This is a genomic window from Streptomyces sp. NPDC048504, assembly GCF_043200035.1.
Taxonomy (GTDB): Bacteria; Actinomycetota; Actinomycetes; order Streptomycetales; family Streptomycetaceae; genus Streptomyces.
On the sequence record NZ_JBICXA010000013.1, the window covers coordinates 171,677 to 228,266 of the forward strand.

Genomic DNA, 56,590 nt, shown 5'->3' on the forward strand with positions numbered 1-56,590 from the left:
GATCTTCGTCGGCCGGCTGCTCGCCTCTCACTACGTGCTCGGTGCCGCCGTCTACACGGCGGGCATGGCGCTGGCGATCTGGATCCGCCGCTACGGCCCCACCGCCACGAAGGCCGGCACCCTGCTGGCGCTTCCGCTCGTGGCCCTCCTCGTCATACCCGGCCCCGCGCTGCCGGCCAAAGCGCAGAGCGGGCTGGTCACTTGGGGCTGGGCGGCGCTGGTCGGGGCGCTGGCGTGTGCCGGGGTCTGGCTGGTGCAGGGGCTGGGGGACCGGTTCGGGCCACGGCACTGGCGCGCGGAAACCGCCCCCGATCAACCCCCGCGCCGCTCCCGCCTCCACCCCCGCCCCAGCACCCGCATGGCTCTCCAGATGGCGGCCGGAATCGCCGCCGCGTTCATCCTGGGGCAGCTGTTCTTCGACGACCACTGGCCGTGGGTCGTCCTCACCGCATACGTCGCCGCGAGCGGCAACCGCGGCCGAACGGACGTACTGCGCAAGGGACTTGAACGCCTCGCCGGAGCCACGGTCGGCACGCTGCTGGCCGCGGGTGTCGCGCTGGTCGGCGTCACCGGCCACACGGCTGTGGCGCTGATGTTCGCCGTCCTCGCGGTGGCGTTGTGGCTGCGCCCCCTCAACTACGCCTACTGGGCCGCCGGAATGACCTGCGCGCTCTCCCTCCTCCTCGGCTACTTCGGCCAGGACGCCCTGAGCCTGCTGCCCACCCGGCTCGAAGGGATCGCGGTCGGGGCGGTGTTGTCGGTGGCGTCGGCGTGGTGGCTGCTGCCGGTGCCGCGCGCCCGCCGCCGTCAGCCGGTCCTCGGCACGACGAGTCCCGTCTCGTAGGCCATCACCACGGCCTGCGTACGATCCCGCAGCCCGAGCTTCGACAGGATCCGGCTGACGTGTGTCTTCACGGTCTCCTCGCCCACGTGCAGCCGTTCGGCGAGTTCGGGGTTGGACAGTCCCTCCGCGAGCAGCCGCAGGACGTCGGTCTCGCGCGGGGTGAGGACGTCCAACTTGCCCTGTGCGGGCGCCTTCGGGCGCATCCGCGCGAACTCGGCGATCAGCCGCCGCGTGATCCCGGGCGCGAGCAGCGCCTCACCGGCGGCCACGACCCGTACCGCCTCGAAGAGCCGTTCCGCGGTCACGTCCTTGAGCAGGAACCCGCTGGCACCGGCGGCGAGCGCGTCGTAGACATGCTCGTCGAGGTCGAAGGTGGTCAGCACCAACACCCTTGGTGTCGCGGGGCCGTTCTGGAGTCGCGCGGTGGCCTCGATGCCGTCCATGACCGGCATGCGTACGTCCATCAGCACGACGTCGGGCGACTCCTCGCGGCAGACGCGTACCGCCTCGGCGCCGTCGCGGGCCGTGCCGACAACGGTGAAGTCGGCCTGGGTGGCGAGGATTCCGGCGTATCCGAACCGGACGATCTCGTGGTCGTCGGCGACGACGATCCGGATGCTCACGGCAGCGCCGCCTCCGCCGCCGACTTGACGGGAAGTCGCGCCTCGACCAGGAAACCGCCGCCCGGAGCGGGACCGGTGCGCAGGGTGCCGCCGACCGTCGCGGCCCGTTCGCGCATGCCGAGCAGGCCGTGGCCGGAGACGACGGCGGTGGGCCCCGGGCCGTTGTCGCGCACGCGCAGCGCCAAGTCCTCGTCCCCGTAACGGAGTTCTACGTCCACCGCCGCGCCCGGCGCGTGCCGGCGGGCGTTGGTGAGGGCCTCCTGGACGATCCGGTACGCGGTGACCTCGATGCCGGGGTCCAGCGAGGTGATGGGACCGCTGACGATGAGGCGGGTGCGGGACCCGGCCGCGTCGCGTGACTCGTCGACCAGGTCCATGAGTTGGCCGAGGCCGGGCTGGGGGCGGCGTTGGACTCCTGTGTCGGCGTCCTCCCGCAGCACGCCCAACAGCCGCCGCATCTCGGTCAGTGCCGTGCGCGCGGTGTCGCCGATGGCGAGGAGGCGGGTGGCGCCCTCGGCCGGCAGCCCGGGGGTGGTGAGCCGGGCGGTCTCCGCCTGGACGGCGATCATCGAAATGTGATGCGCGACGACGTCGTGCAACTCCCTTGCGATACGCGCCCGTTCACCCCGGGCGGCATGTTCGAGGAGGGTGTCCGCGAAGGCCTGTTCGGTCGCGCTGTGGGCCTGTGCCGTGCTGCGTACGTGGTGGGCGATGCCGGTGGCCGCGGCGGCGGAGGCGAGGGTCGCGACGAGGACGGCGACGATCCGGGTCAGTTCCTCGGGGCTGCCGAGGGCGATCGCGACGTAGGGGAGGACGAGCAGTCCGCCGAGACGGGTGGCTCCGGCGCGGCCCAGCACGTACACGCACACCAGTTGGGCCACGACCCCGCCGACGGTGAGCCCTCCGAAGGGCACGAGGGAGAGCACACAGGCGGCACTGAGCGCGAGGGCGGCGCAGGTCCGGGCGAGCCGTCCCGTGCCGAGGACGAAGGCGAGGGGGAGCGTGGAGGCGAGGGCGAGCAGCAGCAGGGCGGCGAAGCCACCGGCCAAGCCGGTGCTGCGGACGAGGACTTCGGCGACGGCGAGGACGGCCAGGACGACGCTCGTGACCAGGGCGCGGGTACCGGCCTCGGCGGTCCGCCATCGGGACCTCACCGCCCGTACGCCCTCACTGTTGTCACCCACTCCGTCATTGTGCCGACCCCCCTCCCCGTCGGCGTCCCCCTCGCGAGGGACCTCTGCCGCGTGACGACGTGGGGTGCTCGCCGCCCCTAGCCTCCCTCAACATGAGTCACGCAACCATCGAAGTCCGGGACCTGCGCAAGCGGTTCGGGCGGACGCTCGCGGTCGACGGGCTGTCGTTCACGGTCGAGCCCGGCACGGTGACCGGGTTCGTCGGCCCCAACGGCGCGGGGAAGTCCACCACCATGCGCACCGTGCTGGGGCTGGACGCCCCCGACGCGGGACAGGCGCTGATCGGCGGCCGCCCCTATCACGCCCTGCGCACCCCGCTGTTGGAGGTCGGCGCCCTGCTGGACGCCGCCGCCCTGCACCCCAGCCGCCGGGGCCGCGACCACCTCCGCTGGCTCGCCCACTCCCACGGTCTCTCCATGCGGCGCGTGGACGAGGTGCTCGAACAGGTCGGGATGGAGGAGGCGTCCCGGCGGAGGGCCGGGGGCTACTCCCTCGGGATGCGTCAACGGCTGGGCATAGCCGTCGCGTTGCTCGGCGATCCCCCGGTCCTTCTCCTCGACGAGCCGGTCAACGGCCTTGATCCCGAAGGGATTCAGTGGATCCGGACCCTGCTGCGGCATCTCGCCGCCGAGGGGCGGGCGATCCTCGTCTCCAGCCATCTGATGAGCGAACTGGAGGACACCGCCGACCACTTGGTCGTGATCGGGCGGGGCCGTCTGATCGCCGACACGGCCGTGGCCGACCTCCTCGCGGCGGCCTCCGGCGACCGGGTGCGGCTGCGCACGAGCAGTCGTACGGAAGCGATGGAACTGCTGGCCCGGGAGGGCGGGACGGTGGCCGTCAACGACCGCGACACCCTCACGGTCACCGGCTTGCCCGCCGAACGGATCGTGGAACTGCTCGCCGAGTCCAAGGTCCCGTTCGCCGAAGTGGGCGCGCACCGGGCGACGTTGGAGGAGGCGTACATGGAACTCACCAGGGACGCGGTCGAGTTCACCTCGGCCGCCACGGACGAGGGCGAGGTGACGTCGCGATGACGACGACACCCCCGAGGACGGTCCCGGTCCCCCCGCTCCCCCCGTACCGCTCGGCGCTGCATCCGGCCCGCGCCGGCTTCGGCCGCCTGCTGCGCGCGGAGTGGACGAAGTTCTGGACGGTGCGGGCCTGGCTGCTGGTGCTGGCGGTGGCGGCCGTGGTCACCGTCGTGGTCTGCCAGTTGGGCGCGAGCGGTTCCAGCGTCGGGGGCGGCCCGACGATCGTCCTCGGCCCGGGCGGCGAGGTCGTCAACGACTCCTTCCGCTTCACCCACCGCGCACTGACCGGCGATGGGACGGTCACGGCTCGGGTCACCGGCCTGAAGGACGCGTCCGGCAAGGGGCTGGGGCCCTGGACGAAGGCCGGGATCATCGTCAAGTCGAGCCTGAAGCAGGGGGCGCCGTACGCGGCCGTGATGGCGACCCCCGGCCACGGAGTCCGCATGCAGTGGAACTTCACCCACGACAAGGCGGGCCCGAGCAGCGACCTGGCGAAGGCCCCGCAGTGGCTCCGCCTGAAAAGGCTGGGTGACAGACTAACCGGCTATGGGTCGGTAGACGGTCAGAAATGGACCCGGCTTGGGGAGGTACGGCTCGACGGGCTGCCCGCGACGGTCCAGGTGGGGCTGTTCTTGGCGGCCCCCGTCCACGAAGTCGTGCACCGTTCCTTCGGCGGCACGAGCGAGGTGGCGGGCAGCGGCCAGGCCACCGGCACCTTCGACCATCTCAGCCTCCAGGGCAGTTCGACCGACAGCGGCTGGTCGGCCACGGACGTAGGCGCTCCTGCCCCCAACGGCCCGATTGGCCAACCTGGTAAGACGGCAGTTTCCCCCGCCGGTACCTACACCCTCACCGGCCAAGGAGACATCGCCCCCGACGAGAACAGCCCCGACATGGTCCAGATGAGCTTCCAGGGAGTCTTCGTCGGCCTCCTGTTCATGGTCGCCCTGGGCACGCTCTTCGTGACGACCGAGTACAAACGAGGCCTGATCCGTACGACGTTCACGGCGACCCCGTCCCGACTGAAGGTGCTGGCGGCGAAGGCGACGGTGATCGCGCTGATCACCTTCACAACAGGCCTGCTGTCCACGGCCATCGGCTTCACCCTCGCCCAGAAGACACTGCGCTCCAACGGCTTCAAGCCCCCCGAGTTCCCCGACCTGTCCCTCCTGGAGAACCCGGCGCTGAGGGCGGTCGTCGGCAGCGCGGTCCTGCTCTCACTGGTGGCGATCCTGGCCCTGTCCCTCGGAGTGGTCCTGCGCAACAGCGCCGGCGCGATCGCCACGGTGGTGGTCCTGGTGATCCTCCCGCAGATCCTGTCCTTCGCCCTCCCGCTTCCCGTCGCGCAGTGGCTGCTGCGGGCAACGCCGGCGGCGGCCTTCGCGATTCAGCAGGGCCTCACGTACTACCCCCAGGTCGAGCACAACTGCCTTCCGGAAAGCGGCTGTTACCCCCTGTCCCCGTTCAACGGCCTGGCAGTCCTCGCGGCCTACGCGGCAGCGGCCCTGCTGCTGGCGGCCTGGACGGTAAGGAGGCGGGACGCGTGAGGTGGCTGGGCTCTCTCCACGCCGAGTGGACCAAACTCCGTACCCTGCCCAGCACTTGGTGGCTCCTGGCGGCAACGGTCGCCCTGACGGCCGCGGTCGGCGCGGCGGCGGCCTCGTCGGTCACCACCCACATCTGCCCGTCACCGGCGGCATGCCACGAGGACATGGCCAAGCTGGCCTTTACCGGAGTCCAGTTGAGCCAGGCGATCTGCCTGGTCCTTGGCGCGCTGTCGATAGGCGCGGAGTACGCCACAGGCACGATCCGCACGACGCTCACGGCGATGCCGGGGCGCTGGCGGGTACTGGCGTCGAAGGCGGCGACACTGTCACTGCTGACGGCGGTGGCGGGAGCACTAGGGGTGCTGTCCGCCCTGGGCCTGGCCCATCTGATCGTCCCGCCCCCGACGGACGGCGCGACGTTCCGAGCGGCAGTGGGCTCGATCCTCATCCTCGTCCTGGTGACGCTCCTGGGCCTGTCCCTGGCGACCCTGCTCCGCGACACGGCGGGCGCGATCACACTGGGCCTGGGCATCCTCTACGTCGTCCCGCTCCTGTCCCACCTGGTCAACTCCCCGACCTGGCAACACCGTCTGCAACGCTGGACCCCCATGCCGGCGGCCCTCTCCATCCAGGCGACAAAGAACCTGGAGAGGCTGGCGATAGCTCCGTGGCCGGGGTTGGGGGTGCTGGCGGCGTACGCGGTGGGGTTGTTGGTGGCCGGGGGAGCGGCGTTCAGGATGAGGGACGCGTGACCTGACCGAGGAACTCGGCCCAAGTGCCGGGCGAGACAGTGAGGATGCCACCGGCGGGGACCTTGGAGTCACGGACGTGAATGGCGGCGGGGTGGGCGGCGACCTCGATGCAGTTGCCGCCTTCATTGCTGCTGTAGCTGGACTTCCGCCAGGCGTAAGCGACTTCGATGCAGTTGCCGCCCTCGCTGCCGCTGTAGCTGGACTTGAACCACGCCAACTGCTGCCGTGCTGCGGTGTTCATGACTCTCCTAGCAGTCTTTCCAGGACGCACGCACTCTCTTCCGGCGAGAGGGCCTGTGACCGCAGCATTCCATACTTCAGTTGGTAGACGCTGACCTCATGGGGATCGTCCACCAGGAAGCTCGCGCGCTGTACCTCCAGGTAGACCGCGTGCTCGTGGGTGGGTGTCTCCAGAATCAGCATGGGCCCCGCGAGACCGGCGTGCGGTACACGGCCCATGGGCATGATCTGGACGCCGACGTGAATGAGGTCGCAGGCCTCGCGCACTTTGCGGATCTGCTCACGCATCACATCCGGTCCGCCGAGAGCCGTGCGCAGGATCGACTCCTCGAAGATGAAGTGGCCGAACGGCGGTTGCTTGCGCTGCCAGATCTTCTGCCGCTCCATCCGCGAGGACACCCATTGCTCCTCCGTCTCATCCTCGAAACGCGGGAAGCGGCTCGCGAAGGACGCACGGCAGTAGTCCTCCGTCTGTAGCAGGCCGGGAATCATCTGCGTCTCGTAGGACAGGATGCTGACGGCAGTCTCCTCGATGTCGGCGAGCCCCTGTGCGAACGCCGGCATTCGCTCCCGCACGGGCAACTTCTCGACCAGCGCGAACAACACCCCACCCGTGCCCAGGAGTTCGTCGAACTGAATGGCCCGGTCGTCCTGCAGCGCAAGCCGTCCCTGCTCGATGGACCTGAGGGTGTCGATGTGGACCTTCGCCACGGCCGCGAACTGCTCCTGCGTCAGCCCCGCTTTCTTCCGGAAGTGGGCGACGAGCCCGCCGACCGCCTGCCAAGTACCGACCTTCTTGGGCCTCTTCGCCGATTGCATGCGTGTCCCTTTCCCCCGCGCACACCCGAAGTCGTCGTAGTGAGGTCGTAGAGAAAACAAATACGACCTCACTCACTGACCCACGATAGTGACTGCCTGTGACAGTGGCCCCATGAACGAACAACTCCAACAAGGCCACACCCGCGAGGCGTTCTACCGACGCGACCGCAGATCAGTCGCGCTGGCCCGTGCGTTCACCCGGAACACCCTCGCGGACTGGGAGATCACCGACCGGACCGACGATGTCCTGCTCTGCGTAAGCGAGTTGACGACCAATGCGATCCTGCACGGCGTACCACCGGGCCGGGGCCTCGCCCTCCGTCTCCGCATCCACCTCGACGGAGTCCTCCGCATCGAGATCCACGACAGCGGCACCGGCGAACTCCGCAAGGTCAGGACCCCGTACCGGGATCTCCACGCGGAGGACGGCCGCGGCCTGATGCTGGTCTCCGTCCTCGCGGACAAGTGGGGGGTGGGGGAACGGGCGCCGGGGAAGGTGGTGTGGTGCGAGTTCGGCTGGTGAAGTCGATGTGGGGCGCCATTTCCGTCAGGCTTCTGTGCCCTTGCGGAGCAGGCCCGCACGCTTTGCTATGGCTGCCGCAGCGGTGAGCGCGGCCCGCGCTTCCAGGTGGCGATTGAACGATTGGTGTATCTCGCCAACCCTGTTCAGCTGAGAGATGAGCTTGGTCAAGTCACCGGATACCTCAAGCAGATCGCATGCAGCACGCGCGGCATGGAGAGCGTCGTCCTGGCGGCCCAGGTGGGTGAGCACGCCACTGAGATTGCTCCAGGCGATAGCTTCCTGATGGTGGTCGTCGAGTGCGGCGAACCAGTCACGGGCGCGGATGTGGGCCTGCGCTGCGTCTTCATAACGACCCATGTCGGCCCACAACCCGCCCAGATTGCCCCATCCCGCTGCTCGACCGTGCCAGTCGCCCAACTCGGCGCAGAGGCCGAGGGCATGGGTGTGGGCCCTGGCGCCCTCCTCGAAGCGTCCGAGCTTCCCGAGAAGGGTGCCGAGCCAGCGGCGAGTGGTGGCTTCTGACACTCGGTCCCCTGTCCTCGTAAAGTACGGCAGACACTGGATCAGGTGGTCGTGTGCTTCGGAGTGACGTCTGACGAGGGTCAGTAGCTGAGCCACATTCAGTCTGCACTGGGCCGCCGACCTGAGTCGACCAAGATCATCGAAAGCGTGTATCGCACGAGTCTGGGCGTCGATTCCCTCTTCGTACCGTCCCAACTGCCAAAGAGTTGTTCCTCGATTGGCGAGAACATTCGCCAGCGCTCCCAGGTCGCCCAGTTCTTCGCCGATTCTCTCCGCGTGGTCGTGGCAGTCGAGTGCCTCGTCGAACCTGCGCAAACCGTCGAGGGCGTGGCTGAGCCAGGCCCAGGCCGCTCCCTCGGTCGAGCGACGCTGACGCCGGTTGGCGGCCGTCAGCACAGCACGGGCCACGGTCTCCAGGTCCTGGTATGCGCGGCGGTGGCGGAGGTGCTTTAAATAGTCGGTGAACGCCTTGGCCAGGACCTCGGCACAAGTGAATTGGTCTTCATCGTCGCTGAACACCCACAGGGTTACGGCGAGCAGAGCCGCGCGTTCGTCGGTACACCATGCCAGGGCCAGTGAGCGATCACCCACGAACACGTCCGGGACATCATCGAGAGGTGATCCCCAGATCAGAGCCAATGCGGACTGCAATGTCTGCCAGTAGTAGACGGTTAGCATCATGCGAGCACGGGTTACCTCCAACTCGAGTGAGGAATCGCTTTCGACGACGCTTCGGGCGTACAGCCGCACCAAGTCGTGCATCTGCCAACGTCCGTGACTGTGGAACGGCCTCGCCGGGACGAGCAGAGAACAGGCGACGAGGTCGTCCAGAGCCGACTCCAGTTCCTGCTGGGGTAGTTCGCAGAGGGCAAGCGCCCCGCCGAGCCCCACCACATCAGTGGGCGCTTGGGCGAACAGCCGGAATACCCGCGCTAGTCGTGGTTCCAGACGCTCGTACATCACGTCGAACATGGGGCGTAGGGACATGTCCTTGCCGTACTGATCCACCCCGCTCGTGCTCAGGGCCCGCAAGCGGTCAACAGCGTCCCGTAGTTCGGCCGTGAGTGTGGCGATCGGTCGCTGCCGACGCCGCCGCAGAAGGGCCGCCCCGATCGAGAGCGCCAAGGGGAGCTGTCCACAGAGTTCGGCCAATTCCCGTACGGCATCCGGCTCGTCGGCGACTCGGTGGTCATCGGGGTCCTGCCGACGCAGCGAGCGGTCGATGAAGTTCTGCGCGGCCTGAGGGCTGAGCGTGGCGACAGTTAGTTGCTGCACTGGGAGGGAATCCTGGACGTCCCGCGACGTGATCAGGACTCGGTGGTCCGTGCCCTCTCCGGGGAGCAGCGGCCAGAACTGCCTCGGGTCGGAGACGTTGTCCAGGACGATCAACGTCCGGGGGCGGTCGGCCAGTTCGGAGCGGTACCGAGCGTACTGAGCCTCGGGTGACTGAGGGAGTTCCGTGTTCCGCAGGCCGAGCATCTCCAGCAACAGGGTGACCGTGCGATCCGCCGACATTGGAGTGTCGTCATACCCGTGCAGGTCGGCGAAGAGCGTGCCACCCGGAAACCAGTCTCGTGCCCGCGCGATGTGCGCGGTGTGCAGGGCGAGAGCGGTCTTGCCCGTCCCTCCCAGCCCGGACAGCGCGCAGGCGTTCGTGACCTCAGCGCCGGGTTCGTCCCGCGGAGCGAGGATGCCGAGGAGTTCCTCGACTTCGGAGTCTCGTCCGGTGAAGAAGGCCGGCGGTGCCTGCAGAGTGGATGGTGGAGGCGCGGTTGTGCCCGGCGGCCCTGCCACCCCAGTTACGGGACCGTGGAAGACGCCGTGGCTGAAGTCGAAATAGTCCCCGTCGCCCACCAGCTTCGTCCATTCCCCGGGCAGCCTTCGACCACATCTTGGTCTATGCGTCCGAGGCGTGGGTGGAAACAGGAAAAGCGGATATGCCGCCATCCAGGCCGTGCCCTGACGCAGCGGTCTTCGTTAAGGGAAGCGTACTTCCGGGAAGTATGCTTCCCTAATTGACCCTTGGAGGCGGCCATGGCTCGCGCACATGCCCACCTGCGTAAACCTTCCGACATGTTCGCCCGAGACTGGGAATGGAGCGAACTTACCGCCTTCGCGGCCGACGAGGGGCCGGAGGCCACCATGGCCGTGGTGTCGGGGCGGCGCCGGCAAGGCAAGTCCTTCCTGCTCGACTCCCTCGCCCGGGCCGCCGGAGGGTTCTACTTCTGTGCGTACGAGGCGACGGAGGCGGAGTCGCTGCGCCGCTTCGGCGAGGAACTCGGCCAGTACACCGGCAGCATCGCCCCCATGCGCTTCGACCGCTGGGAGCAGGCCGTCGACGCACTGCTCGCCCTGGGCAAGGACCGACCGGTCCCCGTGGTCATCGACGAGTTCCCGTACCTGGCCAGGGCCACGCCCTCGCTTCCCTCCATCGTGCAGGTCGCCTACGGGCCTCGCCGCCCCGAACGGCTGGATTCCCGCACCCGCCTCCTCCTCTGCGGCAGCTCCCTGTCCTTCATGGGCAAGCTGCTCAGTGGCACTTCACCCCTGCGAGGCCGCGCCGGTCTCGAACTCGTCGTGCAGCCACTGGACTTCAGGCAGGCGGCGGCGTTCTGGGGCATCGGAGAAGACCCCCGACTCGCGCTGCTCGTGCACAGCGTCGTGGGCGGAACTCCCGCCTACCGAAGGGAGTTCGTACGTGACGACGTCCCGGCCGGCCTGGACGACTTCGACGCCTGGGTGTGCCGTACCGCGCTCTCGCCCCGCTCCCCGCTCTACCGCGAGGCCCGGTACCTCCTGGCCGACGAATCCGACCTCCGGGACCGGGCCCTGTACCACTCCGTACTCGCGGCCCTCGCCTCCGGCAACGCCACGGCTGGCCGGATCGCCAGTTGCTTGGAGCGGCCGACCAGCGACATCACCCATCCGCTCACGGTCCTTCAGGACTGCGGACTTGTCCGAAAGGAGACTGACGCCTTCCGCCGAAACCGGAGTGTCTACCGCGTCGGCGAACCGCTGATCGCCTTCGACCATGCCATCTCCCGGCCCAAACTCCCCTTGCTGGACAGGGGATTGGCGGACCAGGTCTGGGCGAGTTCCCAGCCCAGGTTCCTCTCCGCCGTCGTAGGACCCCACTTCGAGCAGATCTGCCGTGAGTGGGTCGCCCACTTTGCCGCTCCCGAGACCTTCGGCGGCATGCCGATCGACGTCTCGTACGGGACTGTTCCGGACCAGGCGGAGCGGACCGCCCACGAGATCGACGTGGTCGTACGAGGCGCGGTCGGCCAGGACAACGGTGTATTGCTCTCCCTTGGCGAGGCCAAGTGGGATCAGGTCATGGGTATGGGGCACCTTGAACGATTGCGTCATGCTGCCGCGTTGCTTTCCGCTCGCGGAGCCGAGACGGCGACCATCCGTTTCGCCTGCTACAGCGGCGCCGGATTCACAGATGAACTGCGAGCCGCGGGGGACCGGGGAGAGGTTGTACTGGTGGACCTGGAGCGTCTGTACTGGGGTGAGTGAAACTCCGCTCGCCCGGGGCCGATGCCAGGAACCAGGGCAGGCCGACGGACGACCGGGATGTCAGTGGGGCGTCCTAGGGTCAACAGACACAGGCAGGGCGTCTGTTCGTTGCGGAAAGGGACGGCACGTGGGCGACGGCATTCAGTGGCTGGTGGGTGCTACGTCGAGCTCTGGGTGGATGCTGGACGTCCACTTCGCCCGCGGCATCGGCGTCGAGGAACTCGCGCTCCGCCTGGGCGCATCCCTCGGGGCGAGGGCGGAACCGATGACCGACGCCGAGATGGCTGATCTCGACGTCGACGCCTACCCCGATCGCGGGCCGGGCAGCGCCGTGATCCGCGTCGGCGAGGACGCGGGCTGGGCGTTCGCCATCACATACGGCCCCTACCTCGACCGGCTGGGGGAGGTATCACGGGACGGCGTAGAAGCCGTCCATTACCACTACAACTCGGAGCACCCGCCCACCATCGTCCTGTACGCGCGCGACGGCCGCACCCTCTGCGGATTCGGGCTCTGCGAGGAGAACAACCGTTACGGGGACGAACCCGATCTGCTCCTGCCCGACCTCGTGGCCGCCGGGATCCTGCGCCCGGACGGGCAGACCTACCTTGATCCCGGCATCGGCATCGGCATCGACGACTACGCCGACCGCAAACGCCTCGGCCTGGCCGTCTTCGAGGACCGCTTCGGCCTCTCCCTGCCCCGCTCCGTACTCGCCGAAGACCCCCTCCCGGTGTACGCGATCATGGGTTCACCGGCCCCCGACTTCGAAGAGATCTCCGCGTGGGCCGCGGCCAACGGCAAACCCTTGCCCGACCCACACCTGCGCCTGATTCCGGCCGGCCTGCGCAAGGAGTACGAACGGGCCACCGACCCCGAGTGGTCGCAACGACGGGCACACCACCTCACCGCACGCGTCGAGTGGAGCCCCCATGCATGAACTCACCCGCCCCCAAGCCCGCCGCATCGCCGTCCAGGCCCAACTCCTCGACGCTCCCCGCCCCGCGGAACTCCACGCCGTCGTACGCCAGTTGACCCTGCTCCAGATCGATCCGATCGCCGCGATCGCCCCCAACGCCGACCTGGTCGCCTGGAGCCGCCTCGGCTCGTCGTACGCACCGGACGAGCTGGCCACCGCGCTCAAGGAGCGGACCCTCCTCGAACTGCGCGCGATGATCCGCCCGAGCGAGGACCTGGCGCTGTACCGCGCCGACATGGCCGTATGGGAAAGGGAGTCGAAGCACTACCGCGAGTGGGTCGCCGCCAACGACGCGTGCAGGCGGGACATCCTGGAACGGCTCGGCGGTCAAGGGCCGCTCACCTCAAGGGAGTTGCCCGACACGTGCGCGGTGCCGTGGAAGTCGTCGGGGTGGACGCACAACCGCAACGTCAGTCAGCTGCTGGAGCTGATGGTGTTGAGGGGTGAGGTCGCCATCGCGGGGCGGGCGGGGCGGGAGCGACTGTGGGACCTGGCCGCACGCGTCTACCCGGACGAGCCCGCCGTGCCGCTCGACGAAGCGCGCCGCCTGCGGAACGAACGGCGGCTGCGTGCCCTCGGGATCGCCCGGGCCACCGGCACCGCCCTCCCGGTCGAACCCGCAGTCGTCGGCGAGGCTGGTGAACCGGCCGTCGTGGAAGGGGTGAAGGGGGAGTGGCGGGTCGATCCGGCGTACCTGGAGCGGCCGTTCAGCGGGCGGGCCGCACTGCTCTCACCGTTCGACCGGCTGATTCACGACCGGAAGCGCACCGCCGAACTCTTCGGCTACGACTACCAGTTGGAGATGTACAAGCCGGCCGAGAAACGCCGCTGGGGGTACTTCGCACTGCCGATTCTCTACGGTGACCGGCTCGTCGGGAAGCTCGACGCCACCGCCGACCGCAAGGCCGGCGTGCTCCTGGTGAACGCCGTCCATCAGGACGTGGAGTTCACCCGGAGCATCGCCGATGCCGTGGACGCCGAGATCGAGGATCTGGCGGTGTGGCTGGGCCTCAGGCGCTCTTGATCGCCGAGATGTCGAAGTTCAGCTTGATCTTGTCGGAGACGAGGACGCCACCGGTCTCCAACGACGCGTTCCAGGTGAGGCCGAACTCGGAGCGCAGGATCTCGGCCTTGCCCTCGAACCCGACACGCTCGTTGCCGAACGGGTCCTTCGCGGCGCCGTTGAACTCCAGGTCGATGGTGATCGGCTTGGTGTTGCCGAGGATCTCCAGGTCGCCGGTGATGCGGTAGTCGTCGCCGCCGAGGGCCTCGGCCGAGGTGGAGCGGAAGGTCATCGTGGGGAACTCCTCCGTCTTGAAGAAGTCCGCGCTCTTGAGGTGACCGTCGCGGTCCGGGGAGCCGGTGTCGATGCTGTCCATCTTGACGTCGAGGGACGCGGTGGACTTGGCCGGGTCACTGCCGTCCAGGTGCAGCGTGCCGTTGAAGTCGAGGAACTTGCCCTTGACGTTGGTGACCATCGCGTGGCGGGCGGTGAAGCCGAGCGTGGTGTGCGCCGGGTCGATGGTGTACTCGCCGGTCAGCGCGGCCAGGTCGGGGTTGACGGCGGCGGGTGCCGAGGTGGTGTCGGTCTCGTCGCTCTTGCGGCCGAAGATGCCCATGACGTGCTCCTAAAGGGGACGGGAGTGGTGCGGGGATGAATCTGTTGAATGTTCAACGATGCCAACACGAAGGACCGTAGACCTATTCCATTCAATTTTCAACATCATCCGCAGGGTGTTGTACCAACTACTACGAGTACGCTCTCCCGGCGGTCCCGGCAACGCGAGAACCACCCCGGGAATCACTCCGGAGATGGCATCCGCCGCACATGAATGTGAGGTGGCTCTCAGCTGTCGGGTTTGTGTAACCCCTACAACCAGCATGCCCCGTGAGCAGTCGGAACGGCTGCATGCCGGTGAGGTTCTGTTCAGTGGCACCAGGAAAACGGTCCGGAGACTGTGCAGAGTCGACGGCGCCCTTTCCTTGGTCCCCTTCGTAGGGTCGGTACATGACCGTTTTGGATGAGGCGCCGGGTGAGCCGACGGACGCGCGCGGGCGAGTGGCCGAGCTGCACGAGATCCGTGCGCGGGCACTGGCCGGCCCGAGCGAGAAGGCGACCGAGGCGCAGCACGCCAAGGGGAAGCTGACCGGCCGGGAGCGCATCGACCTGCTCCTCGACCCCGGGTCCTTCCGTGAGGTCGAGCAGTTGCGCCGGCATCGCGCGGTCGGCTTCGGCCTGGAGGCGAAGAAGCCGTACACGGACGGTGTCATCACCGGCTGGGGCACGGTCGAGGGCCGCACGGTCTTCGTCTACGCGCACGACTTCCGGATCTTCGGCGGCGCGCTGGGCGAGGCCCACGCCACGAAGATCCACAAGATCATGGACATGGCCATCGCGGCCGGCGCGCCCCTGGTCTCCCTCAACGACGGTGCGGGTGCCCGTATCCAGGAGGGCGTCTCCGCCCTCGCCGGCTACGGCGGCATCTTCCAGCGCAACACCAAGGCCTCCGGGGTCATCCCGCAGATCTCCGTGATGCTGGGCCCGTGCGCCGGCGGCGCGGCCTACAGCCCCGCCCTCACCGACTTCGTCTTCATGGTCCGCGAGACCTCCCAGATGTTCATCACCGGCCCCGACGTCGTCAAGGCGGTCACCGGCGAGGAGATCAGCCAGAACGGCCTCGGCGGCGCCGACGTCCACGCCGAGACCTCCGGCGTCTGTCACTTCGCCTACGACGACGAGGAGACCTGCCTCGCCGAGGTGCGCTACCTCCTGTCGATGCTCCCGCAGAACAACCGCGAGAACCCGCCCCGCGCCGAGTCGAGCGACGAGGCCGAGCGCCGCTCGGAGATCCTGCTGGACCTGGTCCCGGCCGACGGCAACCGGCCGTACGACATGACCAAGGTCATCGAGGAAATCGTCGACGACGGCGACTACCTGGAAGTCCACGAGCGCTGGGCCCGCAACATCATCTGCGCGCTGGCCCGCCTCGACGGCCAGGTCGTCGGCATCGTCGCCAACCAGCCGCAGACCCTCGCGGGCGTCCTGGACATCGAGGCCAGCGAAAAAGCTGCGCGCTTTGTCCAGATGTGTGACGCTTTTAACATTCCGATCGTTACGTTCCTGGACGTTCCGGGATTCCTTCCCGGCGTCGACCAGGAGCACGGCGGAATCATCCGGCACGGAGCGAAGCTGCTCTACGCGTACTGCAACGCCACCGTGCCGAGGATTTCGCTCATCCTGCGCAAGGCGTACGGAGGTGCCTACATCGTCATGGACAGCCAGTCCATCGGCGCCGACCTCACCTACGCCTGGCCCACCAACGAGATCGCCGTGATGGGCGCCGAAGGTGCCGCCAACGTCATCTTCCGCCGTCAGATCGCCGACGCCGAGGACCCCGAGGCGATGCGCACGCGCATGGTCAAGGAGTACAAGTCCGAGCTGATGCACCCGTACTACGCGGCTGAGCGCGGACTCGTCGACGACGTCATCGACCCTGCCGAGACCCGCGAAGTACTCATCAAGTCGCTCGCGATGCTGCACACCAAGCACGCCGACCTGCCCTCGCGCAAGCACGGCAACCCCCCGCAGTAACCCAGCGGACCCTCCGCGCTACCCGTGCGGAAACCTCAGCCACGGAGACTGAACCTATGAGCACCCCTGACATTCGTGTCGAGAAGGGCCACGCCGAGCCCGAGGAAGTCGCCGCCATCACGGCCATCCTCCTGGCCCGCGCGGCGGCCGCGCCTGCGGAAGCCCCGGCTCACCGTCCGCTGCCGAAGGCCGGCTGGCGTCGGCTGGAGCGCGAGGGTGGGTTTCGGGCGCCGCATAGCTGGCACTGAGCCTTTTAGCGCGTTTACGGCGGCCCCACTCTTCTTCGGGAGGGTGGGGCCGTTGGCGTTCGCGGATCAGCGGATTGTGAGGTCCTTGACTGGGAGCTCGAGGGCGGTGATGGGGGCGCCGTCGGGAGACTGGCAGGCGATGAAGAGCAGCGAGTCGAGGGAACCGAGGTCACGATAGGCACGGGGGTCCCCAGGCACGACACAGTCAGACAGCGAGAGCATGTTCAGTTCGGCAGGAAGGGGGGCACGCGCTGTCAGCCACTCTGGCAAGTGCATGCCGCTGAGACGGAGGCCGTGGAGCCGAGGCATGGCGAAGACACGGTTCAGGCCACGTGGCGTGCATGTGTTGGCGGTCGACAGAAGAAGGTGGTTGACACCGGGGAGGTTTGTCAGAACGGTCAGTTCGCTGGTCCCGCTCAGCTCGTAGAGGCTCAACAAGGACGTCAACGGCCCAAGACGCAGACTGTCGAGATCGCCCGTGTCCCAGTAGTCGAGCCCCAGGGAGTAGAGGTTCCCCAAATTCTCCAAGGATGCGAGCCCGTGCAGTTTTCCTCGCCCGAAGACCGAGAGATGCTGCAGCTGTGGGTGAGCCGTCAGCACTGAAAGGTCTCCGGGGCCACAGAGGTTGTAGACCGCCAGATCCTTTAGGGGCGAGAGTTGCTCCACAGCAGCCAGTGCCGGCAGCGGGTAATGGATCGTCAGCACTGTGACGGACTCCAACCGAGTCGCCGCGCGCCACTGCTGTGAGTGCGTGAGACTCACGAGGCGTCCCTCCAGCGGCAGTCCGGCCAGTACCTGCTCGGCGTAAGCGTCCGCCTCGAAGTACGCCCAGGCCGCGATGATTGCGCTCATGACGTGGTCGCGCCGGTCCTCCGCATACCGCACCATCAACGCCAACGCCTCCTCCCCGCCGATCATCGCCAGGGTCCGCACCGTCTGGACTGCGGCCTTCTCCGCCAACTCGCCCAGCGAACGCGGCAGTCGCCGCAGCAAGCTCGTCCCCACAGCCGCCAGAGCTGGCGGGTCCGATTCTCGACGAGCCGGAAGCAGCGCCGCCACCGCCACGTCCAGCCGCCCTGCCAACCCATCCGAAACCGTCGGCAACGTCTCCTGACAAGAAGCCGCGAGCAATCGCAGCCCCCGCGCATACCGGGGCTCCGCCTCAGCCCGGTCGAGAATCCCGTCCAACAACTCCTGCCGCTGACGGGAGTTGGCATGCCCCGCAGCCATGATGATCGTCTCGCGCCACAGGTCCAGGTGGGCCCGCCCGACCAGGTTGCCGATCCGGTCCTCCTCCGTGGCCTCCTCCGCGGCCAGGTACTCCTGGAAGGTCCGGTGGACGAAGTCGAGGCGGCCCTCGACGGGGGAGCGGAGGATGCCCGAGCGGTCCCGCAGCTGCTCCAGGACCCCGTGGCCGTCCTGTACCTCCAGGTGCCGCATCGCCGTTAGCTTGGCGGCGACATGGACAGCAGCCTGGTCCAGGGCGATCTCGCTGCGGTTGTTGTCCGACAGGCGCCACGCCAGATCCCGCAGCACGACCAGCTTGTCGCCGAGGCTGAGCTTGCTGTCCTGCGCGCTCGGTACGTTCCGGTCGGCGTCGCGGTCGTGGACGAGGGTGTGCAGGGCGTTGCGGTACAACTCCATGCGGTCCCGGGGGAGTTGGCTGCCCCGATTCAGGTGCATCGCGCACAGCATCGCGGCCAGCAGCGGGGTGCCCGCCAGGGACTGGAGGTGGGCGCGGTCCTTGAGGCTGTTGAGCAGGGACTGTTCGTAGCGCGGCAACTCGTCGACGCCGCAGGGGAGTTCGTCGCCCAGTTCGCGGACGGCCTCGTGCCACTGCCGTACGAACGCGGCCAGGTCCGGGGGTGTCATCCGGTCCAGGTGGAGCGCGGTGAAGTCCTCCCGGCGCAGCCAGTCCGCTCCGGCGGCGGTCGGGCGCGAGGTCACGACCACGCGTATGCCGCCGTAGGCCCCAAGTAGCTTGCGCAGCCAGTCACGCACCAACCGCCGCTCCGAGCCGAGGAGTTCGTCCACTCCGTCGACCAGCAACAGGACCTTGTTGTCCCGGAGTTGGCGTTCCACCCAGCCCCTGGGCATGATGCCGGTGATGTTCCCGGCGACTCCGTCCAGCAGCTCCTCGGGCTTCTTGGGGAGCGAACGACCGCTGTACTCGCGGAGCTTGACGAAGACGGGTGTGAGGCCGTTCCAGTCGGCGAGTTCGGCGGTGAAGGCGCCCCGGGCCGCCGTGATGGCCAGCCAGCGCAGCAGCGTGGTCTTGCCGGAGCCCGCCTCGCCCCGCAGGAGCACCCTGGACGCCCCGCCGAGCGCCGACTCCACCCGCATCCCGGAACTCTCCGTCCCGGACTCCTCCCAGCCGCTCAGATCCGGCCTGAGCGGCAGCGCGCGGGCCGTGCGGCGGCGGGTGCCGTCGTCCCCGGTGGCGCGCAGGCTGACGTAGGCCACGGACAGCCGTACCTGCGCGGCCGCGCGGTCGGACGTACGGCGGAACAGCTCCACCTCGTCGAGGGTGTTGCTGACCAGCTCCATGTACCACCGGTGGAATTCCTGGTCCTGGTCGGTGCCGTCCGGGGCGAACAGGGAGCGGTCGGGGAGGCGTTCGAGGACGCGGGCGACCCGGTCGCTCAACGAGCTGGTGCGGGCCAGGAGTTCGGCCAGGGTCCGCTCCTCGAAGACCGGGAGGGTTCGCACGATGCTGACGTAGTACTCGCAGCACTCGCTGAAGAGGAGGTCGTAGAGGCGCGTCTCGGGTTCGTTCAGGCCTACCGGTGCGCTCACCGATGCCCTGATGCTGCGGATCAGTTCGGCCGGTTGCGCGTCGGCCGCCAGGACCGCCTCGTCGGACAGGTCGGCGTGCGCGAAGGTGTCGCACACGCCCTTGAGCGCCGCTTCCCGGCCGCTCTCGTCCAGGCCGCGGAACTCCTGGGCCAGGAACGGCTCGATGCGCGCGGCCACCGTGTCGGCCATCTCCTCGAACTGGCGCTGGACGCTGCGCTGTTGGCGCAGGCCCGACACCCGCAGCCGTACGAGATCGTCCATCGGCAGCCGGCGCTCCTGCTCCCGCCGCTTGCCGCCCAACCACGTCTGCGCCGCCGCCTTCACCACGGTCGTCCCCAGACGCAGTGCCGCCGCCTCCGCGCTCATCCCGTCCCCCTTGCCGGATTCAAGAGCGTTCATTGTGGCAGCGGGCTACGACAAAGGGGCCCTCTCCCGAAGGAAAGGGCCCCTCAACACAAGCGAGTTGGTTACCGCAGGCGCGCCATCAGCGCGTGCTCGACCAGCGTGATCAGCGCCGACTTGGCGTCCGCGCGGTGGCGGGCGTCCGTCGTGATGATCGGGGTGTCCGGGCCGATCTGCAGGGCCTCGCGGACCTCGTCCGGGTTGTACGGCTGCTGGCCGTCGAAGCCGTTGAGGGCGATGACGAAGGGGAGACCCGAGTTCTCGAAGTAGTCGACCGCGGGGAAGCAGTCGGCGAGACGACGGGTGTCCACGAGCACGATCGCGCCGATCGCGCCGCGCACCAGGTCGTCCCACATGAACCAGAAGCGGTCCTGGCCCGGCGTACCGAAGAGGTACAGGATCAGGTCCTGGTCCAGGGTGATACGGCCGAAGTCCATCGCGACCGTCGTGGTCGTCTTGTCTCCGGTGTGGGTGAGGTCGTCGATGCCCGCGGACGCGGACGTCATCACAGCCTCGGTACGCAGCGGGTTGATCTCCGAGACGGCCCCGACGAACGTGGTCTTGCCCACGCCGAAGCCACCCGCCACCACGATCTTCGCCGAGGTGGTGGAGCGGGAAGGCCCTCCGCTAGAGCTTGCGAAGTCCACTGAGCACCCTTTCGAGCAGTGTCACATCTGGCTGGCCGCCGGCGTTCTCGTCGCCGCCGGGTTGATGGATGGCGACCAGGCCCGCCTCCGCCAAGTCGGCGACGAGGATCCTGGCCACACCGAGAGGGATCGTCAGGAGGGCCGAGATCTCGGCCACCGACTTGATCTCCCGGCAGAGGTTGCAGATCCGCTGATGCTCGGGCAACTGGCCCTGCATCTGGTGCGGCTGCGCGGTGGTGTGCACCAGCGCCTCGATGGCGAGCTGGTAGCGGGGGCGGGTCCGGCCACCGGTCATGGCGTACGGACGCACCAAGGGGTTGCTCGACGACCCGGCGGGCGCCGCCTCGGGTGAGCGTCGATGCGGCTGCACGGGCTGGATGCGCGGCGCCGCCGGCTGGTCGTACGGCGACGGACCCGGACCCTGCGGGCCCTGGGGGTACTGCGGGCGGCGCGGGGACGGCGAGGAGGGGAAGTTGTACCGGTTCTGGGAACCGTCGCCCTGCCCCTGGCCGGGGCCGTACGACCAGTTGCCCGAAGACGAACCGCCTGGGGGTGTTGCCACTTTCTCCTCCTCCGACTGTGCCGGGCACCCATCAATGTGGAGCCGCGTCCCGAAACCTTATGGCCTCAGGACGCCAAAACGCACCGTCCGTCTGTTAGTTGAGAAGGCTCCCCTGGAGCTCTGCTCGAAGGTCCGGGGTCAGGACCGTACCTGCACGGTCCACCAGAAGGGCCATCTCGTACCCAATGAGGCCGATGTCCGCCTCGGGGTGCGCGAGAACCGCGAGCGAGGAACCATCGGATACGGACATGATGAAGAGGAATCCCCGCTCCATCTCCACAACCGTCTGGTTCACGCTGCCGCCCTCGAAGATGCGCGAGGCACCGGCGGTCAGTGAGGTAAGACCCGACGCTACGGCCGCCAACTGGTCGGCACGGTCACGCGGGAACCCTTCGGACATCGCCAGAAGGAGTCCGTCGGCGGAGACCACCACGGTGTGGGACACCCCCGGGGTGTTGTCCACGAAGTTGGTGATCAACCAGTTCAGGTTCTGCGCCGCCTGGCTCATCGGGCTCACACTAACGCTCCTGGTTGTAGGTGCTGTCAGAGCCGAAGCCCTGACCGTTCGTTTCACTGCCTTCGCTGCGTCCCCGCTGGACCCCGCGGCGCAGGTTGCTCAGCCTGCCCCGGATGTCCTCGGGAGCGCGGGAGACCTGGGGGCCGCCCTGGGGGGTGCTCTCGGCGGTGCCCTCGACCAGGTTGGCCTTGGGTACCCGCCGCGGCAGGCCGGAGGAGGTGACCCCGCCCGCCTTCGGCTTCTTCAGCGCCGACGCCTGCTGCCAGCGCTCGTCGTTCGCCGACCGCCAGTCCACGGCACCGGTGCCACCGTTCGCCGTACCGAAGACGTCGACCTTGCTCTCCGGCGCCGAGGGCGCGGGCTGCGAACCGTTCGAACCGTTCGCGGCCGCAGAACCGCGGCGCGGCAGTCCGGCGTCGGTCAGCGCGTGGACGGCGGAGGGGGCCGGGCCCGGACGCTCGAAGCCTACGTGGTCCCGCTCACTCACGTCAGCGGCCTGCGTGGACTCCGCTTCCGGAGCGTACTGGTCCGGGTACCCGTTGCGGTAACCGTCCTGCTGCGGCCAGTCGTCCTGGTAGGACGGCTCTTCGAAGCCCGCATACGTCTCCGACCCCGTGGGGTGCGGTGACGCGTGCTCCTCCCGCGCCGGCTCGGCGTAACCAGGTTCCGGGTAACCGCCGTTCGGCGGGAAGGAGTCGGCCTGCGGTGCCCCGCCGTTCGGCGGGAAGTACTGCTCGTCGTACGAGGGCTGGCGCGGCTCGTCGTACGACGTCTGCTGCTGCTCCTCGTACGCAGGCTGGCCGGTGAAGCCGGTCGGCTGGTCCTGGTAGCCCTGCTGGCCGTTGCCGTAGGGCTGCTGCGGGGCGTCGAACTCGTTGAACTCCGCGTACTCGCCCGCTTCGAGCTCCTGGCCCGGCTTCTGGGACTCCAGGGCCGCGCGGCGCTCCTCGCGCATCAGCGAGCGGCCCACCGGGTCCAGCTCGCGGATGTCGTCCGGCACCTCGGAGTAGCGGGTGTCGTCGAAGCCCAGCTCGGCGGCCGTGCGCAGCGGGGCGTGGTTGAAGTCCTCGCCCTGGAACTGCTGCTGCGGCTGCTCCGGCATGATCTGCGAGACGGTGAACTCGTCGCGCTGGAGCTGCGATTCGCCACCGCCACCGTGCGTGATCGCGTCCGGCAGCATGACCAGCGAGGTCGTGCCGGCCTGCTCGCCGGAGGGGCGGAGCTGGACGCGGATGCCGTGCCGGTCGGAGAGTCGGCCGACCACGAACAGGCCCATGCGCTGGGAGATCGCGACGTCGACGGTCGGCGGGTTGGCCAGCTTGTGGTTGATGTCCGCGAAGTCCTCGGCGGTGAGGCCGATGCCCTTGTCGTGGATCTCGATCATGACCCGGCCGTCGGGGAGACGGGTGGCCGTCACGCGAACCTTGGTCTGCGGGGAGGAGAACGTCGTCGCGTTCTCCAGCAGCTCGGCGAGCAGGTGCACGAGGTCGGTCACGGCGCGGCCGTGGATCTCGGCCTCCGGGACGCCCGACAGCTCGATGCGCTCGTACTGCTCCACCTCGGAGGAGGCGGCGCGCAGCACGTCGACCAGCGGGACCGGCTGGTCCCAGCGGCGGCCGGGCTCCTCGCCGGCGAGGACCAGGAGGTTCTCGCCGTTGCGGCGCATACGGGTCGCGAGGTGGTCCAGGCGGAAGAGGTTCTCCAGCTGGTCCGGGTCGGCCTCGTTGTTCTCCAGGTCGGTGATGAGGGTCAGCTGGCCCTCGATCAGCGACTGGTTGCGGCGCGACAGGTTGGTGAAGATCGCGTTGATGTTGCCCCGCAGGAGCGCCTGCTCGGCGGCCAGTCGTACGGCCTCGCGGTGGACCTGGTCGAAGGCCCTGGCGACTTCGCCGATCTCGTCGGTCGTGGTGATCGGGATCGGCGAGATCCTGGTGTCCACCCGGCCGGGGTCGGTGCGCGAGAGCTGGTCGACCAGCATCGGCAGGCGCTGCTCGGCGATGCCGAAGGCCGCGTTGCGCAGCTGGCGCATCGCGCGGCTCATCTGCCGGGCGACGGCACCGGCCAGGATGAAGGCGAGGAGCAGGGCGACGACGACGGCGGCACCGGTGATGATGGCGTCGCGCTTGGCGTTGTCGGCGATGTCCGACGCCTCGCTCACCGCGGTGTCGGCCTTGTCCTCCTCGATCTTGCGGTATGCCTCGTACTTGAGGGTCGTGCCCGCCCACCAGTTCTGCGCGGTGATGCCCTTCTCCGCGAGAGCCGCGCGCGCCGAGGCGTCCGTGGTCTGCAACTGGGACATCGCCGTGATCATGTCGATCGGGTTCGCCGGCGGCGGCACATACGTCTCGTTGGCGGCCTTCGCCTGCGCGGCGGCCTGCTTGACCATGGCCGCGCCGTCGGTCTTGACCTTCGCCATGGCCGTGTTCAGCTTCGCGATGTCCGCGTCGGTACCACCGGCCTGGTACTCCTGGATGGCGATGCCCTCCAGGTACGCGTACGAGGTGATGGCGGTGCGCTGGGTGGCCAGGCTGCCCTGGCCGGGGCCCGGCTTCACCAACAGGTGCATGCCGATGGAACGCTCCAGGGAGAGCGCGCCCTTGGCGAGTGCGATGGCGTAGACCGAGCGGCCGTAGCTGGTGATGTTGCCGGTGCCGAGGCCCAGTTCGTTCGAGAACTCCAGGAGCGGGTGCTCCAGGTTGACGTACGCCTCTTCGGTCTGCACGCCCGTGTACTTGGTGGTGTACGCGGCGGCCCGGATGGACGTCAGCTGCGGTTCGACCTTGCGGAAGCGGCTGAGCCGGCGTTCCAGGCCCGACTGGTCCGGCATGTTCTGCGCGGCCTTGTCGAAGGTGTCCGCGGCGTCGTCCGTGGCCTTGCGGGCGGCGACGACCGTCGGGTCCTTCACGCCCTTGCCCAGCAGCAGCGGTGCGGCGGTCGTGTCACGCTCGTTGGTGATCGCGTTGCTGTAGGTCAGGGCCGCCTGCACCAGGCGGGCGGTCTTCTCCGCGTCCTCGGCGTTCTGCCAGGTGTCGATCGAGCTCTTCACCTGGAAGCCGCCCATGACGAGGCCGACCACCACGGGTATGAGCAGAATCGCGTTCAGCCTGGTCGGCACCCGCCAGTTGCGGGGGGAGAAACGGCCGCCGCTCGGAGCGGGTGGCGCCGTGGGCTCCGAGCCTGGCACAGGGGCGGGCGCCGCTCCGCGCGGCGGCGGGGTGAAGTTGCCCCGTGCCGACGGCTCGGGACCGTTCTTGCTTCGCCTCACTCGACCAACAACCTTCCGGCGGTCGGCACCTATCGTCGTGCCGCAGTGTCTCAAGCCCGTCAACGACCTCTGCCTATCAGTACGTCGTTGACTATTGGGCAGTTCAGGCATTCCAGCACGTCAGCATGCGCGATTCCAAACAGTCGGAACCGCGGATTCCGAGTGATGTAAGCCCCAGATAAAACGGTCATAAAGAGCGAGCCCCGCCAAAAGACGGGGCTTTGTTAGCGCAGTGGCACCGGATGACCGCGACGCGTTGCGGTACCACCCGATTCCTCTGCCGAAACGTTATGAACACCGGGGCCGACCGTGTCAAAGGCCACAGCCGGCTCCGGGGCGTCTACGACAACTGCCGTATGGCGCTGCCGACTTGAGAACTGCATGCAGAGGCCCGCCGAGAGCTACCGCAGCCGGGCCATCAGCGCGTGCTCGACCAGCGTGATCAGCGCACTCTTCGCGTCCGAGCGGTGCCGGGCGTCCGTCGTGATGATCGGTGCGTCCGGACCGATCTGCAGAGCCTCGCGCACCTCCTCCGGGTTGTACGGCTGGTGCCCGTCGAAGCCGTTGAGGGCGATGACGAAGGGCAGCCCGCTGTTCTCGAAGTAGTCGACCGCGGGGAAGCAGTCCGCGAGACGACGGGTGTCGACCAGGACGACGGCGCCGATCGCGCCGCGCACCAGGTCGTCCCACATGAACCAGAAGCGGTCCTGGCCCGGCGTACCGAAGAGGTACAGGATCAGGTCCTGGTCCAGGGTGATGCGTCCGAAGTCCATGGCCACCGTGGTGGTGGTCTTGTCCCCGGTGTGGGTGAGGTCGTCGATGCCCGCGGACGCGGACGTCATGACGGCCTCCGTGCGCAGCGGGTTGATCTCCGAGACGGCACCCACGAACGTGGTCTTGCCGACGCCGAAGCCACCCGCCACCACGATCTTCGCGGAGGTGGTCGCCCGCCCTCCGTCAGAGCTTGCGAAGTCCACTGAGCACCCTTTCGAGCAGCGTCACGTCCGGTGCGCCGCCGTTGTTCTCGTCGCCGCCCGGCTGGTGGATGGCCACCAGTCCGGCCTCGGCGAGGTCCGCGACGAGGATCCTGGCCACACCGAGGGGCATGGCGAGGAGTGCCGACACCTCCGCGACCGACTTGACCTCGCGGCACAGGTGGCAGATGCGCTGGTGCTCAGGGAGCAGTCCCATCAGCGCTGCCGGGTCGGCCGTGGTGCTGATCAGCGCCTCGATGGCGAGCTGGTAGCGCGGCCGGGTCCGGCCGCCGGTCATCGCATAAGGACGTACCAGCGGCTGGTCGCCCTCGTCCCCGTACGGCTCGGCGTACGGATCATGAGAGGCGGTGGGCGGGGTCATGAATCCTCCGGGCGGGACAGCAAGTCGGTCGGGCTAGCCGTCTGACAGGGCCGGTGGGGGGATTGTGGCGGCCGGACGGTGATTTGGTGAGACGGGTGGTGCCGGGGCCGGTCAGTGAAGCAGACTGCCCTGGAGTTCGGCGCGCAGGTCCGGTGTGAGGACCGCCCCCGCACGGTCGACGAGCAGTGCCATCTCGTAGCCGACGAGGCCGATGTCGCACTCGGGGTGCGCGAGCACGGCCAGGGACGAGCCGTCCGAGACGGACATGAGGAAGAGGAATCCCCGTTCCATCTCCACGACCGTCTGTGCCACGTCGCCGCCCTCGAAGATCCGGGATGCCCCGGCCGTCAGCGAGGTGAGCCCGGAGGCCACGGCCGCGAGCTGGTCGGCGCGGTCGCGTGGGAACCCTTCCGACATGGCCAGAAGGAGTCCGTCGGCAGACACGACGACGGTGTGGGACACACCCGGGGTGTTGTCCACGAAGTTGGTTATCAACCAGTTGAGGTTCTGTGCCGCCTGGCTCATCTGGCTCAACTAACGCTCCTGCTGGTGAGTGGGGCTGGGGAAGCTGCCGGTCTGGCCGGTACCCGTACCGGCCTGTCGACCCTGTGCGATGCCCCGACGGAGATTGGTCAGCCGGCCGCGTACGTCATCAGGCGCACGGGAGACCTGCGGACCGGTTTGGTGCTGTTGCTGCTGAGCCGTGCCCGGGACGAGGTTCGCCCTGGGCACCCGGCGCGGCAGGCCGGAGGTGGTGACGCCGCCCGCGGCCGGTTGCCGTACACGCTCTGCCTGCCGAACGAGGTCGTCGTTCGGCGAGCTGCGCCACGTACCGCCCGTGGGACGTTGAGGGGGTGTCGCCGGAGCCGACGGTGCCTGCGGCTGCGGGGCGGGGGCGGAGCCGTTGGTCTGGCTCTGCTGCTCCGCCTGCTGGCCGTGGAACCAGTTGGTCTCCAGCGTGTCGTACAGCGGCGTCCTGCCGTCACCGGGACCCGTGGCAGGCGGCAACGCCTCGGGCTCCTGGCGGGTGGGACGCTGCGGGGCGGGCGGCCGCCCGGTGCCGAGGTCGGCGCCGTTGCGGTTCCCGTTGACCTGCGGCCGCTCGAACTGCCCGGTGTTCGCGGGGTTCTGACGGTTCGGCAGATTGTGCTGACCGGTGGAGCCGTTGTCAAAGCCGGGTGTCGCGAACTGACCCGTGGAGCTGGGGTCGTACGCCTGCGGGACGGCGAACTGTCCCGTGTTGGCCGGGTTCGACGGATTGTTGGCCGGGCTGTTCGGTGCGCCGAAGACGTCCGAGCGGACGAACTGGCCGCCGTTCTGCGGGGAGTTGGCGCCGGGGCGGGGGGTGTCGAACTCCGGCCGCGGGAATGAGCCGGTGTCCGCCGGTCCGCCCGTTTCCGGACGCGGGAACTGCCCGCTGCCCTGCGACCCGTTCGTACCGGGACGCGCGAACTGCCCTGTGTCCTGGGGGCCGTTGCCACCCTGCCGGGGGAACTGGCCGGTGTTCTGCGACCCGTTGGCACCGGGACGCGGGAACTGGCCCGTGTTCTGCTGCCCGTTGGGGCGCGGGAACTGGCCGCTGTCCTGGGCGTCGAGGCGGGGTATCGCCGGCATCTCCGTCGTGGCCGCGGGGCCCTGGCGGTCGTCGATGCGCGGCATCCGGGAGGTCTGCTCCGCGTCCCGCTCGTCGTGACCGCGCGGGGCGTCGAGGTTGCCGCGGCCCAGCGGGGGCTGTGCGTTCTCGTCGCTCCAGCTGGGGCGCTGGCCGTTGTTGCCGCCGGGCAGCTCGGCCCGCGCACCACCGCGTGGCGGGAGCTGCGGCTGACGCCCGCGACGCCGGCCACCACCGCGGGGCGGCTCGGGCTCGTCGTTGCTCGTGCGCTGCGGCGGCACCGGGTTGCTCTGGTTGCTCTGCGGCGGGGGTCCGCCGAAGGCGTCCTGGCGACCGTCGCCGAAGCCCTGCGGGGTGCCCGTACCGGCGGCCTGCATGCCCTGCGGGGCGCCGGGAGCCTGACCGAAGAGACCGGCACCGGACCCAGCGGCCGGACGACCCTGCGGCGCCGAGGGACCCTGAGGCCCACGCGCACCGCCCGGACCACCGGGACCGCCGGGTCCACCCGGACGTCCACCGCCCGTACCCGGCAGCGCGGCCCGCGGGCCCTGACCGGCACCGACCTGGCCGCGCGGAGCGGCCCCGGCACCGAGAAGTCCACCATTGCCGGCGGGCGCACCCGCGCCGAGCGCGGAGCCTGCCTGGCCGTTGCCCCGGCGGGCCGCACCGGCGCCGGCCGCGGCGGCAGCCGCCGCGGAGCCGACGGCGGCCTGACCGGGCTTGCCCGGAGCGGGCTTCTTGCCGCCCTGGGCGACGTCGACGGGGAGCATGACCAGCGCGGTCGTGCCACCGGAGTCGGAGGGACGCAGCTGGATGCGGATGCCGTGGCGCTGCGAGAGGCGGCCGACCACGAACAGACCCATGCGGCGGGAGACCGAGACGTCCACGGTGGGCGGCGAGGCGAGCCGCTCGTTGATCGCCGCGAGGTCCTCGGGGGAGAGGCCGATACCGGTGTCGTGGATCTCGATCAGGACGCGGCCGTCGGGCAGCGCGTGACCGGTGACCTTGACCTTGGTCTGCGGCGAGGAGAAGGAGGTCGCGTTCTCCAGCAGCTCGGCGAGGAGGTGCACGAGGTCGTTGACCACACGGCCGGCCACTTCGGTGGTCGGCACGGAGGAGAGCTCGATGCGCTCGTACTGCTCCACCTCGGAGGCGGCGGCGCGGAGCACGTCGACCAGCGGGACCGGGCGGGTCCAGCGGCGGCCCGGCTCTTCACCGGCGAGGACCAGGAGGTTCTCACCGTTACGGCGCATGCGGGTCGCGAGGTGGTCGAGCTTGAAGAGCGAGGACAGCTGGTCCGGGTCGGCCTCGCGGGACTCCAGCTCGGAGATGAGCGAGAGCTGACGCTGGATGAGGCCCTGGGAGCGGCGCGAGAGGTTGGTGAACATCGCGTTGACGTTGCCCCGCAGGAGGGCCTGCTCGGCGGCGAGGCGGACGGCCTCGCGGTGCACGTCGTCGAAGGCCGCGGCCACCTGGCCGATCTCGTCCCGGGAGTGCACACCGACCGACTCCACGGACGTGTCGACGTCCTGCGGGTCGGACTCGGAGAGCTGCTTGACCAGCTCGGGCAGCCGGTCCTGGGCGACCTTGTTGGCGGTCTCCTGCAGGCGGCGCAGCGAGCGGATCATGGACCGGGCGATGACGAAGGCGCCGACGAGGGAGACGCCGAGCACGAGCAGGATCAGCGCACCGGAGATGATCGCCTCGCGCTCGGAGGCGGAGCGCAGCTCGCGGGCCTTCTGCTCCATGTCCTCAAGGAGCGTGTGCTCGATCTTCTTCATCTGCTCGATCTTGGTCGAGCTGTCGTCCACCCAGTCCTTGTAGGACCGCTTGTCCAGCGAGGCCAGGCCGTTGGCGTTGTCGAGGACGCGCTGGGCGTAGGTGTCGGCCGACTCGATGGTCGGGTTGCCGTCCTCGATGGGCGCGATGAGTTCCTCGGCGCCCTGGTTGCCGTAGATGTTGCGGAAGATGCTCAGTTCCGACTTCTCGCTCTCCAGAGCGGAGTCGGCGTAGAGCCGGTCGTTGGCGGAGAGATCGCCCTGCGTCGTGTTGTTGTTCGGCAGGGCCGCCGCGATCACGGCGCGCTGCACGGACGAGAACTCCTTGGCGGCGGAGAAGGCCGCCAGGGCGCGGGTGCGCTGGATCATCTCCGGGTTGCTGGTCGCCTCGGCCATGTCCTGCGAGAGGTCCAGCAGCTGGCTGATCAGCCGGTGGTAGGCGTCGACCGTCTGCGTCGAGTTGCCCTTCGACTGGTACGCCGACTTGCGGATCTTGTCGAGGTTGTCCAGCTCGGTCGCGAGACCGACCAGGCTCTCCCGGACGCCCTGGAGCTGGCCGGTCTTGCTGGCGCTGTCCACCTCTTCCGAGGCGTTGATGAAGTTGTCGCGGGCGCGGTCGGTCTTCTCCTCGTAGCCCTTGACCTCGTAGTCGGTGGCCTTGCCACCGTGCGAGAGGGGACCGGCCGACTGGTCGCGCTCCTCCTGGAGCGCGGTGGCCAGCTCGGTGGCCTGCTTGGTCATGTCCGTCAGCAGCTTCATGTTGTCGAGCTGCTGGATGTCGGTCATGGAGTCGCTGATGCGCAGGGCGCCCAGCGAGGTGGCCGCGACCACCGGGAGCGCGAGCAGCGAGACCAGGCGCGTGGAGATGCGCCAGTTACGCAGAGCGACGCGCGATCCGGGTCCTGGCGCGCCCGACGGCGGCTTCACCGGGGGCGCGGGGGTCGGGGCTGCGGACACACCGGGGCGCCCGGGGCCTCCACCGTCGCCTGACGGCGCCGGGCCCGGGTTCTGGGCGTGCTGGGGCGAGGAGCTGCCGGTCTTGGGGCCAGCCCCGCCATGCGGCTCCGGCTCCGCCGAAGCACTGCCATCCCTCTTGAAACGTCCCTGCACTAGCGTCGCAACCTCTGGACCAGGCGCCCCTCCGCGCGAACGGAAGGACGGTGTCGGCGTCTTAGGGAGCGCCCTGAACGCGCCCCCCAGTGGTGTGGTCGTGAGTGACCGGCGCTCCCCCTTCCGCCGCCCTCGGCGCTGCGTTGCGCCCTCTGCGCGCCGGGCTGATTCTGCGGCGGTCCGTGGAATTCCAGCACAGTGCCGGATCTCCAACAAGGCCCGTAGGCCAGGCTGTGACCTGTGTGACACCGCGTGAGGGGTGCGTCACGAGACGTAGAAAGCTATTCACCGCAAAGGGTGCATATCCCCACGACCCCTGGGGGCATGTCATGTGCCCAAGTCGCCATGATCAGGAGCGGAATGACAGCTTCAAGGGGGCAATGTCCGTTTCGTTGAGGTGAGTTGAGGGTCCGAATTGGACGCTTTGACCATACGGCCGTGAGCAAACTCACACGCAGATCAGGGGCTCTTTGCGCCTTCGGCCGGGAATTGGATGTTTAGCCTGACGCTTTACATGAGGGCACATACTGCCAACCGCCCACCCACGGACGACGAGGGTCAAGCACAACGATGAAGACCACGATGATGTTCCGCAACATCGCCAACCCGCGACGCACGACGCTGGCGCACCTCACGGACGCCGAGCCGCTGCAGACGCCGGAGCTGCAGGAACACTCCCTCGACCTGCCGGCCCAGACCGCCAACCCGCGCCGCACCATCCTCATGGAGATCCCGGTCACCGCCGCCGCGGAGTAATCGCGCGAGCAGGGCTCCCGCACCGCGTTAGCCTGGAGCGTCAGACTCCAGCCAGCTCAGTGAGGGGCGCCAGGATCCCGTGCGCATCGCCAGATTCTCCATCGACGGGAACGTCGCCTTCGGCGCGGTCGAGGGCGACAGGCCGGACGAGCTCGTCCTCGACATCATCAAGGGCATCCCGTTCGCGGACTTCGAACTCTCCGGTACGAGGGTCCCGCTCAGCAAGGTCAGGCTCCTGCCGCCGGTCCTCCCGAACAAGGTCGTCGCCTACGGCCGCAACTACGCCGAGCACGCCCGGGAACTGGGCAACGACGTACCGGACGTCCCCTTCGCCTTCTTCAAGCCGTCCACCTCGGTGATCGGCCCCGGCGACGACATCCAGTACCCCTCCTTCACCGAGGACCTCCACCACGAGGCCGAACTGGCCGTCGTCATCGGCCGGATGTGCCGCGAGGTCCCGCGCGAGCGCGTCAAGGACGTCATCCTCGGTTACACCTGCGCCAACGACATCACCGCGCGTGACGTCCAGAAGCGCGAGAAGCAGTGGGCCCGGGCCAAGGGCTTCGACACCTCCTGCCCGCTCGGCCCCTGGGTGGAGACGGACCTCGACCCGAGCGACCTCACCATCCAGCTCACGGTCAACGGACAACAGCGCCAGCTCGGCCGCACCAGCGAGATGATCCACTCGATCGAGGATCTGATCGTCAACATCACCGAGGCCATGACGCTGCTCCCCGGCGACGTGATCCTCACGGGCACCCCGGCAGGCGTCGGACCGCTCACCGTCGGCGACGAGGTCGCCGTCTCCATCGAAGGCATCGGCACTCTCACCAACAAGGTTGTCAAGCGTGGCTAGCGCATCCGGCTCCCCCGTCCGCGTCCGTTTCTGTCCCTCGCCGACCGGTAACCCGCACGTGGGCCTGGTCCGCACCGCCCTGTTCAACTGGGCGTTCGCCAAGCACCACCAGGGCACCCTGGTCTTCCGCATCGAGGACACCGACGCGGCCCGCGACTCCGAGGAGTCGTACAACCAGCTGCTCGACTCGCTGCGCTGGCTGGGCTTCGACTGGGACGAGGGCCCCGAGGTCGGCGGCCCGCACGCGCCGTACCGCCAGTCGCAGCGGATGGACATCTACAAGGACATCGCGCGGAAGCTCCAGGACGCCGGCCGCGCCTACCACTGCTACTGCTCCACGGAGGAGCTGGACGCCCGCCGCGACGCCGCCCGCGCCGCCGGCAAGCCGTCCGGCTACGACGGCCACTGCCGCGACCTGAGCGCCGAGCAGGTCGACGCCTACAAGGCCGAGGGCCGTACGCCGATCGTCCGGTTCCGGATGCCCGACGAGACGATCACCTTCACGGACCTGGTCCGCGGCGAGCTGACGTTCACCGCGGAGAACGTGCCGGACTACGGCATCGTCCGGGCCAACGGCGCCCCGCTGTACACGCTGGTCAACCCGGTCGACGACGCCCTGATGGAGATCACCCACGTCCTGCGCGGCGAGGACCTGCTCTCCTCCACCCCGCGCCAGATCGCCCTCTACAAGGCGCTGATCGACCTGGGTATCGCCAAGGAGATCCCCTCCTTCGGGCACCTGCCGTACGTGATGGGCGAGGGCAACAAGAAGCTCTCCAAGCGCGACCCGGAGTCCTCGCTCAACCTCTACAGGGAGCGCGGTTTCCTGCCCGAGGGACTGCTCAACTACCTTTCCCTGCTGGGCTGGTCGCTCGCGGCGGACCGGGACGTCTTCTCGATGGACGAGATGGTGGCGGCCTTCGAGATCTCCGACGTGAACCCCAACCCGGCGCGCTTCGACCTGAAGAAGTGCGAGGCGATCAACGCCGACCACATCCGCCTGCTCGACGTGAAGGACTTCACCGAGCGCTGCGCCCCGTGGCTGCGGGCCCCGTTCGCCCCCTGGGCGCCCGAGGACTTCGACGAGGCCAAGTGGCAGGCGGTCGCGCCGCACGCGCAGACCCGCGTGAAGGTCCTCTCGGAGATCACGGACAACGTCGACTTCCTGTTCCTGGCCGAGCCGGTCGAGGACGAGGCGTCCTGGACGAAGGCCATGAAGGAGGGCTCGGACGCTCTTCTCCGCACGGCCCGCGAGAAGTTGGAGTCCGCGGACTGGTCCTCGCCCGAGTCCCTCAAGGAGGCCGTCCTGGCCGCCGGAGAGACCCACGGCCTCAAGCTCGGCAAGGCGCAGGCCCCGGTCCGCGTCGCCGTCACCGGCCGCACGATCGGCCTGCCGCTCTTCGAGTCCCTGGAGATCCTCGGCAAGGAGAAGACCCTCGCCCGGATCGACGCGGCCCTCGCCAAGCTGGCCGCGTAAGGCACGCACGCGTGAAGGGGCGGCAGCCGCAACGGCCTGCCGTCCCTTCGGCGTTGTCAGTGCGGGGCGTTAGGGTTCCGGATCATTGAAGATCGTTCAGGAGAGGCGCCTTTCATGCCGATGACCGCTCGTGACTACACCTGGCTGTTCACGCCGGGCAGCGAGTTCAGGGAGGACGAGACCGGCACGGTCGGCGTGATCCACCTCGTCGACGGCGGCCAACTCTGGCTCCCCACCGGCCAGGTGGTCGCCTGCGACCCCTTCGTCGGCCTCGGCCAGGGCGAGGCCGAACCCTTCACGGTCGCCGTGCCCCCCGGCCACTACCGGGTCGAAGCGGCCGTCGCCACCCTCACCCAGCCCGACCAACTCCCGTCCGACGACCCCCACTTGCGCGTGGCCGCCGCCCGCCTGGTCATACGGGACGAGCCCACCGCCGCCTGGGAACTCGCCCTCCAGCCCGGCCAGGACCTCGCCGAACTCACCGAGGACGAGTTCTACGGCTACGGAGTCGACGCCGGTACGGGCGCGTTCTACGACGCGTCGGTCGACGGCTCCTTCCCGGAGTGCGTGGCGGACGAGGGCCCGCTGTGGGACGCCTTCGAGCAGAACAAGTGGGCCCCGGGACCCCACCTGATCACCGCCCCCGACACCGGGCACAATCTGATCGCCTTCACCTCCGGCTGGGGCGACGGCGCCTACCCCACCTGGATCGGCCGTACGGCGGCCGGTGAAGTCACCTGCTTCGTCACGGACTTCTTCGTCGTCCCCGAGTGACGGCGGGCCGGGGGCAGACGCGCCCCCGGGGCCCGGGTTACCGTCGGGTCATGACCATTCGGGCCGTTGTCTGGGACGTCGACGACACCTTGTTCGACTACACGGGTGCGGACCGCGCGGCCATGCGCGAGCACCTGCTGGCCGAGGAACTGGCCGACGGGCACGCGGACCTGGCGGAGGCCCTGGAGCGCTGGCGGGTGGCCACCGAGTTCCACTGGGCGCGCTTCTCGGCCGGCGAGGTCTCCTTCGAGGGGCAGCGGCTGGACCGCGTCCGGCTGTTCCTGGAACGGGAGTTGACCGACGCCGAGGCCGAGGACTGGTACCAGCGCTACAAGGCCCACTACGAGACAGCCTGGGCCCTCTTCCCGGACGTCCTGCCCGTCCTCGACGCCCTCGCGGCCACCCACCGGCACGCCGTCCTGTCCAACTCAAGCCTCACCGTCCAGGACCGCAAACTGCGCGCCCTCGGTGTCCACGACCGTTTCGAGGCCGTCCTGTGCGCGGCCGAGCTGGGCGTCTCCAAACCCGAGGCCGGCGCCTTCCTCGCGGCCTGCGAGGCGCTGGAACTGCCGCCGCACGAGGTGGCGTATGTCGGAGATCACCCCGAGATCGACTGGCGCGGTGCCGCGGACGCCGGACTGCTGTCCGTGTGGATCGACCGCCGCGGTGGGCACGCTCCTGGTGAGGCCCTCGTGGGGCGGCACCGGATCGCCTCGCTCGCCGAACTCCCCGCGCTCCTCGGCGCTGATACCCGTTTTGGAGCCCCGTCCACCTTCGGGTAATGTTCTTCCTGCGCCGCCGGAGAACAGACCGAAAGGTCGGCTACCTGGGGGCGAACGCTAGAACAAGATCCCGACAGGGGTTGAGTCTTAGTGGCCTATGGTGTAATTGGCAGCACGACGGTTTCTGGTTCCGTTAGTCTAGGTTCGAGTCCTGGTAGGCCAGCTCGCAGAGCTCATCTGCAACCGCAGAGGTCAACTCTGCAAAGCCCCCGTTGTGTAGCGGCCTAGCACGCTGCCCTCTCACGGCAGTAGCGCCGGTTCGAATCCGGTCGGGGGTACAGATCCTTCCCAGGAAGGTGGTCCGGGTCGCACCCGCCACCTCTCATGCAGGATCGCTAGGGCCCCCGTTGTGTAGCGGCCTAGCACGCTGCCCTCTCACGGCAGTAGCGCCGGTTCGAATCCGGTCGGGGGTACGCTTTACCTTGCATCGCCTTGGTCTATGGTGTAATTGGCAACACTACGGTTTCTGGTACCGTCATTCTAGGTTCGAGTCCTGGTAGACCAGCTTTGATCTGCGGAAACGCACGATCTGGGCCCCCGTTGTGTAGCGGCCTAGCACGCTGCCCTCTCACGGCAGTAGCGCCGGTTCGAATCCGGTCGGGGGTACGTACAGGAAAGACCCTCCACTTCGGTGGGGGGTCTTTCGCGTTGTCCGCCCGGTGCGTCAACTCGGCGTGGTTCACCAGGAGTTGGGGGACCGGACATGACGAAGGGCCTGCCGCGGCGTTGAGGCAGGCCCTCCTTGAGATGTTCCTGGCGGATCAGCCGGTGCGGCGCAGGGCCTCGGAGAGGCGGGCGGCGGCATCGATGACCGCCTGGGCGTGCATACGGCCCGGGTGGCGCGTCAGGCGCTCGATGGGGCCGGAGACGGACACGGCGGCCACCACGCGGTTCGAGGGGCCGCGCACCGGCGCGGAGACGGACGCGACGCCCGGCTCCCGCTCGCCGATCGACTGGGCCCAGCCCCGGCGCCGTACGCCCGAGAGGGCCGTGGCAGTGAAGCGGGCGCCCTGGAGGCCGCGGTGCAGGCGCTCCGGCTCCTCCCAGGCCATCAGGATCTGCGCGGACGAACCGGCTTTCATCGTGAGCGTCGAGCCGACCGGGACCGTGTCCCGAAGTCCGGACAGACGTTCCGCCGCGGCGACGCAGATGCGCATGTCGCCCTGGCGGCGGTAGAGCTGCGCGCTCTCGCCCGTGATGTCCCGCAGATGCGTGAGCACCGGGCCCGCCGTGGCGAGCAGGCGGTCCTCGCCGGCGGCCGCGGCCAGCTCGGCGAGACGGGGGCCGAGAATGAAGCGGCCCTGCATGTCGCGCGCCACCATGCGGTGGTGTTCCAAGGCCACGGCCAGCCGGTGTGCCGTGGGTCGTGCCAGCCCGGTCGCCGCGACCAGACCCGCGAGGGTGGCCGGACCGGACTCCAGGGCGCCCAGGACAAGGGCTGCCTTGTCCAGGACGCCGACGCCGCTACTGTTGTCCATGAAACGATACTCGCGTCTCACTCTGTGAAACGCAAGTTCCTTTTTTCGTGAGACGCGCAACTCTTGTAGGCACAGCGGCCCGCGTACCAAACGGGCCAGGCGGCGGCTGCCCGTGAACCAGGGGTGCGAGCGCCGTCTCCTCAAAAATCTCTAGTTGGGCCGGCGCTGTCTTGCCGGCCGGAGGGAAAGCGATGGGTAGGACACTCGCGGAGAAGGTCTGGGACGACCATGTCGTCCGGCGCGCCGAGGGCGAGCCCGACCTCCTCTTCATCGATCTGCACCTGCTGCACGAGGTGACCAGCCCGCAGGCCTTCGACGGTCTCCGCCAGGCCGGGCGTCCCGTGCGGCGCCTCGACCTCACCATCGCCACCGAGGATCACAACACCCCGACCCTCGACATCGACAAGCCCATCGCGGACCCGGTCTCCCGGGCCCAGCTGGAGACGCTGCGCAAGAACTGCGCGGACTTCGGCGTCCGCCTGCACTCCCTGGGCGACGTCGAGCAGGGCGTCGTACACGTCGTAGGACCGCAGCTGGGGCTGACCCAGCCCGGTACCACGGTCGTGTGCGGTGACTCCCACACCTCCACGCACGGCGCCTTCGGGGCGCTGGCGTTCGGCATCGGCACCTCCCAGGTGGAGCACGTGCTGGCCACCCAGACGCTGCCGCTGGCCCGCCCGAAGACCATGGCCATCACGGTCGACGGCGAACTGCCCGACGGCGTCACCGCCAAGGACCTGATCCTCGCCATCATCGCGAAGATCGGCACCGGCGGCGGCCAGGGCTACATCCTCGAATATCGCGGCTCCGCCATCGAGAAGCTCTCGATGGAGGCCCGCATGACCATCTGCAACATGTCGATCGAGGCCGGCGCCCGCGCAGGCATGATCGCCCCCGACGAGACCACCTTCGAGTACATCAAGGGCCGCGCCCACGCCCCCGAGGGTGAGGACTGGGACGCCGCCGTCGCGTACTGGAAGACGCTGAAGACCGACGACGACGCCGAATTCGACGCCGAGGTCGTCATCGACGGCCCCTCGCTGGCGCCGTTCGTCACCTGGGGCACCAACCCCGGTCAGGGCGCGCCGCTTTCGGCGTCCGTCCCCGACCCGGCTTCGTACGAAGACGCTTCGGAGCGCTTCGCCGCCGAAAAGGCCCTGGAATACATGGGGTTGGAGGCCGGCCAGCCGCTGCGCGACATCAAGGTGGACACCGTCTTCGTAGGTTCGTGCACCAACGGCCGTATCGAGGACCTGCGTGCGGCCGCCGCGATCGTCGAGGGACGCAAAGTGGCCGACGGTGTACGGATGCTGGTCGTCCCGGGCTCCGCGCGGGTCGGTCTGCAGGCCGTCTCCGAGGGCCTGGACGTCGTGTTCAAGGAGGCCGGCGCCGAATGGCGGCACGCGGGCTGCTCGATGTGTCTGGGCATGAACCCGGACCAGTTGGCGCCCGGTGAGCGCTCCGCGTCCACCTCCAACCGCAACTTCGAGGGCAGGCAGGGCAAGGGCGGCCGTACGCACCTCGTCTCGCCGCAGGTCGCCGCCGCGACCGCCGTGCTGGGCCACCTGGCCTCGCCCGCCGACCTGTCCGACGCCCCTGTGCCCGCTGGAGTCTGAGAGTCATGGAAGCATTCACCACGCACACCGGCCGGGCCGTCCCGCTGCGCCGCAGCAACGTGGACACCGACCAGATCATCCCCGCCCACTGGCTCAAGAAGGTGACCAGGGACGGCTTCGAGGACGGGCTCTTCGAGGCCTGGCGCAAGGACGAGAACTTCATCCTCAACCGCCCCGAGCGCAAGGGCGCGACGGTCCTGGTGGCCGGCCCCGACTTCGGCACCGGCTCCTCGCGCGAGCACGCCGTGTGGGCGCTGCAGAACTACGGCTTCAAGGCCGTCATCTCCTCCCGGTTCGCCGACATCTTCCGCGGCAACTCGCTGAAGAACGGCCTGCTCACGGTGGTTCTGGAGCAGAAGATCGTGGACGCGCTGCAGGACCTCACCGAGAAGGACCCGCAGGCCGAGGTCACGGTCGACCTGGAGGCCCGCGAGGTGCGCGCCGAAGGCATCACCGCCGCCTTCGAACTCGACGAGAACGCCCGCTGGCGGCTGCTGAACGGCCTGGACGACATCTCCATCACCCTCCAGAACGAGGGCGACATCGTCACGTACGAGGCCAAGCGCCCCTCGTACAAGCCGAGGACGGTCCAGGTCTGACCCGAAGGACCTCACGAGGCCTTCCCCGAGTCGAGATTCGGCCACGCGACACCCCGTCTGTACCCCCGATCGCCACGATTGGGGGTACAGCCATGTCTGCACCCGAACGGCCCTGCGCGCCTGCAACGCTTTGCTCAACTCCCTGTGTTAGACAGGGTGTTGACGGGGTAGGCGCAGCTTTGAGCCAAGGCTGCCGCCGGGCTCCGGAACGCTGTCTGAGGCACCAGTTGCTACCCCCGCAGGCGACAACTCGCCCCAGATGGCACAATCTGTGCATGGAACACGACGGCCAACTCAAGCTCTATGCGGCAGTCGCGGACCAACTCAAGGAAGCGCACACAAGGGTGCGCGCACTGCAAGTCCCGGAGGGCGTACGGATGGCGCTGGCCCGGAAGCTGCTGGTCATTACGGCCGCGGCCAAGCACGATCTCGCCGACGCGACAAGGCGGCTGGACCGGTTCACAGAGGACCTCGACGCGGGTCGATTCCCGGAAGAGGAACGCTGAAACAAGTCCAGGACAGCCGAGTTCGTTGCGGCGCACGGGTGATTAGCCCGTTTCGTGTTTGATTTGCGGTATATATCTGCCTAACGTGCGAAAAAGCCGGAGCAGTTTCGTTCCGGCAATGTCTCCGAAGGGGAAGACGTGAACAAGGCGCAGCTCGTAGAAGCGATTGCGGACAAGGTCGGTGGCCGTCAGCAGGCCGCCGAGGCGGTCGACGCGGTTCTGGACGCAGTCGTCCGTGCCGTCGTCAATGGGGACCGTGTTTCGGTCACCGGCTTCGGTTCGTTCGAGAAGGTCGACCGTCCGGCCCGTTACGCCCGCAACCCCCAGACGGGCGAGCGGGTTCGGGTCAAGAAGACCTCCGTGCCGCGCTTCCGCGCGGGCCAGGGTTTCAAGGACCTGGTGAGCGGCTCGAAGAAGCTCCCGCGCGGCGGCGAGGTCGCCGTCAAGAAGGCGCCCAAGGGCAGCCTGAGCGGCACCGCTTCGGCGACGGTCAAGAAGGCCGCGGCCAAGAAGACCACCGCCAAGAGGGCGACGGCGGCCGCGAAGAAGACCGTGGCGAAGAAGACGGTCGCCAAGAAGACCACGGCCACCGCGAAGAAGGCCACGGCCAAGAAGGCCACCGCCAAGAAGACCACGGCGACGGCCAAGAAGACGGCGGCCAAGAAGGCCACCGGCACCGCCAAGAAGGCGACGGCCAAGAAGGCCCCCGCCAAGAAGTCGGCGACGCGCAAGACCACCGCCAAGAAGGCCACCACCCGCTAGTCACGGGGCGCAGGGCACTCACGCGCCGGGCCGGACTCCCTCTGGGAGTCCGGCCCGCGGCGTGTTCAGGGGCGTACGGAAGGGGCGCGTACGGAAAGGGCGTTCAGAAGGTCTGCAGCGTCACCAGCGTGACCCTGAGGCCGTCCTCGGGCCGCCCCTCGGTCTCGATCCGCACCCGCTGTCCCGGCCGCAGCAGCCGCAGCCCGCCCGCGTCGAACGCGGCGGCGTCGAAGGACACCGGGGTGCCGTCGTCGAGCAGCACACTTCCGGTACGGGTCCCGGCGTCGTAGGTGTAAGCGGTCGCCTGCATGGGCGCAGCCTACTGCCGGTCACTGTCCCGGAATCAGCAGCCCCGCCGCCGCTGCCGCCGTGCGCGGCCCCACCCCGAGTGCCAGCGCCGCCCGCAGGTCCTCGCCGGTGTCCACGTCCTGTCGTACGGAATCCACCGCGTCCAGGGCGAGTTCCTTCGCCCCCGAGGCGCGATGGCGGGCGCGGGAATCCGTGCCGAAAGCCGGGCGCAATTCGCGGCCCTCTCGCGCGGTGAGCAACGTGGTGCCGATTGCGGCCGCGTCCGGGAGAAAAGCGCGCGGGAATTCGGCGGCCGCGTCCAGGACCCGGGCCAATTCCGCGGGGCGCAGAGCCGGCAGATCGGCGTTCAGGGCCGCGACGGCGCTTTCGGGGCGGGAAACCCGCACGACCGCCGCCGCGTGCCGCAGAGCGGCGTTCAGGCCGCCTCCCGGTTCGTCGGCGACGATACGGGCGCCCAGCGCGGCCAGTTCGCGGCCGGCCAGGGCGTCGTCCGTGACGACCGCCACATCACCGACCGCCGGGCAGGCCAGCGCGGCCGCCACGGTGTCCTGCGCGAAGGCGAGGGCCAGGCCCGGGCGCAGCCCGTCGCCCGCGGTGTCCGAGAGCCTGCTCTTGGCGCGCGCCAGAGGCTTAAGGGGGATGACCAAGGTCCACTGCACGGGCGTTCCGCCCCTCTCTTGTCGCGGCCATTGTCACCCGGCGCCCCTGGCGGTGTCGGTGGCGGGGCGTACGGTGTTCTCGACAGACCGACGGCCTGGGGCGACACTTGTGCGGCCCCCCGGGTCCAAGAGGAAGGTGTTCGCGTGCCCCGCCGCAGAATCGGGTTCTGGTACCGCTTCGCAGCGGTCCTCTGCAAACCTCCGCTGGTGGTTCTGATCAAGCGGGACTGGGGCGGAATGGAGCACATTCCGGCCGAGGGCGGGTTTATCACCGCGGTGAACCACAATTCACAAGTGGACCCCTTCGCATACGGACACTTTCAGTACAACACCGGACGTGTTCCGCGATTCCTGGCGAAGAGCAGTCTTTTCGGGAAGGGATTCGTCGGCGCCGCGATGCGCGGCACCGGACAGATCCCCGTCTACCGCGAGACCACGGACGCGTTGAGTGCCTTCCGCGCCGCGATCGAAGCCGTGGAGCGCGGTGAGTGCGTCGCGTTCTATCCCGAGGGCACCATCACCCGGGACCCCGGCCAATGGCCCATGGCCGCCAAGACCGGTGCCGCGCGGGTGGCCCTGCAGACCCAGTGCCCGGTGATTCCCGTAGCGCAGTGGGGCGCCAACGAATTGCTCCCGCCGTACGCCAAGAAGTTGCACGTCTTTCCGCGCAAGACCAGCCATGTGCTCGCGGGCCCGCCGGTGGACCTCACGCGGTTCTACGGCAAGGAGATGAGCCCGGACCTCCTCAAGGAGGCGACCGAGGTCATCATGGCCGACATCACCCGCCTGTTGGAGCAGATCCGCGGCGCGAAGGCACCCGAGGTGCCCTACGACCCGCGCCGCGAGCGGATCGAGCAGCGGCGCCGGACGGCCGCGGAGACACAGGAGTTGGAGGCTCAGGCCCAGGCGGCACTTGAGCCGAAGGTCGAGCAGGAAGAGGGGCAGGGCACGTGAGCAAGCCGGTCAAGGCGGCTGTCTTCAGCGCCGGTTCGTGGGGCACGGCTTTCGGCATGGTGCTCGCCGACGCGGGGTGCGAGGTCACGCTCTGGGCGCGACGCGCGGAGGTCGCCGAGGCCATCAACTCCACGCGTACGAACCCCGATTACTTCCCCGGCGTGGAACTCCCGGAGAACCTGCGGGCCACCACCGACGCCGCCGAGGCCGCCGCCGGCGCCGACTTCACCGTCCTGTCGGTCCCTTCGCAGACGCTGCGCGCCAACTTGGCCGACTGGGCACCCCTGTTGGCGCCCGACACGGTCCTCGTCTCGCTCATGAAGGGCGTCGAGCTCGGCTCCGTCATGCGGATGAGTGAAGTCATCGAGGACGTCGCCAAGGTCGGCCGGGACCGGATCGCCGTGGTCTCCGGGCCCAACCTCGCGCGCGAGATCGCCTCCCGGATGCCGGCCGCCGCGGTGGTCGCCTGCACCGACGAGGCCGTCGCCCGCCGGCTCCAAACCGCTTGCCACACGCCGTACTTCAGGCCGTACACCATCACCGACGTCGTGGGCTGCGAGCTCGGCGGGGCGGTGAAGAACGTGATCGGGCTCGCCGTCGGCATCGCGGACGGCATGGGGCTCGGGGACAACGCGAAGGGCTCGCTCATCACCCGCGGTCTCGTCGAGACGACCCGGCTCGGGCTCGCGATGGGCGCGGACCCGCTGACGTTCTCCGGACTCGCGGGCCTCGGTGACCTCGTGGCGACCTGCTCCTCGCCGCTGTCGCGCAATCACACCTTCGGCACCAACCTCGGCAAGGGCATGACCCTCCAGGAGACCATCGCGGTCACCAAGCAGACCGCCGAGGGCGTCAAGTCCTGTGAGTCCGTGCTGGACTTGGCCCGGCGGCACGATGTCGACATGCCGATCACGGAGACGGTGTTCGAGATCGTGCACGAGGGGAAGTCGCCGGTGGTCGCGGTGAAGGAGCTGATGTCGCGCAGCGCCAAGCCGGAACGCCGATGAGCGCTCCGCTGGGTGGGGGGTGCCTTGTGCCGTCGGGTGACTGCTGCGCCGTCGTGGCTTGTCGCGCAGTTCCCCGCGCCCCTTACGGGGCGCTGCGCGAACCGCCTGCCGTCAACGGACGCTGACTCAAAGCACTACCACCGGGTACTCTCATCGCGATATGAGCACCGAGAACCTCTCCCAGAGCCCTGAGCAGCCGCCTCGCAAGCCGCGTGTGGCCGTCGTGTTCGGCGGTCGCAGCTCCGAACACGGGATCTCCGTGGTCACCGCCGGCGCCGTCCTCGCGGCCATCGACCGGACCAAGTACGACGTCCTGCCGATCGGCATCACCCGCGAAGGCCGCTGGGCCCTGACCGCCGACGCCCCGGAGCGGATGGCGATCACCGACCGCCGCACCCCGGACGTCGACGAACTCGCCGAGTCGAGCGAGGGCGGCGTGGTGCTCCCGCTCGACCCCGGGGACCGTGAAGTCGTCGTCAGCGAACCGGGATCCGTGCCCAAGGCCCTCGGCGAGGTCGACGTCGTCTTCCCCGTCCTGCACGGCCCCTACGGCGAGGACGGCACCCTGCAGGGACTCCTGGAGCTGTCCGGTGTGCCGTACGTGGGCGCGGGTGTGCTCGCCTCGGCCGTCGGCCAGGACAAGGAGTACATGAAGCGGGTGTTCACCTCGTTCGGCCTCAAGGTCGGCCCCTACGTGGTGATCCGGCCGCGCGAGTGGCAGCGGGACCAGTCCGCCGCGCGCAAGAAGATCGTCGACTTCGCGGGCGAGCACGGCTGGCCGCTGTTCGTGAAGCCCGCGCGCGCGGGGTCGTCGATCGGCATCACCAAGGTCGACGACCTGTCCGGTCTCGACGAGGCGATCGAGGAGGCGCAGCGGCACGACCCGAAGATCCTCGTGGAGGCCGCGCTGCGCGGCCGCGAGATCGAGTGCGGGGTCCTGGAGTTCGAGGACGGACCGCGCGCGAGTGTGCCCGCCGAGATTCCGCCGCCCCAGGAGCACGCGTACTACGACTTCGAGGCGAAGTACATCGACTCGACCCCGGGTATCGTGCCCGCCCCGCTGACTCCGGAGGAGACCGCCGAGGTCCAGCGGCTCGCGGTGGACGCCTTCGACGCGGCCTCCTGCGAGGGGCTCGTGCGGGCGGACTTCTTCCTTACCGAAGACGGCGAGTTCGTCATCAACGAGATCAACACGATGCCCGGGTTCACGCCGATCTCGATGTACCCGCAGATGTGGCAGGCCAGCGGCGTCCCCTACGGGGAGTTGGTGGACCTGCTGGTGCAGGCGGCGCTGCGCCGGTCGACGGGCCTTCGCTGAGCCAGTCAGTCGGCGATCCCCGCGGGGATCGCCTTCTTGACGGACTTGGCGAGGTCGACCAGGGGCGCCATGCCGTCTCCGGTGCGGTCCTTCGGGATGGTCACCTCCACGTAGGCCTTCCGCAGCGTCGTGGTGAAGCGGAAGGAGCCGTCGTCCTCCTTCTGGAGGAGCCAGCCGACGCCGTTCACCTCGACGCCGTCGGCCTCCGGGTCGTTCATCTTGGCGGGTCTGACGACACCGCAGCGCAGTATGATCGCCGGGTTCCCCCAGCCCGCGGTCAGTGCGGACGCGGGCTCGGGATCCCGGCGGCCCTGGTCGTCGACCTTCGACGGCAGCACCTTGTCCAGGTTCCGGCACAGCCCGGTGACCTTCGCGCCCGGCGAGGGAACCGCCGCCGACGCGCTGTCGTCTGCTGAGGAGCAGCCCGCGACGCTGATCAGCGCGGCGAGCACGGACAGCCCGATGACAGAACGGTGCCGGTGACGGAGAGAGTTCACCGGCCAAGGGTAGACGGGGGCTACAGATGCACCACCGGGCAGGTCAGGGTGCGGGTGATGCCGTCCACTTGCTGGACTTTGGCGACCACCATGCGGCCGAGGTCGTCGACCGTGTCGGCCTGGGCCCGCACGATCACGTCGTACGGTCCTGTCACGTCCTCGGCCTGGATCACTCCAGGGATCTTGCTGATCGTTTCGGCGACGGTCGACGCCTTGCCGACCTCCGTCTGGATCAGGATGTACGCCTGTACCACGGAACCTCCAGGGCGGCCACGAGGATCATGTGGGGAAAAGGAACGCCACGGTATCGCGTCGCCGCTCGCCGCGGGGAGACCCGCGGAGGCCCGACACGACTTGGCCCCCGTGCTGGGGCGCGGGCACGACTGAAGTCGACGGTCACCTCGACCGTACCGAGCACACCGACGGCTCGCGACCGGGCGCTGCCGTCACGAGAAGAGGACGAACGATGAAGGGCACCGTCGGTGAGTTGGGGGAGTTCGGGCTCATCAGGGAGCTCACTTCCCGGCTCACCACCACCCCCGCGGTCCGGGTCGGCCCCGGCGACGACGCCGCGGTCGTGGCCGCGCCCGACCGCAGGGTCGTGGCGAGCACCGACATCCTGCTGGAGGGCCGCCACTTCCGCCGCGACTGGTCCACGGCCTACGACGTCGGACGCAAGGCCGCCGCGCAGAACCTCGCGGACATCGCCGCCATGGGCGCCGTACCGACCGCGCTGCTCCTCGGCCTGGTCGTACCGGCCGAACTCCCGGTCACCTGGCCCATGGAGCTGATGGACGGCCTGCGCGACGAGTGCCAGGTCGCGGGCGCCTCGGTGGTCGGCGGCGATGTCGTACGCGGCGACACGATCATGGTGTCGATCACCGCGCTCGGCGATCTGCGCGGCCGCGAGCCGGTCACCCGGGGCGGCGCGCAGCCCGGTGACGTGGTCGCCGTGACCGGCTGGCTTGGCTGGTCCGCGGCCGGGTTCGCGGTGCTGTCGCGGGGCTTCCGCTCGCCGCGCGCGTTCGTGGAGGCGCACCGGCGCCCCGAGCCGCCGTACCACGCGGGTCCGGCGGCGGCCGGGCTCGGCGCGACCTCGATGTGCGACGTCAGCGACGGGCTGATCGCCGACCTCGGGCACATCGCGGAGGCCAGCAAGGTCCGCATCGACATCCGGTCGGGCGCGATCGACGTCCCGACGCAGATGAACGACATCGGGCAGGCCGTCGGCGTCGACCCCATCCAGTGGGTGCTCACCGGGGGAGAGGACCACGCGATCGTGGCGACCTTCGCGCCGGACGTGAAGCTGCCGGCCCGCTGGAAGGTCATCGGCGAGGTCCTGAACCCGTCGGCGCTGCCCCAGGTGACGGTCGACGGGGCGCCGTGGACCAGCAAGGGCGGCTGGGACCACTTCGGGGACATCGAGTCGTGAAGCCCCTCGTACTGACGGTCGCGGGCTCCGACTCCGGTGGCGGGGCCGGAATCCAGGCCGACTTGAAGACCATGCTCGCGCTCGGCGTGCACGGCATGAGCGTCGTCACGGCGGTCACCGCGCAGAACTCCCTCGGCGTGCAAGGGGCTTGGGAACTTCCGGCGGAGGCGGTGCGCGCCCAGTACCGCAGCGTCGTCGACGACATCGGCGTCCAGGCCGTGAAGACCGGGATGCTCGCGTCGGCCGAACTCGTCGAGACGGTCGCGGGGTTGATCGGCGGCACGGACGTCCCTGCGGTCGTCGACCCGGTCGGCATCTCGAAGCACGGGGACTCGCTGCTGGCGGACTCCGCGCTGGACGCCGTACGGACGAAGCTGTTGCCGGTGGCGACGGTCGCGACGCCGAATCTCGACGAGGTGGCGCAACTCACCGGCGTACGGGTCGACTCGGAGGGCCAGCTGCGAGGGGCCGCGGCTGCAGTGCTGGCGTACGGGCCGCGTTGGGTGTTGATCAAGGGCGGTCATCTGCCGGGTGACGCCGTGGATCTGCTCACCGACGGCTCTGAGGAGCACTGGCTGCGCGCGTCCCGGCACGACAACCGGCACACCCATGGGACCGGCTGCACGCTCGCTTCGGCGATCGCGTCACAGCTCGCGAAGGGGCAGTCGGTGCCGGAGGCCGTGGCGGTGGCGAAGGACTACGTCACCGGGGCGATCGCGGCCGGGTTCGCGCTCGGTGGGGGGATCGGGCCGGTGGATCACGGATGGGATCTGCGGCGCGGGGATTCCTGAGACGCGGCCTGTCTGAAGCGGGGGCCAGCTGAGAGAGCACGGCAAAAAGCCGGCCCACACGAGGTGGACCGGCTCGATGCAGCGAACCAGCAGTGGCCGCGCGCTCAGCAGTGCGTCAGCGCGAGACCTTGCCGGCCTTGATGCACGAGGTGCAAGCGTTCACGCGCTTCGGCGTCCCACTGACCACGGTACGGACGCGCTGGATGTTCGGGTTCCAGCGACGGGACGTACGGCGGTGCGAGTGCGAGATGTTGTTGCCGAAGCCCGGCCCCTTGCCGCAGACGTCGCAGTTGGCAGCCACGGGTCACTCCAAAGACTTCAGATGCACAGATGCACTTACGGATGATCCCGGCATGCCGGGATCGAGATCGTAGGATCTGGAAGTGGCACTGCCAGGGGGGATGGCCCGATCGGGATCGGGCAACCGGAGCAGCATACAACGACTGCGCCAGTACAACGAAACTACCATGCCTGGTCGGGGGCCCGCTCCGGCCCTCCTCGGGCCCGGGCCGCTCCGGGGTCTACGCTGCGTTGCCAGTCCAGCAGCTCAAGGAGGCGCAGGTGCCGCAGGTGCCGCAGACATTCTTCGATGCTCTCGCGGTGCGCAGCTGGTGCGGGCTCGCGCTGCGGTCGCTGGGTCGTGCGCGCGAGGAGATCGACGCGATCAACGTGTACCCGGTGGCCGACGGGGACACCGGCACCAACCTGTACCTGACCATGGAGTCCGCCGTCGCCGCGGTCGACGCGGTGTTCGACGGACACGGCACCCTGACCGAGCGGAAACCGCCGCTGGCCGACGCCGCCCGTGCGATGGCCCACGGAGCGCTCATAGGGGCGCGCGGCAACTCCGGGACGATCCTCGCGCAGCTCCTCCGGGGCATGGCCCAGGTCCTCGCCGCCGACGGTGAGACGGCTCACACGGACGGAGAAGGCCTACGGCTCGCCCTGCGCCGCGCGGCCGACTCCGCCCGGCACGCGGTGGCCCACCCCGTCGAGGGCACCGTCCTCTCGGTCGCCTCGGCCGCGGCGGACGCGGCCGACGGCGCCGACGGCGACTGCGGGACCGTCGCACGGGCCGCCTACGAGGGAGCGTGCGCGGCGCTGGCCGCGACCCCGGGGCAGCTGGCCGTCCTGGAGCGCGCGGGAGTCGTCGACGCGGGCGGACGGGGGCTGGTGGCGGTGCTGGCCGCGCTGGTGGAGACGTTCACGGGGGAGTCGCCGGTTTTCGGGGCGCACGCACGCGTGGAGGCCGTTTCGGCTTCCGGTGCTCCCGAAGTCACCCCTTGCGCGGGCGGCGGCCCCGCCTTTGAGGTGATCTACCTCTTGGAGGCCGACGAGTCGGCCGTGACGCGGCTGCGGGAGCGGCTGGACGTCCTCGGCGACTCGCTCGTCGTGGTCGGCGGCGACGGCCTGTGGAACGTCCACGTGCACGTCGACGACGCGGGCGCCGCCGTCGAAGCGGGCGTCGAGGCCGGGCGGCCGTACCGGATCCGGATCACCCACTTCGGGCTCGGTGACGTCCACACCACCGGTGCCGAACGGCCTCCCAGGGAGCGCGCGCAGCGGGCCGTCGTCGCCGTGGTGCCGGGGGAGGGGCTCGCCGGGCTCTACGGCGAGGCCGGCGCGACCACCGTGCTCGCGCGCCCCGGGGAGCCGCCCGCCAGCGGAGAGCTGGTCGCGGCCGTACGGCGGGCACACGCGCGTGAGGTCGTGCTGCTGCCCAATGACGCCGAGCTGCGCCACACCGCCGCCGCTGCCGCCGAGCAGGCCCGGGCCGAGGGCATCCGGGTCGCGCTGATCCCGACGCGCTCCGCGGTCCAGGGGATCGCGGCGCTCGCCGTGCACGAGCCGGAGCGCCGCTTCGACGAGGACGTCGTCTCCATGACCTCGGCGGCCGGCGCGACCCGCTACGCCGAGGTCGCCGTCGCCGAACGCCAGTCCTGGACCATGGCCGGCATCTGCCAGGCCGGGGACGTCCTGGGCCTCGTCGACGGCGACGTGGCGGTGATCGGCGCCGATGTCACGGCCACCGCCCGCGCCGTCCTCGACCGCATGCTCGCGGCCGGCGGCGAACTGGTCACGCTCGTCCTCGGCGACGAGGCACCCGCGAGCGTCGCCGACATCCTGGAGGCCCACGTCCGGGAGTCGTACCTCGCCGTCGACACGGTGGTGTACCGGGGCGGCCGACAGGGTGCCCTGCTGCTCATCGGCGTGGAATAGGGCCCAGCACCACCCCAACTCCCCTACTTCTCTGTCTGTTCCTCCATCAGCTGGAGCAGCTGCTCGGCCTCGGCACGACGGGCCCGTACCGTCTCGTCGCCGTCGTCCGCACCCTCGTAGGCCTTCAGCACGCCACGCGCGCGTGCCGCCGCGTCGGCGGGGCGGCTGAGGTCGGCCTCCAGCCAGCCCGCGGCGAGTTCGGCGCCGGTGCGGGTGTGCACCGCGCCCTCCCCGAGGGCGGCGAACACGGTGACCGACTCCGCGGTCTCGGTCAGGGCGTCCTCGAACGCGGCCTGGATCGCGGTGTCCTCGGCCTCCTCGGCGACGGAACGGGCCAGCAGCTCACCGAACTGCCGGTGGGTGTGGCCGAGTTCACCGGTGAGCCGCTGCCGCGCCTCCTGGTCGTCCGTCACGAGCAGCGCGGCCTCGCACTCCTGGATCGCGCCCGCCATCAACTCCCGCGCGCGGTCCAGGCCCCGGTCCGCGCGCAACGCCAGCCACGCGCGGGCGCGCAGCGAGCGGACGAGCCCGTGCACGTTGCCCAGGGACCGCCACAGGTCGCCCGCGCGCTCGTACGCCTGGTCCGCCTCGTCGGGCAGCTCCGCGTGGCCCAGCGACTCGGCGGCGAGGTGGGCGAGCGTGGCGTGGTCGTTCTGCTCGGGCCAGGTCCGGGCGATCTCGGCCGCCTGCAACCGCCGTTCGGCAGCCGCCCGGTGCTCGCCCAGCTCGCTCAGACAGTCACCGAGCCACCACTGCGTCTGGACGATCGCGCCGTCGCCGTGCGTCTCGACGCTCAGGTCGGGCAGCGCCGACTCCAGCACCTCGGCGGCCTCGGCCCACCGGCCCTGACGCAGCAGGAAGCCACCGAGCTGGTGCCGCGCCCAGGCGCCCAGCGTCGGCCCCTCACCCGCCTCGTCGGACCAGTGAGCGGCCTCCAGGGCGTGCTCAGCGGCCTCCTCGGACCGCCCCCGGCCGCCGAGCACCTCGGCGAGCTGGAGATGCAGCTGAGCCCGTCCAGGGGCCTCCAGGTACGGCCCGCCGTGCTCCAGGGCCGCCCGCAGCGCCCGCTCCGCCTCCGTGACGTCGCCGAGGTGATGGGCGAGCCCGGCCAGCCGGGCCTCGTACTCCACCGCGAACCACGGCAGCCCCGCGACCACGAACGCCGTCGACGCCTTCGAGAACAGCCGGACGGCCGTCTCCACATCCCCGCCCCGCACCGCGAGTTCGGCCAGCATCGCCTGCCCTTCGGCACCCCGCGCGGCCAGCCGGACGTCGTCCCCGGTGTGCCCCTCGACGAGGGCCAGCACTTCCCGTACGGCGGCCTCGGCGGCGGCCAGGTCCCCGCTGCCGGGGGTGTGGTCGGGGGAGTCCCCGTGGACCCTGCGCATCAGGATGCGCGCCCGGCTCATCAGCACGGCCGCCGTCTGCCGTACACCCGTGCCGTCCTCGGAGTACAGGGCGAGGACCCCGTCGTACGGCTCGGCGATCGCCGCGAGGGCCTCGTCGACCTCGCCCGTGAGAGCGCGTACGTACGCTCCACGCGCGCGTGCCGCCCATGCCTCCCCGGGGTCGCCCGCCTCGGCGAACAGCCCGGCCGCGCGCTCGAAGAGAGCGATGCCCTCGGGGCCCTGGTCCATCGCCTGATGGTCGGCGATCTCGGCGCGGTCGCGGGCGGACAGCTCGATGTCCTCGGCGGCCCGGGAGACCGCCAACCAGGCCTCCACGGCATGCGGTTGGAGTGTGTCCGACAGCCGCCGCGCCTCCGTCAGGAGCGCGGTGAGGTCCTTCGCTGGGGTGACCTCGGGTACTGCGGTCGTCACCGGTGCCGCGACCGGCCGGCCCGCCGAACGCACTCCCAGGGGGAGCCGTTCCACCAGCGGCCGCTGGTCCATGCGCGCGCGTGCCCGGTCGCCGACGTGGGTCGTGCCGTTGCGCTGGTCGAAACGGGCGGCCAGGGAGAGGGTCTCCACGCGTGCGTGGGCGGCGAGTTCGCGTGCCGTCCAGGTACGGCCGGCCGGCCCGGGCACCTGCTGGTCGCCGAGGCCCAGCTCGGTCAGCCGGTCCATCAGCAGGGTCACCACGGACAGGAAGTCCAGCCCGCTGCGCGGGTTCCCGGAGTCCGTGAAGTACGCCGGACGCTCCGCGAGCAGCTCCAGACCGCGCGCCTCGTTGCCGCTCAGCGCGCAGAACTCCACATGGTCCGCGTAGGCGCCCCGCATGCTCTCCATGGGCCGTACGAGACGGAAACCCCGCAGGTGATGGGCGCGCGCCTCGTCGGCCCGCCCCAGGCGCAGCAGCGGGGTCAGGGAGGACGCGAGGACGGTGTGCGGCTCGTGGGCGCAGGTGAACTCGCCCTCCAGGACCGGCTCCCACAGGGCCAGGGCCTCGGCGTACCGCTCCTGCTGCGCCTGCCACTCACCCTGGGTGTGCAGCTCGCACGCGTGGCAGTCGGCCATGGTGTCGCGGTCGGCGGCCAGCCACGCGGCGTACGCCCGCTCGGCCCGCGCCAGGTCGCCGACGTGCGAGGCGACGCTGAACTCGGCGCTGCGGACGGCCCGTTCGGAGTGTCCAGCCAGCCGGTAGCGGTGCTCCATCTCGCCGAGCCACTTCTCGATCGACGCGAGCGGGATGTGCGGCTGGCCCAGCATCCCGGACGACATCCACTTGAAGACCCAGTGCAGCGAGTGGACCTCGTACTCGTCGAAGTCCTCGGGCCGCTCGTCCCACATGCGCAGCAGGCGCGCGAAGGGGACGAACATCTTGTCCTTCTCGGAGCTGTAGTTGTAGACCTTCAGCTGGTGCCCGAGGGCCTCGATCACCGCGAGCGGGATGTCCAGCTTCTCGGCCTCGGCGAGCAGTTGCTCCGCGCGCGCGTTGCGGGCCGGTCCCTCCGGCTCCTCGGAGTTCTCCGCCATCGCCCGGCGCAGTGCGTCGAAGTCCGTGATCCCTGTCATCCGTGGTCGCCCTCCCCGTGTGTGGCCCACTCCAGGAGGCCGATGAACGCCCGGTTCAGCAGAGCCGAATCGGCGGGGCGCAGTGGTCGCTGCGCCATCAGGAGTGCCTGCCCGTAGAGCGACTCCGTGGCCGTCCCGATCAGGTCCCGGTCCCTCAGCGAACTGATCCGCCGGATCAGCGGATTGAGGTGGTTGAGCACGAGACGCGCGCGTGGAGCACTGCCCCGCAGCGAGCCCAGGATGCCCGCCCACAGGTCGTCGGCCTGCTCCTCGGCCTCCGCGCGGGCCTGCTCGTGCCGGGCGGACCGGTCGTCCAGGTGCAGCGCGGGTACCGACAGCGGATGGAAGGCCCGCAGGACCACATCGCAGCCCAGGGGGTCCAGCCTGGCCCGCGCGGCGGCCAGGAAGTCCGCCAGGGCCAGCTCCTCGGCCGGGTCCACCGAGTCCAGGTGTGCGGTCACGGTGTCCGAGTCCAGCTCGGCGACCACCGTCCCCGGGCGCACCGACGGCAGCGCCTCGACCAGCTCGCCGTCGTAGGTATAGCCGCCGTTGATCACCCCGATGCCCTGCGCGGACGCGATCGGGGCGACCTGCCGGTACTCCTCGACGGTCCGCGTGAAGTGCACCACCGGGTGGCGCTGCGCGAACTCCTCCAGGGACACCCGTCCGTCGGTCGTCTCGAACGGGAGCCACGGCAGCATCGTGCGCAGCATCTCCTTGTCGTGCCGCGCCAGGGACTTCACCCCCAGGTGGTGCACCGACAGGAACGCGGCAAGACGCTCCGGATCACCCGCCGCGAGCCCGGTCAGCCAGCCCCGGATCCGCTCCCCGAGCGCCTCCCGTACGGCGGCCAGCGTCTCGTCCTCGTACAGCGACTCGCGCGAGGCCGTGGGCCGCAGACTGTCCGTGTCCAGCACACAGCGCACGAAGAACGCCCAGTCGGGCAGCAGCTGTTCGGCCCGCTCGGTCAGCAGCATGCCCTTGAGATGCACCCGGTGACTCGCCCGCTGCGCCGGACTCACCGCGCCGGGAAGGACGTAGGCCACCCCCCGGATCCCCGCGAGCGGCACGGACAGGTCGATCGAGTCCAACGGCGTGAACCCGAACAGCTCGTGACAGTGCCGCGCCAGCGCCACCCTCCGGGTGTTGGGACTCGGGTACGACCGGTCCCAGGGCGCGGGCAGATCGGTGACCGCCTCGCCGTCCACACGGACGTCGTACGGCAGCAGCGCCCCGAAATCCCGGGCCAGCGCGAGGACCCGCTCCTTGCTGAGCCACTCGCCGGCGCCCGCCCGCGCCACCAGGTGCACGGTGGTGCCCGGTTCGGGGCGCTCGGCGTCGGGCAGCGTCCGCACGGTGTACGAGCCGTCGTCGGTCGCCGTCCACTCGACGGGCGGCGCGTCGGGCGTACGGGCGCTGCGGCTGACGACCCGGATCCGCTCGGCGACCACGAAACAGGCGAGCAGCCCGATGCCGAACTGCCCGAGGAAGTCGGAACGGGCCTCCTGGAGCCCGTCGGCGCGCTTGGAGCTACGGCCGATGGTCGCCAGGAGGTTGTGCACGTCCGCCTCGGTGAGCCCGACGCCGGAGTCCTCGACGCGCAGGGTGCCCCCGTCGGCGAACAGCCGTACCAGGGCAGGGGAGTCGGGCTGCTCGGCCCGGCGGGCGGTGATCGCGTCCACGGCGTTCTGCAGCAGCTCGCGCAGATAGACCTTGGGGCTCGAGTAGAGGTGATGGGAGAGCAGGTCCACCAGACCGCGCAGGTCGACCTGGAACGTGTGAGGTGACTGGGATGCCTGGGATGACTGTGAGGTCTGGGAGTCCATCGTCGCAGCGCCGAGGTGGGGGAAGTGCGATCGGCGCGAGGGTCGGGCGGTCCCTGTGAGGCGGTGACCGCGGGGGATGGCCGGAGCGCGCCATCCTAGGCCTCGAACGACCCGCCTGACCAGGGGTTTCGCAAGACGGATACGGCATTGTCAGTGGCGTGGTGTGCAATGGATCTCGTGCCCGCACTGGAAGAACCACTGAAAAAGGTGCTCGGCCCCGCCACCGCGAAGGTGATGGCCGAGCATCTCGGCCTGCACACAGTAGGCGACCTCCTGCACCACTACCCGCGCCGGTACGAGGAGCGGGGCCAGCTCACGCACCTCGCCGAGCTGCCGATGGACGAGCACGTCACCGTGGTCGCCCAGGTCGCCGACGCCCGGCTGCACGCCTTCGCGTCCAGCAAGGCCCCCCGGGGCAAGGGGCAGCGTCTCGAAGTCACGATCACGGACGGCAGCGGCCGGCTCCAACTCGTCTTCTTCGGCTCGGGAGTTCACAAACCCCACAAGGAACTGCTGCCGGGCACGCGCGCGATGTTCGCCGGCAAGGTCTCCGTCTTCAACCGCCGCCTTCAACTCGCTCATCCGGCATACGAGTTGCTGAAGGGCGACGCCGAAGAGGCGGTGGAGACCTGGGCGGGCACCCTGATCCCCATCTACCCCGCCACCGCCAAACTGGAGTCCTGGAAGATCGGCAAGGCCCTCCAGACGGCACTGCCCAGCGCCCAGGAAGCCGTGGACCCGCTCCCGGACTCCCTCCGCGAGGGCCGCGGCCTGGTCTCCCTCCCGGAAGCCCTCCTCAAGATCCACCGCCCCCACACCAAGGCGGACATCGCCGCAGCCCGCGACCGCCTCAAGTGGGACGAGGCCTTCGTCCTCCAGGTCGCCCTCGCCCGCCGCCGCCACGCGGACGCCCAACTCCCCGCCGTAGCCCGCAAACCGTCCCCCGACGGCCTCCTCACCGCCTTCGACGACCGCCTCCCGTTCACCCTCACGGACGGCCAGGTGAAGGTCTCCAAGGAGATCTTCGACGACTTGGCTACGGAGCATCCGATGCATCGGTTGCTCCAAGGGGAGGTCGGATCGGGCAAGGCCCAGCCGCTCGACTCGCTCGTGCTCACACCCGCCGGGTTCCGTCGTATGGGGGATCTGACGGTGGGGGACGAGGTCGTCGTGCCGGACGGCGAGATCGCGCTGGTCGACGGGGTCTTCCCCCAGGGGGAGCGTGAGGTCTGGCGCTTGGTCCTCTCCGACGGAAGCCACGTGGAGTGTGACGACGAGCATCTTTGGATCGTCGGCACGAGCTGCGCATGGCACCGAGGGCAGGCCCCCAAGGTCATGACGACTCGGGAGATCCGTCTCGACACGTTCAAGGCCAATGGATCCTCGAAGTGGTATCTCCCGGCAGCTGCTCCGGTCGATCTCGGAGGCGACTGCGGACTGCCTCTCGATCCCTACCTGTTCGGTGTCCTTCTGGGCGATGGCTCATTCCGGCACAATCTGCGGTTGTCCACGATGGACGACGAGATCCGCGATGCCGTGGCGGCGGCTGTGGCCCCTGAGTGCCATGTGGTCCCGGTGAAGGGTTCCCGTTGCGACTTCACCATTCAGCTCGCCCGACGTGCTGGAGGCGTCCGCAACCCCGTGATCCAGACCCTGCGCGGGCTGAATCTCTGGGGTGTCACATCGCACGGCAAGTTCGTTCCCGACGAATTCAAGAACACGTCGATCAAGAACCGCCTTGCTCTGCTGCAAGGGTTGATGGACACGGACGGCACCGTCAGCGCGGACGGCTTCAGTATCTCGCTCAGTTCCGCCTCGCTCACTCTGGCGAACGACGTTGCCTGGCTGGTGCGTTCACTCGGTGGTCGAGCGCGCGTCCTGCCGAAGAAGGCGTCCTTCAACGTCTCTGTGGCCCTGCCCGACGAATACGCTCCGTTCAGGCTCGCCCGCAAGGCCGAACGCGTAGGGCCCAGGCCGAAATACAACACGTTCCGCCGCGGAATCCGAGCAGTTGAGTACGTCGGACGTGAGCCCGTCCAGTGCATCAGCGTCGCGCACCCCGGCCACGCCTACGTCACCGACAACTTCACGGTGACCCACAACACGATGGTGGCCCTCCGAGCCATGCTCGCCGTCGTCGACGCCGGTGGTCAGGCCGCGATGCTCGCGCCCACCGAGGTGCTCGCGCAACAGCATCACCGGTCGATCACCGAGATGATGGGGGAGCTGGCCGAGGGCGGGATGCTGGGCGGGGCGGAGCGGGCGACCAAGGTCACGCTGCTCACCGGGTCCATGGGGACGGCCGGCCGTCGTCAGGCCCTCCTGGACCTCGTCACCGGTGAGGCCGGGATCGTGATCGGCACGCACGCGTTGATCGAGGACAAGGTCCAGTTCCACGACCTGGGCCTGGTCGTGGTCGACGAACAGCACCGCTTCGGCGTCGAACAGCGCGACGCCCTGCGCGGCAAGGGAAAGCAACCCCCGCACCTCCTCGTCATGACCGCCACCCCCATCCCGCGCACGGTCGCCATGAC

Annotated in this window: 49 protein-coding genes and 5 tRNA genes (2 of these 54 cut by a window edge); 31 read left to right on the forward strand and 23 right to left on the reverse strand. The window is 69.5% G+C overall.

Features of this window, described 5'->3' with window-relative positions; translation table 11 throughout:
- Positions 1 to 844, forward strand: the 3' portion of a protein-coding gene (locus tag ACGFY9_RS30065; protein WP_393759327.1) for an FUSC family protein. It extends 227 nt beyond the left edge of the window; only the last 844 of its 1,071 coding nucleotides appear in the window; its start codon lies beyond the left edge, outside the window; the stop codon is at positions 842 to 844.
- On the opposite strand, the gene ACGFY9_RS30070 is transcribed toward ACGFY9_RS30065, so the two are convergent.
- Together ACGFY9_RS30070 and ACGFY9_RS30075 are read right to left on the reverse strand one after the other, a co-directional pair.
- The gene (locus ACGFY9_RS30070; RefSeq protein ID WP_033282708.1) at positions 808 to 1,467 is read right to left on the reverse strand and encodes a response regulator transcription factor; all 660 of its coding nucleotides are present in this window, start codon (positions 1,465 to 1,467) and stop codon (positions 808 to 810) included. The genes ACGFY9_RS30065 and ACGFY9_RS30070 overlap by 37 nt on opposite strands.
- Complete coding sequence (locus ACGFY9_RS30075; RefSeq protein WP_393759329.1) at positions 1,464 to 2,651, reverse strand: sensor histidine kinase; 1,188 nt, start codon at positions 2,649 to 2,651, stop codon at positions 1,464 to 1,466. Before ACGFY9_RS30075 ends, ACGFY9_RS30070 begins: the two co-directional genes overlap by 4 nt.
- A 101-nt stretch (positions 2,652 to 2,752) precedes the next feature.
- On the opposite strand from ACGFY9_RS30075, the gene ACGFY9_RS30080 reads away from it, so the two are divergent.
- Genes ACGFY9_RS30080 through ACGFY9_RS30090 form a run of 3 tightly spaced genes read left to right on the forward strand, consistent with a single transcriptional unit; the run spans position 2,753 to position 5,993 of the window.
- Positions 2,753 to 3,697 (forward strand): ABC transporter ATP-binding protein, encoded by a 945-nt coding sequence (locus ACGFY9_RS30080; protein ID WP_393759331.1) that lies wholly within the window; start codon positions 2,753 to 2,755, stop codon positions 3,695 to 3,697.
- Positions 3,694 to 5,241, forward strand: a complete 1,548-nt coding sequence (locus tag ACGFY9_RS30085; RefSeq protein WP_393759332.1) for a hypothetical protein — start codon at positions 3,694 to 3,696, stop codon at positions 5,239 to 5,241. The genes ACGFY9_RS30080 and ACGFY9_RS30085 overlap by 4 nt, the downstream gene beginning before the upstream one ends.
- A complete protein-coding gene (locus tag ACGFY9_RS30090; RefSeq protein ID WP_393759334.1) occupies positions 5,238 to 5,993 on the forward strand; it encodes an ABC transporter permease subunit in 756 nt (251 codons plus the stop codon). The genes ACGFY9_RS30085 and ACGFY9_RS30090 overlap by 4 nt, the downstream gene beginning before the upstream one ends.
- On the opposite strand, the gene ACGFY9_RS30095 is transcribed toward ACGFY9_RS30090, so the two are convergent.
- Together ACGFY9_RS30095 and ACGFY9_RS30100 are read right to left on the reverse strand one after the other, a co-directional pair.
- Complete coding sequence (locus ACGFY9_RS30095; RefSeq protein WP_393759336.1) at positions 5,974 to 6,234, reverse strand: DUF397 domain-containing protein; 261 nt, start codon at positions 6,232 to 6,234, stop codon at positions 5,974 to 5,976. The genes ACGFY9_RS30090 and ACGFY9_RS30095 overlap by 20 nt on opposite strands.
- A complete protein-coding gene (locus tag ACGFY9_RS30100; RefSeq protein ID WP_393759338.1) occupies positions 6,231 to 7,052 on the reverse strand; it encodes a Scr1 family TA system antitoxin-like transcriptional regulator in 822 nt (273 codons plus the stop codon). Before ACGFY9_RS30100 ends, ACGFY9_RS30095 begins: the two co-directional genes overlap by 4 nt.
- Positions 7,053 to 7,164: 112 nt before the next feature.
- Between ACGFY9_RS30100 and ACGFY9_RS30105 the strand changes: the two genes are divergently transcribed.
- Positions 7,165 to 7,575, forward strand: coding sequence for an ATP-binding protein (locus ACGFY9_RS30105; RefSeq protein ID WP_393759340.1), 411 nt, complete (start codon positions 7,165 to 7,167; stop codon positions 7,573 to 7,575).
- Positions 7,576 to 7,599: 24 nt separating this feature from the next.
- Here the strand turns inward: ACGFY9_RS30105 and ACGFY9_RS30110 are convergent, their stop codons facing one another.
- Positions 7,600 to 9,951 (reverse strand): tetratricopeptide repeat protein, encoded by a 2,352-nt coding sequence (locus ACGFY9_RS30110; protein WP_393759342.1) that lies wholly within the window; start codon positions 9,949 to 9,951, stop codon positions 7,600 to 7,602.
- A 219-nt stretch (positions 9,952 to 10,170) separates the two neighbouring features.
- Here ACGFY9_RS30110 and ACGFY9_RS30115 point away from each other — a divergent pair, with 219 nt between their 5' ends.
- From ACGFY9_RS30115 to ACGFY9_RS30125, 3 genes are all read left to right on the forward strand, one after another.
- Positions 10,171 to 11,619 carry an ATP-binding protein gene (locus ACGFY9_RS30115; protein ID WP_393759344.1) on the forward strand — a complete coding sequence of 483 codons (1,449 nt, stop codon included), beginning with the start codon at positions 10,171 to 10,173 and terminating at the stop codon, positions 11,617 to 11,619.
- A 127-nt stretch (positions 11,620 to 11,746) separates the two neighbouring features.
- Positions 11,747 to 12,559, forward strand: coding sequence for a DUF6461 domain-containing protein (locus tag ACGFY9_RS30120; RefSeq protein ID WP_393759346.1), 813 nt, complete (start codon positions 11,747 to 11,749; stop codon positions 12,557 to 12,559).
- On the forward strand, positions 12,552 to 13,622 hold the full coding sequence (locus ACGFY9_RS30125; RefSeq protein WP_393759348.1) for a DNA glycosylase AlkZ-like family protein: 1,071 nt from the start codon (positions 12,552 to 12,554) through the stop codon (positions 13,620 to 13,622). The genes ACGFY9_RS30120 and ACGFY9_RS30125 overlap by 8 nt, the downstream gene beginning before the upstream one ends.
- Here the strand turns inward: ACGFY9_RS30125 and ACGFY9_RS30130 are convergent.
- Complete coding sequence (locus tag ACGFY9_RS30130) at positions 13,609 to 14,217, reverse strand: YceI family protein (protein ID WP_393759350.1); 609 nt, start codon at positions 14,215 to 14,217, stop codon at positions 13,609 to 13,611. The genes ACGFY9_RS30125 and ACGFY9_RS30130 overlap by 14 nt on opposite strands.
- A gap of 389 nt (positions 14,218 to 14,606) precedes the next feature.
- Here ACGFY9_RS30130 and ACGFY9_RS30135 point away from each other — a divergent pair, with 389 nt between their 5' ends.
- Complete coding sequence (locus ACGFY9_RS30135; RefSeq protein WP_033282700.1) at positions 14,607 to 16,190, forward strand: acyl-CoA carboxylase subunit beta; 1,584 nt, start codon at positions 14,607 to 14,609, stop codon at positions 16,188 to 16,190.
- A gap of 56 nt (positions 16,191 to 16,246) precedes the next feature.
- Positions 16,247 to 16,438: an acyl-CoA carboxylase subunit epsilon gene (locus ACGFY9_RS30140; RefSeq protein ID WP_078652542.1), complete on the forward strand. Its 192-nt coding sequence runs from the start codon at positions 16,247 to 16,249 to the stop codon at positions 16,436 to 16,438.
- 66 nt (positions 16,439 to 16,504) lie between these two features.
- Here ACGFY9_RS30140 and ACGFY9_RS30145 read toward each other — a convergent pair whose 3' ends face one another.
- The 9 genes from ACGFY9_RS30145 to ACGFY9_RS30185 all read right to left on the reverse strand — a co-directional run bounded on the left by ACGFY9_RS30145 (position 16,505) and on the right by ACGFY9_RS30185 (position 30,483).
- A complete protein-coding gene (locus tag ACGFY9_RS30145) occupies positions 16,505 to 19,633 on the reverse strand; it encodes an NACHT domain-containing protein (RefSeq protein ID WP_393759352.1) in 3,129 nt (1,042 codons plus the stop codon).
- 68 nt (positions 19,634 to 19,701) lie between these two features.
- On the reverse strand, positions 19,702 to 20,283 hold the full coding sequence (locus ACGFY9_RS30150; RefSeq protein WP_009314218.1) for an ATP/GTP-binding protein: 582 nt from the start codon (positions 20,281 to 20,283) through the stop codon (positions 19,702 to 19,704).
- Entirely contained in the window at positions 20,264 to 20,845 is a 582-nt protein-coding gene (locus ACGFY9_RS30155) for a DUF742 domain-containing protein (RefSeq protein ID WP_393759354.1), read from the reverse strand. Before ACGFY9_RS30155 ends, ACGFY9_RS30150 begins: the two co-directional genes overlap by 20 nt.
- A 94-nt stretch (positions 20,846 to 20,939) precedes the next feature.
- On the reverse strand, positions 20,940 to 21,353 hold the full coding sequence (locus ACGFY9_RS30160; RefSeq protein WP_005479603.1) for a roadblock/LC7 domain-containing protein: 414 nt from the start codon (positions 21,351 to 21,353) through the stop codon (positions 20,940 to 20,942).
- Positions 21,354 to 21,363: 10 nt separating this feature from the next.
- Positions 21,364 to 24,627, reverse strand: a complete 3,264-nt coding sequence (locus ACGFY9_RS30165; RefSeq protein ID WP_393759356.1) for a nitrate- and nitrite sensing domain-containing protein — start codon at positions 24,625 to 24,627, stop codon at positions 21,364 to 21,366.
- A gap of 401 nt (positions 24,628 to 25,028) precedes the next feature.
- The gene (locus tag ACGFY9_RS30170; protein WP_006375318.1) at positions 25,029 to 25,604 is read right to left on the reverse strand and encodes an ATP/GTP-binding protein; all 576 of its coding nucleotides are present in this window, start codon (positions 25,602 to 25,604) and stop codon (positions 25,029 to 25,031) included.
- Complete coding sequence (locus tag ACGFY9_RS30175; protein ID WP_019058642.1) at positions 25,585 to 25,983, reverse strand: DUF742 domain-containing protein; 399 nt, start codon at positions 25,981 to 25,983, stop codon at positions 25,585 to 25,587. Before ACGFY9_RS30175 ends, ACGFY9_RS30170 begins: the two co-directional genes overlap by 20 nt.
- A gap of 111 nt (positions 25,984 to 26,094) precedes the next feature.
- Positions 26,095 to 26,508, reverse strand: coding sequence for a roadblock/LC7 domain-containing protein (locus ACGFY9_RS30180; RefSeq protein WP_005479910.1), 414 nt, complete (start codon positions 26,506 to 26,508; stop codon positions 26,095 to 26,097).
- Between the two features lie 9 nt (positions 26,509 to 26,517).
- On the reverse strand, positions 26,518 to 30,483 hold the full coding sequence (locus tag ACGFY9_RS30185) for a nitrate- and nitrite sensing domain-containing protein (protein ID WP_393759358.1): 3,966 nt from the start codon (positions 30,481 to 30,483) through the stop codon (positions 26,518 to 26,520).
- 570 nt (positions 30,484 to 31,053) lie between these two features.
- On the opposite strand from ACGFY9_RS30185, the gene ACGFY9_RS30190 reads away from it, so the two are divergent.
- The 10 genes from ACGFY9_RS30190 (at position 31,054) to ACGFY9_RS30235 (ending at position 35,734) form a co-directional block, all read left to right on the forward strand.
- Positions 31,054 to 31,239 carry a hypothetical protein gene (locus tag ACGFY9_RS30190; protein WP_019058645.1) on the forward strand — a complete coding sequence of 62 codons (186 nt, stop codon included), beginning with the start codon at positions 31,054 to 31,056 and terminating at the stop codon, positions 31,237 to 31,239.
- Positions 31,240 to 31,318: 79 nt separating this feature from the next.
- The gene (locus tag ACGFY9_RS30195) at positions 31,319 to 32,095 is read left to right on the forward strand and encodes a fumarylacetoacetate hydrolase family protein (protein WP_393759360.1); all 777 of its coding nucleotides are present in this window, start codon (positions 31,319 to 31,321) and stop codon (positions 32,093 to 32,095) included.
- Positions 32,088 to 33,572, forward strand: coding sequence for a glutamate--tRNA ligase (gene gltX, locus ACGFY9_RS30200; protein WP_393759362.1), 1,485 nt, complete (start codon positions 32,088 to 32,090; stop codon positions 33,570 to 33,572). Before ACGFY9_RS30195 ends, gltX begins: the two co-directional genes overlap by 8 nt.
- A 114-nt stretch (positions 33,573 to 33,686) precedes the next feature.
- Positions 33,687 to 34,346: a DUF4241 domain-containing protein gene (locus ACGFY9_RS30205; RefSeq protein ID WP_393759364.1), complete on the forward strand. Its 660-nt coding sequence runs from the start codon at positions 33,687 to 33,689 to the stop codon at positions 34,344 to 34,346.
- 50 nt (positions 34,347 to 34,396) lie between these two features.
- Positions 34,397 to 35,128 (forward strand): HAD family hydrolase, encoded by a 732-nt coding sequence (locus ACGFY9_RS30210; RefSeq protein ID WP_393759366.1) that lies wholly within the window; start codon positions 34,397 to 34,399, stop codon positions 35,126 to 35,128.
- 91 nt (positions 35,129 to 35,219) lie between these two features.
- Positions 35,220 to 35,291 (forward strand) — tRNA-Gln (locus tag ACGFY9_RS30215).
- Positions 35,292 to 35,333: 42 nt separating this feature from the next.
- Positions 35,334 to 35,406 (forward strand) — tRNA-Glu (locus tag ACGFY9_RS30220).
- Positions 35,407 to 35,468: 62 nt separating this feature from the next.
- Positions 35,469 to 35,541, forward strand: a tRNA-Glu gene (locus ACGFY9_RS30225).
- Positions 35,542 to 35,561: 20 nt separating this feature from the next.
- Positions 35,562 to 35,633: transfer RNA gene (locus ACGFY9_RS30230), tRNA-Gln, on the forward strand.
- Positions 35,634 to 35,661: 28 nt separating this feature from the next.
- Positions 35,662 to 35,734: transfer RNA gene (locus ACGFY9_RS30235), tRNA-Glu, on the forward strand.
- A 155-nt stretch (positions 35,735 to 35,889) separates the two neighbouring features.
- Here the strand turns inward: ACGFY9_RS30235 and ndgR are convergent.
- Positions 35,890 to 36,606, reverse strand: coding sequence for an IclR family transcriptional regulator NdgR (ndgR, locus tag ACGFY9_RS30240; RefSeq protein ID WP_019068721.1), 717 nt, complete (start codon positions 36,604 to 36,606; stop codon positions 35,890 to 35,892).
- Positions 36,607 to 36,797: 191 nt separating this feature from the next.
- Between ndgR and leuC the strand changes: the two genes are divergently transcribed.
- From leuC to ACGFY9_RS30260, 4 genes are all read left to right on the forward strand, one after another.
- The gene (gene leuC, locus ACGFY9_RS30245; protein ID WP_393759368.1) at positions 36,798 to 38,222 is read left to right on the forward strand and encodes a 3-isopropylmalate dehydratase large subunit; all 1,425 of its coding nucleotides are present in this window, start codon (positions 36,798 to 36,800) and stop codon (positions 38,220 to 38,222) included.
- Positions 38,223 to 38,227: 5 nt separating this feature from the next.
- Positions 38,228 to 38,821 carry a 3-isopropylmalate dehydratase small subunit gene (gene leuD / locus ACGFY9_RS30250; RefSeq protein WP_393759370.1) on the forward strand — a complete coding sequence of 198 codons (594 nt, stop codon included), beginning with the start codon at positions 38,228 to 38,230 and terminating at the stop codon, positions 38,819 to 38,821.
- A gap of 275 nt (positions 38,822 to 39,096) precedes the next feature.
- Positions 39,097 to 39,327 (forward strand): hypothetical protein, encoded by a 231-nt coding sequence (locus ACGFY9_RS30255; protein WP_033282690.1) that lies wholly within the window; start codon positions 39,097 to 39,099, stop codon positions 39,325 to 39,327.
- A 138-nt stretch (positions 39,328 to 39,465) separates the two neighbouring features.
- The gene (locus tag ACGFY9_RS30260; protein WP_318019046.1) at positions 39,466 to 40,089 is read left to right on the forward strand and encodes an HU family DNA-binding protein; all 624 of its coding nucleotides are present in this window, start codon (positions 39,466 to 39,468) and stop codon (positions 40,087 to 40,089) included.
- 103 nt (positions 40,090 to 40,192) lie between these two features.
- On the opposite strand, the gene ACGFY9_RS30265 is transcribed toward ACGFY9_RS30260, so the two are convergent.
- Positions 40,193 to 40,399 (reverse strand): hypothetical protein, encoded by a 207-nt coding sequence (locus ACGFY9_RS30265; RefSeq protein WP_393759372.1) that lies wholly within the window; start codon positions 40,397 to 40,399, stop codon positions 40,193 to 40,195.
- A gap of 19 nt (positions 40,400 to 40,418) precedes the next feature.
- Positions 40,419 to 41,057 (reverse strand): 2-phospho-L-lactate guanylyltransferase, encoded by a 639-nt coding sequence (gene cofC / locus ACGFY9_RS30270; RefSeq protein WP_393759374.1) that lies wholly within the window; start codon positions 41,055 to 41,057, stop codon positions 40,419 to 40,421.
- A 144-nt stretch (positions 41,058 to 41,201) separates the two neighbouring features.
- On the opposite strand from cofC, the gene ACGFY9_RS30275 reads away from it, so the two are divergent.
- From ACGFY9_RS30275 to ACGFY9_RS30285, 3 genes are all read left to right on the forward strand, one after another.
- On the forward strand, positions 41,202 to 42,011 hold the full coding sequence (locus ACGFY9_RS30275; protein WP_393759376.1) for a lysophospholipid acyltransferase family protein: 810 nt from the start codon (positions 41,202 to 41,204) through the stop codon (positions 42,009 to 42,011).
- A complete protein-coding gene (locus tag ACGFY9_RS30280; RefSeq protein WP_393759378.1) occupies positions 42,008 to 43,018 on the forward strand; it encodes an NAD(P)H-dependent glycerol-3-phosphate dehydrogenase in 1,011 nt (336 codons plus the stop codon). The genes ACGFY9_RS30275 and ACGFY9_RS30280 overlap by 4 nt, the downstream gene beginning before the upstream one ends.
- Before the next feature lie 160 nt (positions 43,019 to 43,178).
- Positions 43,179 to 44,336 carry a D-alanine--D-alanine ligase family protein gene (locus ACGFY9_RS30285; protein WP_393759380.1) on the forward strand — a complete coding sequence of 386 codons (1,158 nt, stop codon included), beginning with the start codon at positions 43,179 to 43,181 and terminating at the stop codon, positions 44,334 to 44,336.
- A gap of 5 nt (positions 44,337 to 44,341) precedes the next feature.
- Here ACGFY9_RS30285 and ACGFY9_RS30290 read toward each other — a convergent pair whose 3' ends face one another.
- Positions 44,342 to 44,833 carry a DUF3515 domain-containing protein gene (locus tag ACGFY9_RS30290; protein ID WP_393759381.1) on the reverse strand — a complete coding sequence of 164 codons (492 nt, stop codon included), beginning with the start codon at positions 44,831 to 44,833 and terminating at the stop codon, positions 44,342 to 44,344.
- 20 nt (positions 44,834 to 44,853) lie between these two features.
- Positions 44,854 to 45,087 (reverse strand): Lrp/AsnC family transcriptional regulator, encoded by a 234-nt coding sequence (locus ACGFY9_RS30295; protein ID WP_003997603.1) that lies wholly within the window; start codon positions 45,085 to 45,087, stop codon positions 44,854 to 44,856.
- A 212-nt stretch (positions 45,088 to 45,299) separates the two neighbouring features.
- Here ACGFY9_RS30295 and ACGFY9_RS30300 point away from each other — a divergent pair, with 212 nt between their 5' ends.
- The gene (locus ACGFY9_RS30300) at positions 45,300 to 46,265 is read left to right on the forward strand and encodes a thiamine-phosphate kinase (protein ID WP_019058663.1); all 966 of its coding nucleotides are present in this window, start codon (positions 45,300 to 45,302) and stop codon (positions 46,263 to 46,265) included.
- A complete protein-coding gene (thiD, locus tag ACGFY9_RS30305; RefSeq protein WP_393759383.1) occupies positions 46,262 to 47,056 on the forward strand; it encodes a bifunctional hydroxymethylpyrimidine kinase/phosphomethylpyrimidine kinase in 795 nt (264 codons plus the stop codon). Before ACGFY9_RS30300 ends, thiD begins: the two co-directional genes overlap by 4 nt.
- 115 nt (positions 47,057 to 47,171) lie before the next feature.
- On the opposite strand, the gene rpmB is transcribed toward thiD, so the two are convergent.
- Positions 47,172 to 47,357 carry a 50S ribosomal protein L28 gene (rpmB, locus tag ACGFY9_RS30310; protein ID WP_003973430.1) on the reverse strand — a complete coding sequence of 62 codons (186 nt, stop codon included), beginning with the start codon at positions 47,355 to 47,357 and terminating at the stop codon, positions 47,172 to 47,174.
- A gap of 260 nt (positions 47,358 to 47,617) precedes the next feature.
- Between rpmB and ACGFY9_RS30315 the strand changes: the two genes are divergently transcribed.
- On the forward strand, positions 47,618 to 49,276 hold the full coding sequence (locus tag ACGFY9_RS30315; RefSeq protein WP_393759531.1) for a DAK2 domain-containing protein: 1,659 nt from the start codon (positions 47,618 to 47,620) through the stop codon (positions 49,274 to 49,276).
- 23 nt (positions 49,277 to 49,299) lie between these two features.
- On the opposite strand, the gene ACGFY9_RS30320 is transcribed toward ACGFY9_RS30315, so the two are convergent.
- A complete protein-coding gene (locus ACGFY9_RS30320) occupies positions 49,300 to 52,230 on the reverse strand; it encodes a tetratricopeptide repeat protein (protein ID WP_393759385.1) in 2,931 nt (976 codons plus the stop codon).
- The gene (locus tag ACGFY9_RS30325; RefSeq protein ID WP_393759387.1) at positions 52,227 to 54,056 is read right to left on the reverse strand and encodes an HSP90 family protein; all 1,830 of its coding nucleotides are present in this window, start codon (positions 54,054 to 54,056) and stop codon (positions 52,227 to 52,229) included. The genes ACGFY9_RS30320 and ACGFY9_RS30325 overlap by 4 nt, the downstream gene beginning before the upstream one ends.
- 168 nt (positions 54,057 to 54,224) lie before the next feature.
- On the opposite strand from ACGFY9_RS30325, the gene ACGFY9_RS30330 reads away from it, so the two are divergent.
- A protein-coding gene (locus tag ACGFY9_RS30330; protein ID WP_393759389.1) for a helicase-related protein crosses the window boundary here: on the forward strand, positions 54,225 to 56,590 show its 5' portion. 862 nt of this gene lie beyond the right edge of the window; only the first 2,366 of its 3,228 coding nucleotides appear in the window; its start codon is at positions 54,225 to 54,227; the stop codon falls past the right edge of the window.

Excerpts from the sequence above, each read along its gene's own strand:
- ACGFY9_RS30135 (WP_033282700.1), top strand. The coding sequence starts at position 14,607 with ATGACCGTTTTGGATGAGGCGCCGGGTGAGCCGACGGACGCGCGCGGG.
- ACGFY9_RS30125 (WP_393759348.1), top strand. The coding sequence starts at position 12,552 with ATGCATGAACTCACCCGCCCCCAAGCCCGCCGCATCGCCGTCCAGGCC.
- ACGFY9_RS30180 (WP_005479910.1), bottom strand. The coding sequence starts at position 26,508 with ATGAGCCAGGCGGCACAGAACCTCAACTGGTTGATAACCAACTTCGTG.
- ACGFY9_RS30130 (WP_393759350.1), bottom strand. The coding sequence starts at position 14,217 with ATGGGCATCTTCGGCCGCAAGAGCGACGAGACCGACACCACCTCGGCA.
- ACGFY9_RS30300 (WP_019058663.1), top strand. The coding sequence starts at position 45,300 with ATGAAGGGCACCGTCGGTGAGTTGGGGGAGTTCGGGCTCATCAGGGAG.
- ACGFY9_RS30095 (WP_393759336.1), bottom strand. The coding sequence starts at position 6,234 with ATGAACACCGCAGCACGGCAGCAGTTGGCGTGGTTCAAGTCCAGCTAC.
- ACGFY9_RS30205 (WP_393759364.1), top strand. The coding sequence starts at position 33,687 with ATGCCGATGACCGCTCGTGACTACACCTGGCTGTTCACGCCGGGCAGC.
- ACGFY9_RS30145 (WP_393759352.1), bottom strand. The coding sequence starts at position 19,633 with ATGAACGCTCTTGAATCCGGCAAGGGGGACGGGATGAGCGCGGAGGCG.
- ACGFY9_RS30140 (WP_078652542.1), top strand. The coding sequence starts at position 16,247 with ATGAGCACCCCTGACATTCGTGTCGAGAAGGGCCACGCCGAGCCCGAG.
- leuC (WP_393759368.1), top strand. The coding sequence starts at position 36,798 with ATGGGTAGGACACTCGCGGAGAAGGTCTGGGACGACCATGTCGTCCGG.
- ACGFY9_RS30265 (WP_393759372.1), bottom strand. The coding sequence starts at position 40,399 with ATGCAGGCGACCGCTTACACCTACGACGCCGGGACCCGTACCGGAAGT.
- ACGFY9_RS30160 (WP_005479603.1), bottom strand. The coding sequence starts at position 21,353 with ATGAGCCAGGCGGCGCAGAACCTGAACTGGTTGATCACCAACTTCGTG.
- ACGFY9_RS30105 (WP_393759340.1), top strand. The coding sequence starts at position 7,165 with ATGAACGAACAACTCCAACAAGGCCACACCCGCGAGGCGTTCTACCGA.
- ACGFY9_RS30175 (WP_019058642.1), bottom strand. The coding sequence starts at position 25,983 with ATGACCCCGCCCACCGCCTCTCATGATCCGTACGCCGAGCCGTACGGG.
- leuD (WP_393759370.1), top strand. The coding sequence starts at position 38,228 with ATGGAAGCATTCACCACGCACACCGGCCGGGCCGTCCCGCTGCGCCGC.
- ACGFY9_RS30285 (WP_393759380.1), top strand. The coding sequence starts at position 43,179 with ATGAGCACCGAGAACCTCTCCCAGAGCCCTGAGCAGCCGCCTCGCAAG.
- ACGFY9_RS30325 (WP_393759387.1), bottom strand. The coding sequence starts at position 54,056 with ATGGACTCCCAGACCTCACAGTCATCCCAGGCATCCCAGTCACCTCAC.
- ACGFY9_RS30115 (WP_393759344.1), top strand. The coding sequence starts at position 10,171 with ATGTTCGCCCGAGACTGGGAATGGAGCGAACTTACCGCCTTCGCGGCC.
- ACGFY9_RS30100 (WP_393759338.1), bottom strand. The coding sequence starts at position 7,052 with ATGCAATCGGCGAAGAGGCCCAAGAAGGTCGGTACTTGGCAGGCGGTC.
- ACGFY9_RS30085 (WP_393759332.1), top strand. The coding sequence starts at position 3,694 with ATGACGACGACACCCCCGAGGACGGTCCCGGTCCCCCCGCTCCCCCCG.
- ACGFY9_RS30320 (WP_393759385.1), bottom strand. The coding sequence starts at position 52,230 with ATGACAGGGATCACGGACTTCGACGCACTGCGCCGGGCGATGGCGGAG.
- ACGFY9_RS30080 (WP_393759331.1), top strand. The coding sequence starts at position 2,753 with ATGAGTCACGCAACCATCGAAGTCCGGGACCTGCGCAAGCGGTTCGGG.
- ACGFY9_RS30210 (WP_393759366.1), top strand. The coding sequence starts at position 34,397 with ATGACCATTCGGGCCGTTGTCTGGGACGTCGACGACACCTTGTTCGAC.
- ACGFY9_RS30190 (WP_019058645.1), top strand. The coding sequence starts at position 31,054 with ATGAAGACCACGATGATGTTCCGCAACATCGCCAACCCGCGACGCACG.
- ndgR (WP_019068721.1), bottom strand. The coding sequence starts at position 36,606 with ATGGACAACAGTAGCGGCGTCGGCGTCCTGGACAAGGCAGCCCTTGTC.
- ACGFY9_RS30255 (WP_033282690.1), top strand. The coding sequence starts at position 39,097 with ATGGAACACGACGGCCAACTCAAGCTCTATGCGGCAGTCGCGGACCAA.